This window comes from Clostridium sp. (genome assembly GCF_021372645.1).
Classification (GTDB): domain Bacteria; phylum Bacillota; class Clostridia; order Clostridiales; family Clostridiaceae; genus Clostridium.
Window position 1 is genome coordinate 1 of sequence record NZ_JAJFUC010000029.1, and the last position, 57671, is coordinate 57671.

General features: G+C 28.3%; 50 protein-coding genes and 2 pseudogenes (1 of these 52 running past the window's edge). 47 read left to right on the top strand and 5 right to left on the bottom strand.

Going from position 1 to position 57671, the window contains the following annotated elements; translation table 11 throughout:
• The 11 genes from LLF98_RS04475 to LLF98_RS04525 form a co-directional block, all read left to right on the top strand.
• A partial coding sequence (locus LLF98_RS04475) for an ATP-binding protein (protein ID WP_291701274.1) occupies positions 1 to 366 on the top strand: 366 nt, incomplete at its 5' end.
• A 165-nt stretch (positions 367 to 531) separates the two neighbouring features.
• On the top strand, positions 532 to 2358 hold the full coding sequence (locus LLF98_RS04480) for a sulfite exporter TauE/SafE family protein (protein ID WP_291701276.1): 1827 nt from the start codon (positions 532 to 534) through the stop codon (positions 2356 to 2358).
• 194 nt (positions 2359 to 2552) lie between these two features.
• Positions 2553 to 2696: a hypothetical protein gene (locus LLF98_RS04485; protein WP_291701278.1), complete on the top strand. Its 144-nt coding sequence runs from the start codon at positions 2553 to 2555 to the stop codon at positions 2694 to 2696.
• Positions 2697 to 2818: 122 nt separating this feature from the next.
• Positions 2819 to 3103, top strand: a complete 285-nt coding sequence (locus tag LLF98_RS04490) for a hypothetical protein (protein ID WP_291701280.1) — start codon at positions 2819 to 2821, stop codon at positions 3101 to 3103.
• Positions 3104 to 3259: 156 nt separating this feature from the next.
• Complete coding sequence (locus LLF98_RS04495; RefSeq protein WP_291701282.1) at positions 3260 to 3601, top strand: four-helix bundle copper-binding protein; 342 nt, start codon at positions 3260 to 3262, stop codon at positions 3599 to 3601.
• Between the two features lie 236 nt (positions 3602 to 3837).
• Positions 3838 to 6282 carry a heavy metal translocating P-type ATPase gene (locus LLF98_RS04500; RefSeq protein ID WP_291701284.1) on the top strand — a complete coding sequence of 815 codons (2445 nt, stop codon included), beginning with the start codon at positions 3838 to 3840 and terminating at the stop codon, positions 6280 to 6282.
• A gap of 82 nt (positions 6283 to 6364) precedes the next feature.
• Complete coding sequence (locus LLF98_RS04505; RefSeq protein WP_291701286.1) at positions 6365 to 6574, top strand: cation transporter; 210 nt, start codon at positions 6365 to 6367, stop codon at positions 6572 to 6574.
• 84 nt (positions 6575 to 6658) lie between these two features.
• A complete protein-coding gene (locus LLF98_RS04510) occupies positions 6659 to 7132 on the top strand; it encodes a hypothetical protein (protein WP_291701288.1) in 474 nt (157 codons plus the stop codon).
• 216 nt (positions 7133 to 7348) lie between these two features.
• The gene (locus tag LLF98_RS04515) at positions 7349 to 7558 is read left to right on the top strand and encodes a DUF378 domain-containing protein (RefSeq protein WP_291701290.1); all 210 of its coding nucleotides are present in this window, start codon (positions 7349 to 7351) and stop codon (positions 7556 to 7558) included.
• Between the two features lie 400 nt (positions 7559 to 7958).
• Positions 7959 to 9671 carry a methyl-accepting chemotaxis protein gene (locus LLF98_RS04520; protein WP_291701292.1) on the top strand — a complete coding sequence of 571 codons (1713 nt, stop codon included), beginning with the start codon at positions 7959 to 7961 and terminating at the stop codon, positions 9669 to 9671.
• Positions 9672 to 9875: 204 nt separating this feature from the next.
• Positions 9876 to 10958, top strand: coding sequence for a YncE family protein (locus LLF98_RS04525; RefSeq protein WP_291701294.1), 1083 nt, complete (start codon positions 9876 to 9878; stop codon positions 10956 to 10958).
• A gap of 140 nt (positions 10959 to 11098) precedes the next feature.
• On the opposite strand, the gene ftsX is transcribed toward LLF98_RS04525, so the two are convergent.
• Together ftsX and ftsE are read right to left on the bottom strand one after the other, a co-directional pair.
• Positions 11099 to 11992: a permease-like cell division protein FtsX gene (gene ftsX / locus LLF98_RS04530; RefSeq protein WP_291701296.1), complete on the bottom strand. Its 894-nt coding sequence runs from the start codon at positions 11990 to 11992 to the stop codon at positions 11099 to 11101.
• Complete coding sequence (gene ftsE, locus LLF98_RS04535; RefSeq protein WP_291701299.1) at positions 11982 to 12668, bottom strand: cell division ATP-binding protein FtsE; 687 nt, start codon at positions 12666 to 12668, stop codon at positions 11982 to 11984. Before ftsE ends, ftsX begins: the two co-directional genes overlap by 11 nt.
• 230 nt (positions 12669 to 12898) lie before the next feature.
• On the opposite strand from ftsE, the gene LLF98_RS04540 reads away from it, so the two are divergent.
• From LLF98_RS04540 to lgt, 3 genes are all read left to right on the top strand, one after another.
• On the top strand, positions 12899 to 13999 hold the full coding sequence (locus tag LLF98_RS04540) for a C40 family peptidase (RefSeq protein WP_291701301.1): 1101 nt from the start codon (positions 12899 to 12901) through the stop codon (positions 13997 to 13999).
• 155 nt (positions 14000 to 14154) lie between these two features.
• A complete protein-coding gene (locus tag LLF98_RS04545) occupies positions 14155 to 14292 on the top strand; it encodes a hypothetical protein (protein ID WP_291701303.1) in 138 nt (45 codons plus the stop codon).
• 39 nt (positions 14293 to 14331) lie between these two features.
• The gene (lgt, locus tag LLF98_RS04550; protein WP_291701305.1) at positions 14332 to 15162 is read left to right on the top strand and encodes a prolipoprotein diacylglyceryl transferase; all 831 of its coding nucleotides are present in this window, start codon (positions 14332 to 14334) and stop codon (positions 15160 to 15162) included.
• A 397-nt stretch (positions 15163 to 15559) separates the two neighbouring features.
• On the opposite strand, the gene LLF98_RS04555 is transcribed toward lgt, so the two are convergent.
• Positions 15560 to 17110: a nitrite/sulfite reductase gene (locus tag LLF98_RS04555; protein WP_291701308.1), complete on the bottom strand. Its 1551-nt coding sequence runs from the start codon at positions 17108 to 17110 to the stop codon at positions 15560 to 15562.
• A 583-nt stretch (positions 17111 to 17693) separates the two neighbouring features.
• Between LLF98_RS04555 and LLF98_RS04560 the strand changes: the two genes are divergently transcribed.
• The 23 genes and pseudogenes from LLF98_RS04560 (at position 17694) to LLF98_RS04670 (ending at position 40594) form a co-directional block, all read left to right on the top strand.
• Entirely contained in the window at positions 17694 to 18740 is a 1047-nt protein-coding gene (locus LLF98_RS04560) for a sulfate ABC transporter substrate-binding protein (RefSeq protein WP_291701310.1), read from the top strand.
• Between the two features lie 96 nt (positions 18741 to 18836).
• Positions 18837 to 19661, top strand: coding sequence for a sulfate ABC transporter permease subunit CysT (gene cysT, locus LLF98_RS04565; RefSeq protein WP_291701312.1), 825 nt, complete (start codon positions 18837 to 18839; stop codon positions 19659 to 19661).
• A 13-nt stretch (positions 19662 to 19674) separates the two neighbouring features.
• Entirely contained in the window at positions 19675 to 20505 is an 831-nt protein-coding gene (gene cysW / locus LLF98_RS04570; RefSeq protein ID WP_291701313.1) for a sulfate ABC transporter permease subunit CysW, read from the top strand.
• A gap of 3 nt (positions 20506 to 20508) precedes the next feature.
• On the top strand, positions 20509 to 21570 hold the full coding sequence (cysA, locus tag LLF98_RS04575; protein WP_291701315.1) for a sulfate ABC transporter ATP-binding protein: 1062 nt from the start codon (positions 20509 to 20511) through the stop codon (positions 21568 to 21570).
• A 202-nt stretch (positions 21571 to 21772) separates the two neighbouring features.
• On the top strand, positions 21773 to 23479 hold the full coding sequence (locus LLF98_RS04580) for an adenylyl-sulfate reductase subunit alpha (protein WP_291701317.1): 1707 nt from the start codon (positions 21773 to 21775) through the stop codon (positions 23477 to 23479).
• Positions 23463 to 23777 carry a ferredoxin family protein gene (locus tag LLF98_RS04585; protein ID WP_291701320.1) on the top strand — a complete coding sequence of 105 codons (315 nt, stop codon included), beginning with the start codon at positions 23463 to 23465 and terminating at the stop codon, positions 23775 to 23777. Before LLF98_RS04580 ends, LLF98_RS04585 begins: the two co-directional genes overlap by 17 nt.
• 80 nt (positions 23778 to 23857) lie before the next feature.
• On the top strand, positions 23858 to 24757 hold the full coding sequence (cysD, locus tag LLF98_RS04590; RefSeq protein ID WP_291701322.1) for a sulfate adenylyltransferase subunit CysD: 900 nt from the start codon (positions 23858 to 23860) through the stop codon (positions 24755 to 24757).
• Position 24758: 1 nt separating this feature from the next.
• Positions 24759 to 26447, top strand: coding sequence for a GTP-binding protein (locus LLF98_RS04595; RefSeq protein WP_291701324.1), 1689 nt, complete (start codon positions 24759 to 24761; stop codon positions 26445 to 26447).
• 210 nt (positions 26448 to 26657) lie between these two features.
• Positions 26658 to 27191 (top strand): annotated as a pseudogene (locus tag LLF98_RS04600) (prolipoprotein diacylglyceryl transferase family protein); the annotation flags it as partial.
• A gap of 146 nt (positions 27192 to 27337) precedes the next feature.
• Complete coding sequence (locus LLF98_RS04605; protein WP_291701326.1) at positions 27338 to 28165, top strand: polyprenyl synthetase family protein; 828 nt, start codon at positions 27338 to 27340, stop codon at positions 28163 to 28165.
• 35 nt (positions 28166 to 28200) lie between these two features.
• Positions 28201 to 28329: pseudogene (locus LLF98_RS04610) on the top strand (Crp/Fnr family transcriptional regulator); the annotation flags it as partial.
• A gap of 78 nt (positions 28330 to 28407) precedes the next feature.
• Complete coding sequence (locus tag LLF98_RS04615; protein WP_291701328.1) at positions 28408 to 28950, top strand: FixH family protein; 543 nt, start codon at positions 28408 to 28410, stop codon at positions 28948 to 28950.
• Positions 28951 to 28976: 26 nt separating this feature from the next.
• Positions 28977 to 30368, top strand: a complete 1392-nt coding sequence (locus tag LLF98_RS04620) for a 4Fe-4S binding protein (RefSeq protein WP_291701330.1) — start codon at positions 28977 to 28979, stop codon at positions 30366 to 30368.
• 117 nt (positions 30369 to 30485) lie between these two features.
• A complete protein-coding gene (gene menA, locus LLF98_RS04625; protein ID WP_291701331.1) occupies positions 30486 to 31385 on the top strand; it encodes a 1,4-dihydroxy-2-naphthoate octaprenyltransferase in 900 nt (299 codons plus the stop codon).
• A gap of 15 nt (positions 31386 to 31400) precedes the next feature.
• Entirely contained in the window at positions 31401 to 32027 is a 627-nt protein-coding gene (locus LLF98_RS04630; RefSeq protein ID WP_291701333.1) for a type II CAAX endopeptidase family protein, read from the top strand.
• A 114-nt stretch (positions 32028 to 32141) separates the two neighbouring features.
• Positions 32142 to 32846 (top strand): bifunctional demethylmenaquinone methyltransferase/2-methoxy-6-polyprenyl-1,4-benzoquinol methylase UbiE, encoded by a 705-nt coding sequence (ubiE, locus tag LLF98_RS04635; RefSeq protein WP_291701335.1) that lies wholly within the window; start codon positions 32142 to 32144, stop codon positions 32844 to 32846.
• Positions 32847 to 33030: 184 nt separating this feature from the next.
• Complete coding sequence (locus LLF98_RS04640; protein WP_291701337.1) at positions 33031 to 33579, top strand: cell wall-binding repeat-containing protein; 549 nt, start codon at positions 33031 to 33033, stop codon at positions 33577 to 33579.
• Positions 33507 to 34457 carry a hypothetical protein gene (locus LLF98_RS04645; protein WP_291701339.1) on the top strand — a complete coding sequence of 317 codons (951 nt, stop codon included), beginning with the start codon at positions 33507 to 33509 and terminating at the stop codon, positions 34455 to 34457. The genes LLF98_RS04640 and LLF98_RS04645 overlap by 73 nt, the downstream gene beginning before the upstream one ends.
• Before the next feature lie 709 nt (positions 34458 to 35166).
• The gene (locus LLF98_RS04650; protein WP_291701341.1) at positions 35167 to 36642 is read left to right on the top strand and encodes a cell wall-binding protein; all 1476 of its coding nucleotides are present in this window, start codon (positions 35167 to 35169) and stop codon (positions 36640 to 36642) included.
• 195 nt (positions 36643 to 36837) lie between these two features.
• Positions 36838 to 37779 (top strand): GTP-binding protein, encoded by a 942-nt coding sequence (locus tag LLF98_RS04655; RefSeq protein ID WP_291701343.1) that lies wholly within the window; start codon positions 36838 to 36840, stop codon positions 37777 to 37779.
• A gap of 345 nt (positions 37780 to 38124) precedes the next feature.
• A complete protein-coding gene (locus tag LLF98_RS04660; RefSeq protein ID WP_291701345.1) occupies positions 38125 to 38754 on the top strand; it encodes a GTP-binding protein in 630 nt (209 codons plus the stop codon).
• Positions 38755 to 38793: 39 nt separating this feature from the next.
• Positions 38794 to 39792: a permease gene (locus tag LLF98_RS04665; protein ID WP_291701347.1), complete on the top strand. Its 999-nt coding sequence runs from the start codon at positions 38794 to 38796 to the stop codon at positions 39790 to 39792.
• A gap of 64 nt (positions 39793 to 39856) precedes the next feature.
• Entirely contained in the window at positions 39857 to 40594 is a 738-nt protein-coding gene (locus LLF98_RS04670) for a TIGR03943 family protein (protein WP_291701349.1), read from the top strand.
• Positions 40595 to 40763: 169 nt separating this feature from the next.
• Here LLF98_RS04670 and LLF98_RS04675 read toward each other — a convergent pair whose 3' ends face one another.
• Positions 40764 to 41690 carry a DMT family transporter gene (locus LLF98_RS04675; protein WP_291701351.1) on the bottom strand — a complete coding sequence of 309 codons (927 nt, stop codon included), beginning with the start codon at positions 41688 to 41690 and terminating at the stop codon, positions 40764 to 40766.
• Between the two features lie 297 nt (positions 41691 to 41987).
• Complete coding sequence (locus LLF98_RS04680; protein WP_291701353.1) at positions 41988 to 43196, bottom strand: DEAD/DEAH box helicase; 1209 nt, start codon at positions 43194 to 43196, stop codon at positions 41988 to 41990.
• Between the two features lie 412 nt (positions 43197 to 43608).
• Here LLF98_RS04680 and LLF98_RS04685 point away from each other — a divergent pair, with 412 nt between their 5' ends.
• The 10 genes from LLF98_RS04685 to LLF98_RS04730 all read left to right on the top strand — a co-directional run.
• Complete coding sequence (locus LLF98_RS04685) at positions 43609 to 45051, top strand: DEAD/DEAH box helicase (RefSeq protein WP_291701355.1); 1443 nt, start codon at positions 43609 to 43611, stop codon at positions 45049 to 45051.
• Between the two features lie 216 nt (positions 45052 to 45267).
• Entirely contained in the window at positions 45268 to 46137 is an 870-nt protein-coding gene (map, locus tag LLF98_RS04690) for a type I methionyl aminopeptidase (protein WP_291701356.1), read from the top strand.
• A gap of 90 nt (positions 46138 to 46227) precedes the next feature.
• Positions 46228 to 46455: a hypothetical protein gene (locus LLF98_RS04695; protein ID WP_291701358.1), complete on the top strand. Its 228-nt coding sequence runs from the start codon at positions 46228 to 46230 to the stop codon at positions 46453 to 46455.
• A gap of 295 nt (positions 46456 to 46750) precedes the next feature.
• The gene (gene recQ, locus LLF98_RS04700; protein WP_291701359.1) at positions 46751 to 49201 is read left to right on the top strand and encodes a DNA helicase RecQ; all 2451 of its coding nucleotides are present in this window, start codon (positions 46751 to 46753) and stop codon (positions 49199 to 49201) included.
• A 162-nt stretch (positions 49202 to 49363) separates the two neighbouring features.
• Positions 49364 to 49867: a J domain-containing protein gene (locus LLF98_RS04705; RefSeq protein WP_291701361.1), complete on the top strand. Its 504-nt coding sequence runs from the start codon at positions 49364 to 49366 to the stop codon at positions 49865 to 49867.
• A 223-nt stretch (positions 49868 to 50090) separates the two neighbouring features.
• The gene (locus tag LLF98_RS04710; RefSeq protein WP_291701363.1) at positions 50091 to 53300 is read left to right on the top strand and encodes a DEAD/DEAH box helicase; all 3210 of its coding nucleotides are present in this window, start codon (positions 50091 to 50093) and stop codon (positions 53298 to 53300) included.
• A 232-nt stretch (positions 53301 to 53532) separates the two neighbouring features.
• The gene (gene sigI / locus LLF98_RS04715; RefSeq protein ID WP_291701365.1) at positions 53533 to 54198 is read left to right on the top strand and encodes an RNA polymerase sigma factor SigI; all 666 of its coding nucleotides are present in this window, start codon (positions 53533 to 53535) and stop codon (positions 54196 to 54198) included.
• Between the two features lie 9 nt (positions 54199 to 54207).
• Positions 54208 to 55359, top strand: a complete 1152-nt coding sequence (locus LLF98_RS04720) for an anti-sigma factor (RefSeq protein WP_291701367.1) — start codon at positions 54208 to 54210, stop codon at positions 55357 to 55359.
• A 272-nt stretch (positions 55360 to 55631) separates the two neighbouring features.
• Positions 55632 to 57413: a bifunctional homocysteine S-methyltransferase/methylenetetrahydrofolate reductase gene (locus tag LLF98_RS04725; RefSeq protein ID WP_291701369.1), complete on the top strand. Its 1782-nt coding sequence runs from the start codon at positions 55632 to 55634 to the stop codon at positions 57411 to 57413.
• 53 nt (positions 57414 to 57466) lie between these two features.
• Positions 57467 to 57671: the start of a histidine phosphatase family protein gene (locus tag LLF98_RS04730; protein ID WP_291701371.1), read on the top strand. 347 nt of this gene lie beyond the right edge of the window; only the first 205 of its 552 coding nucleotides appear in the window; the start codon lies at positions 57467 to 57469; its stop codon lies off the right edge, out of view.

Genomic DNA, 57671 nt, shown 5'->3' on the forward strand with positions numbered 1-57671 from the left:
GAAAAAGATAAAAATTTTATTGTATTAGGCGATTATGATAAATTGAAACAAGTATTTATAAATCTTATTTCAAATGGAATTAAGTTTGGCAAGATACATGGAACTGTATTGGTGAATTTAAGTAGCAATGCAGATTCTGTGGTTGTTGAAATTAAGGATAATGGTGTTGGAATAAAAAAAGAGGATTTGCCTTATGTTTTTGAAAGAATGTATCGTGGAGATAAAAGCCGGCATAAAATTGAGGGTAACGGAATAGGGCTTACTCTCGTAAAGAAAATATTGTCGTTGCATTCTGCAACAATAGATGTAGAGAGCAGGGAAAATAAAGGAACTACATTTACTGCATATTTAAGTAAAAATAATTAATATATTTTTATAACTATGTGCTATGTAATTACAAATTTAGCAAAAAAATTATATGCAATCCTCATAAAATCTTCATAACTTTTTATTATAATTAATATATGTATAGATTGATTATAATTAAAGTTTGTTACTGGAATAAAGTAAAATAATTCGGTGGAGGGCAATATGAGCATTAAGAGAGAGATTATTAAAGTATATGACATGACATGTACTTCTTGTGAAAACAGAGTGGAAAAAGCATTAAAGAAAGTTGACGGAGTTGTAAATGCAATGGCAAGCTATAGTGCACAGCAAGTTACTGTTGAATATGACAGTAAATTATGCGCTAGGGAACAATTAAAGGAAGCTATTAATAAAACTGGTTATAGTACAAAAAGTTCAAATAACATTAAATTTGCAGGCTTTTTTGTTGTAGTTGCAGCTATTTTATTACTAGGTAATTCTACATCAGGTTTTGATATGAGTGCTAAGTTAAATAATGCATCTTACGTGGTGTTATTTGTTGTTGGTATGCTTACATCTATCCATTGTGTTGGTATGTGTGGTGGAATAATGCTTACACAAAGTTTATCTAAAAACAGCATTGTAAATGAAAAGCAGAATAGATTAAAGACTCTAATGCCTTCAATTTTATATAATGCTGGAAGAGTAACTTCATATACTATCATAGGTGGTATTGTAGGGGCTCTAGGTTCTGTATTATCATTATCACTTAATGTAAAAGCTGGACTTCAAATATTTGCTGGAGTATTTATGGTGATAATGGGATTAAATATGGCTGGTTTCTCTTTATTTAGAAAGTTCAATATTAAATTACCATGGTCATCATGTAAAATAAAAAATAAACCTAAAGCTTCTTTCTTGGTTGGAATGCTAAATGGATTGATGCCTTGTGGACCATTACAAACAATGCAGCTATACGCGTTAGGCACAGGTAGTGCAGCAGCTGGAGCTATATCAATGTTATTGTTTTCATTAGGAACAGTTCCTTTAATGTTAGTATTTGGAGCAATATCAGGTTTTTTAAGTAAAGGTTATACGAAACAACTTCTAAAGTTTAGTGGGATTTTAGTAATAATACTTGGAATAATAATGGGGAATAGAGGTCTTGCCCTAGCAGGTGTTGGAGTTCCAGGTGTTGATACATTAACACAAAGCATTTCAGGAAATGGAGCTCAGGCATCTCAAACCAATATAGCTAAGGCAACTATTGAAAATGGAGTTCAAGTAATTAAGATGACTGCAGATAATAATGGCTATACTCCTAATGCTTTTTATGTGCAAAAAGGTATACCTGTTAAGTGGATTATCACAGGAAGTCAAATTAATTCTTGTAATAATGAAGTAGTAGTACCATCACTTAACATACAAAAAACTTTAAAGTCTGGTGAAAATATAATAGAATTTACACCAAAAGATGAAGATATAAATTTTAGTTGTTGGATGGGAATGATAAGAGGAGTAATTAAAGTTACAGATAATCTTGATTCTGTAGATACATCAAAGGCAGATTCATCAATTCCAGCTCCAAGCAGTGGAATGAGCTGCTGTACAGGTGGTGGTGGAGCAGCAAATACTGCACCACAAACGCCAAGCATATATGGTAATGATTTAAGTAAAGTTTCTACTGATAGATTAGTTAAAAAGGCTAATATTTCAGGAAGCACTCAAAGATTAAATATAAAAGGAACTGGCTATGAGTTTGAGCCACTTGTAGTAGTGCTGGAAAAAGGAATAAAAACTAACCTATCTATTGATCTTAATGATTTTGATAATTCGAATGGTGAATTTACTTTAGTAAATTCGGATAGTGGCGAGAAGGTAAGTTCATTTACAGGGAAAAAAGGTATAGTTAATGTTGAATTTAAGATAGATAAAGCTGGAACTTATGTTATTATTAAAGATAATGTAGCAGCAGTTGGTCTTGAAGTTACTGATTCATTAAAAACAGTGAACTTAGAGGATATTCGTAAAAAATTAATAAATGGATAAAGTTCGTTATGAAAAAGTTGGTGTCTACTATATAAATAGATATCAACTTTTTATTGTGAAAGTTATGTATATAATTTATGTAGTCAGTTTTAATTATCTGGATAATTAAAATTTTAAATAATAATTAAAATTGATTCCTATCTTCATATTATCTTCATAACATTTATTTATAATGTATTTACAAGGAGGCGATAATGATGAAAAGCTATAGTTTAAGTTTTAAACAAGAAAGTATGCTTTGTCATGGATGTCTAATGAATGTTGTAAAAACGTTAAGCTCCCTTCAGGAGTTAGTAGGAGTTGATGTTAATCTAGAATCTAAAAAAAAATTAAAGTAATCTATAAGGGTAAAGAGATATCAAGAGAAGATATTAAAGACATTGTAAATAGATCAATTTTAAGTGGGAAAGTCGTTAAGTTGGAACATTCGCTATAATAAAAATATGAGGAGGAAATTATTATGAATTGTCATGGAAATAATAAAAATGGAGAAAATAAAAAACACAATCCAATTAAGCATATGTTAATGATGGTACTTTGCTGCGGATTACCTTTTATAATTGTTGGAGCTCTTTCTTTTGTAAATATTGGAACAGGATTTAAAGCAGCAATAGGGGGAATAGCACCTTTCATATGTCCTATAATGATGGTACTTATGATGGGGATGATGTTTAAGGATAGTAAGCATGAAAATTGCTGTAGTGGAAAGAAAGAAGTGAATGAAAGCCAAAACAAAATAGAATAACAGTTTATGTAAGTGTTTTTTTATAAAAATAAAAGAAATGGAAAATTAACGAATTACTGTTATATTTGCTACTAGTATAATAATTGTCTACTTACAAATAATAATCAAGGATATTAAAAATATCTAGATTATTTTTAGGAGGACAATATAACGAGTATGGCTATGATGACCCAAAATAAACATCAAACATGTATCGATGAATGTAATAAATGTGCACAAGCATGTTATGAATGCTTTAAAGCATGCTTAAATGAACCAGATGTTAATGCAAGAAAGAACTGTATAAGTTTGATTATTGAATGTGCACAAATGTGCCAGATGTCAGCTTCACTTATGTCAATGGAAGGTAAATTTATGAAAGAACATTGTAAATTGTGCGCTGATATATGTAATAAATGTGCTGCAGAATGTGATATGTTTAAGGATGATCATTGTAGAAATTGCGCTACAGAATGTTATGCATGTGCAGATGAATGTAGGAAAATGACTAATATGTAGTAGGATTAAAGAAATTTAGTAAAGAGTACTGCTTAATTTAAAGTAGTACTTTTTACTATTTAATAAATTATTAAGTTTCTAAATGAAAGTAAGCATAAAAGCAATTAGTTAGATTTTATAAATTCATCTTCATATTTTCTTCATAAAAAAGAGTTAATATATAGTCATAAAATAAATAACACATTAGGAATTTGCCTAATTAATAAATAATATTTTTTAGAAAGGGGTTTTGTATAGTGGCTAATAAAATACTTAAAATAGAAGGAATGACTTGTGCAGCATGTGCTAAAGCTGTTGAAAGGGCAGCTAAAAAATTAGATGGTGTTACTGATGCAAATGTAAATATAGCTACGGAAAAATTAAGTATAACTTTTGATGAAGGAAAGTCTGATTTAGAAAAAATAAAAGCTGCAATAGAAAAAGCAGGATATAAAGCGATAAATGAAGCTACAAATGCTACTTTAAGGATAGAGGGAATGACTTGTGCTGCATGCTCAAAGGCAGTTGAAAGAGCTGTGAAAAAATTAAATGGAATAGTTGAAGCTAATGTTAATCTAGCAACAGAAAAGCTTTCTGTTTCTTTTGAACCTTCTATAGTAACAATATCAGAAATAAAAAAGGCAGTGGATAAAGCTGGATACAATGCTACTAGTGAAGTTGAAGCAACAGTTGATAAGGATAAAGAAAGAAAAGAAAAAGAAATCAAGAATCTATGGAGAAGATTTCTAGTTTCAGTTATATTTACAGTACCATTATTAGTTATTACAATGGGGCATATGTTAGGTTATATGTTACCAGAGTTTATAGATCCAATGATAAATCCAATTAATTATGGAATAATTCAAGTTATTTTAGTTGTTCCAGTAATGCTGGCAGGAAAGAGATTTTTCCAAGTGGGATTTAAATCCTTAATTATGAGAAGTCCCAATATGGATTCATTGATTTCAATCGGATCATCAGCAGCATTTTTATATGGGATTTTTGCAATATATCAGATTCTTATTGGAAATTTAAATTATGTATATGATTTGTATTTTGAATCAGCAGCTACAATTTTAACATTAATAACATTAGGTAAGTATTTAGAATCAGTAACTAAAGGTAAAACATCAGAAGCTATCAAAAAGCTAATGGGGCTTGTTCCAAAAACAGCTACTGTTATTAAAGATGGCAAGGAAATGATAATTCCAATAGATGATGTTGAGGTAGGAGATATAATTTTTGTTAAACCAGGTGAAAAACTTCCTGTTGATGGTGAAGTTATAGAAGGGATGACTTCTATAGATGAATCAATGCTTACTGGTGAAAGTATACCAGTTGAAAAGGCTATAGGTTCAAAAGTTATTGGTGCAAGCATAAATAAAAATGGATCTATAAAATATGTTGCTAAAAAAGTTGGAAAAGATACTGCATTAGCTCAAATTATTAAGTTAGTTGAGGAAGCTCAAGGATCAAAAGCACCTATAGCTAAGATGGCTGACATAATTTCTGGTTATTTTGTTCCTGTGGTTATGAGTTTAGCATTAATAGCTTCAATTACTTGGTATGTTCTTGGTCAATCACCTACATTTTCGTTAACTATCTTCATTGCTGTTTTAGTTATTGCATGTCCTTGTGCTTTAGGTTTAGCTACGCCAACAGCAATTATGGTTGGAACAGGTAAAGGTGCAGAAAATGGTGTACTTATCAAAAGTGGTGAAGCTCTAGAAACTGCTCACAAGGTTAAAACAATTGTATTTGATAAAACAGGAACTATTACTGAAGGGAAACCTAAGGTAACAGATATAATATCAATAAATTTATCAAAAAATGAATTACTTCAAATTGCTGCCAGCGGAGAAAAAGGATCAGAGCATCCATTAGGAGAGGCGATTGTAAAATCTGCTGAAGAAAGAAAAATTGAATTTAAACCAACAAAGAATTTTAAAGCTATTTTAGGAAAAGGTATAGAAGTTAATATTGATGATAAGAATATTTTATTAGGTAATAGAAGATTATTGATTGATAAAGAAATAAGTCTCGAATTTCTAGAAGATGAATCAAATAGATTAGCATCTGAAGGAAAGACACCAATGTATATTGTTATTAATAACAAGTTGGAATGCATAATTGCGGTAGCTGATACTGTTAAGGAAAGCAGCAAAAAAGCAATTGAAAAATTGCATTCAATGGGTATAGAAGTTGCAATGTTAACTGGCGATAATAAAAGAACTGCGGATGCCATTGCTAAGGAAGTAGGAATAGATGTAGTTATTTCTGAAGTTCTACCAAATGATAAAGCGAAGGAAGTAAAAAGTCTTCAAGATAAAGGCAAAGTTGTTGCAATGGTTGGAGATGGAATAAATGATGCTCCAGCATTGGCTCAGGCAGATATGGGAATTGCAATTGGTTCAGGTACAGATGTAGCCATTGAATCTGCTGATATAGTTTTAATGAGAAGTGACTTAATGGATGTTCCTACAGCAATTCAATTAAGTAAGAAAACTATAGGAAATATAAAACAAAATTTATTTTGGGCTTTTGGATATAATACTCTAGGAATACCAGTAGCTATGGGAATATTATATGCTTTTGGTGGTCCATTATTAAACCCAATGATTGCAGCACTTGCTATGAGTTTAAGTTCTGTGTCTGTATTATTAAATGCTCTTAGGCTAAAGACTTTTAAACCTTTAGTTTAAAGGATTTATTATAATAAAAAATGCTTAAAAGGATTAAATAAAGCCTTAAAGCTAATAATGTAATTTGAGAGGAGAAATGAAAATGAAAAAGAAAATAGTAATTGAAGGTATGAGTTGTGGGCATTGTGTAAGCCATGTTGCTGAAGCTCTTGAGGAGGTTGGAGCAGGTGATATAAAAGTAAATCTAGAAGAAGGAAATGCCATTGCTGAAGTTGGAGATGTTTCTGATGAAGCAATTAAAGCAGCTATTGAAGATGCAGGATATGATGTTTTAGAAATTGAAGAAGCTTAAGGAACAAAAAATATTATAATTCTAATACATTAGAAGGAAAGAGTGTAAAATAAAAATAGTCTGTGTAAACTTCATGAAGATGATATGATAAATAATCAAGTGATGTTTACACAGACTATATCTTTATTTAGAGATAAATTAGATAAATTTATTAATAGAGTTTATGTTATATATTCTAAATCATATTACCATATATATTCTTCAGAATGTGCGCAAAAATATAGTATTAGAAGATATTATATTATCATGCTCAAAGAGTTTAAAGTAGAAGAATTACCAATGGGAGTAGTTAAAACTGGTAAATATGAAATAGATCCTCATTCACATGACTTTAATTTCTTTACAATGAATGGAAGAGCTTTTCCTTTTACCACTCCTTTAGTAGTGAAACATGGTGAAAATATAAAGATAAGACTAGCAAATGCTATGGAAAAGGCTCATCATATTCATAAACATCAGTTCATAATATCGGCTGCTGATGGAAATATAATAGATCCACGAAATAGAATGAAAAAAGAGCAATATACATGTAGCATCAGGGGAAACATGGGATGCTGAATTTTTTACTGAATTAAAAGTATTAAGGAGTCTAATATGAATTAACTTCAGATTAAGGATCTTTAATACTATAATTTTAGTATTTTGTATTAATTTAATTTGTATAATATTTATCTATTTACAAATAATAGATGAAGTATTTAAAATATTTAAATTATTATATTTTATTAAATTTAAACATAATAAAATATATTTAGTAAAAGGAAGTGAATAAAAATGAGAACAATAACATGGGTATTAGTTATTGCAGCTGCTATAAGATTAGGAATAATAGGTTTTTTGGGAGCTGATTTCATAGGGCTTGCCTTTGGTTCTGCACCTGTAACAATGTCTTGGTTCGATCGAGTAGTTTGTGGCATAGTTGGTATAGCGGGAATATATGCAATTTATCTATTATTCAAAGGAACGAATAATGAAGTAGCCTAGTAGAATAGGAAAAGTAATTTAATCATTTTAATCATTAAAGCAAAGGAAAGAGTCAGAAATTAATTTCTACAGAAAAATAGAATTAAATTGGATAATTGCAATCTCACAAAAAGGAAGCTATTAAATTTTTAGCTTTCTTTTTTGTTGATTAATAAAATCTATTATTCAATTAAAAAAGATAAATTTACATAGTGTAAAATTTATTATATTACAACATCGTAAAATTAAGTTATAAGGAATTTAATATAGTGTTACAAATTGGAATAATCTTCATAAAATCTTCATAAAAAAATGTTATTATTTGAATTGTTAAAAGTTAGTATTTTAAGAATAGTTTTCGAAAACAAAATGATATGCTTATTCTATTAGGAGATAACTATAAATTGGGGAGGGACATATTATGAAAATATTTAATAATTTAAAACTTGCACAAAAGCTTATATTTTGCTTCTTATTAATTTCATTTCTTATGGGGATCATTGGATTTAGAGGGATATCAGAAATAAAAAAAATAAATGCAAATTCAACTTCTATGTATGAGGATAATTTAATACATTTAAAAACAGTTGAAGAGTTAAAAGCAAACTTTTTACAGATACATTCAGATTTACTAGCGCTTTTAACATCAAAAGATGAGGCAAAAAAGCAGGAAATTGAAAATGAAATAGAAAAGTTAACCAATGAAGATATGATGATTTCTGAAGAATTTAAAAATGCAGGTGAAACTGGCGAAGAAGAGGAATTATTAACAAATTTTATGAAGCTTCACGAAAAATATATGATGGCACGTAAAGATTTTATGGATTTGATAAATGCAAATAAATACGATGAAGCACAAGTGGCTTTTCAAATGGTAACTGAGACTAGAGATAAAACTTTTGATAGTATTAATAAAATAATTGAGTCAAATGTAAAAGAAGCTGAAAATGCAAATAATGCTAATAATTTAATATTTAAGAATTCATTTAATTTAATGCTTGGTATAGTTATATTTGGTTTCGTATTTGCAATATTACTTGGAGTTTTAATTTCAACATTAATATCAAAACAAATAAATAAGGTTTTAATATTTGCGAATGCTCTAGGTAGTGGTGATTTAACTCAGAGAATAGATTTTTATTCAAAAGATGAAATAGGAAAAATATCAAATGCGTTAAATAAAGCAACTGAAAATACTAGAAATCTTATATCAGCAATAATTTCGAATTCTAGCAGTATAAAAGAATCAAGTGAAGAAATTTATAGCACTATAGAAGATATATCTACAAAAATGAATAATATTAATAAAGCTACAAAGGAAATATCAGCTGGTACAGAAGAATTAAGTGCAAAATCACAAGAAGTAAATGCATCAATTGAAGAAATAACTTCAAATTCTATTGAATTATCAAATAAGGCAAAGGATTGTGATAAAGCTTCTAATGAGATTCAGGTACGTGCCACAGAAATAAAAGATAAAGGGTTAAAATCAATAGATATTTCTAAGAAAATGTATAAAGAGAAGCAAGAAAATATATTGAGAGCAATAGAAGAAGGAAAAGTTGTTGAAAAAATTAAAGTTATGGCTGATTCTATAGCCAATATAGCATCTCAAACAAACCTTTTAGCATTAAATGCAGCTATTGAATCAGCAAGAGCTGGTGAAATGGGGAAAGGTTTTTCGGTAGTAGCAGATGAGATACGCAAGCTTGCAGAACAGTCAGCAGAGAATGTTTCAAGTATACAAGAAGTTATCACTCAGGTGAATAATGCTTTCAAAAATCTTTCGAATAACACTCAAGAGATATTGGCCCATATTGATAATAATGTAAATCCAGATTATGAGCTATTTTTAGAAACTGCTTTTAAATATGAAGAAGATGCAGTATTTATAAAAACTATGTCAAAAGAAATTGCAAATGGTACAACCCAAATACTTCATTCTATAGAACAAACTAGTGTTGCTATAGAAACAGTATCTACTACTGCTCAGCAATCAGCAGAAAGCTCAGAAGGAATACTAAATAGTGTAGATGAGACAACTATTGCAACTCAAGAGGTTGCGAGTTCAGCACAAAGACAAACTCAATTATCTGAGGAACTTAATTCTTTAGTACAAAAATTTAAAATATAAATAATTGGATTTATAAAAAATATAAAGGGTATGCAGTTTAATAATTGTATACCCTTTATATTTTTATTTAGCTAATTTATAATGCAAAGTATATTTTTATTGTATTAGAAAAAAATATATATTGTATTTATATAAAAGAATGATTTTATAAATTGTTAAATATAATAATTGTTATTTTATAACATAGGAGAAAGGATAAAAATAATGAGAAGTAAATATATAAAGGCTATAACAGCTTTTGCAATACTAATAATATTGCTAACTAGTTGTGGTAATACTATAAAAGTCAATAAATCTGCAGATCAAGCCCACAGCCAAAATCAGGCTCAAAGTAATACAGGGGAAAAAACACATTTCTATTATACTGCTAATGAAAGTGGCAGTGTTTCTAAAGTAGATGCTACGACTAATGAAGTTATGGATACAATTAAGGAAGCTGATGGTTCACCACATAATGTTCAGATTTCACCTGATGGAAAAGTGGTTGCCTATACATTAGCAGCAAAAATGACTGAAAATCAATCTAAAGATAAAAATCTGAATATGAACATGAATGGTTTTGCAGTGTTTTATGATACAGATACAGGAAAACTTATTAAAAAAGTTGAAGTAGGTAAACATCCAGCTCATATAGTATTTACAGAGGATGGAAAATATGTACTTGTGACTAATAATGAAGATAATAATGTATCAGTAATTGATGCGAAAACTTATAATGTAAATGGTACTATCGCAGTAGGCAAAGGTCCTCATGGGTTTCGTATTTCAAAAGACAGTAAATTTGCTTATGTAGCAAATATGGGTGAAGATACTATAAGCGTTGTTGATATAAACAAAAATAAAGAAGTTAGAAAAATTAAAGTAGGTAAAACACCTGTTACAACAGGAATAACAAGTGATGGGAAAACTTTGGTTGCTACTGTAAATGGTGAAAATGCCCTTGCCATAATTGATTTATCTACAGATAAAGTTGAGAAGGTAGCTGTGGGAAAAGGGCCTGCTCAAGTTTACATTGAACCTGATGATAAATATGCATTTGTAGCAAATCAAGGAACAGAGGATGCACCATCAAATACTGTTTCAAAGATAGATATGTCAACTAAGAAAGTGGTTGCAACAATAGAAACTGGAAAAGGAGCTCACGGAGTAGTAGTCAGCCCTGATAATAAATATGTTTATGTTACTAATATGTATGATGGAACTGTAAGTGTTATTGACAATAGTACAGATAAGGTTATCAAAACTACAAAAGTAGAAGGAGAGCCAAATGGAATAAGCTACAGGTAATTAATATTGTGGTGGAAATAAATATAATTTAAATAAATTGAGCAAGTGATTTATATAAATCATAGTTCTCAATATATAGAAAAGTGTATTGAATTCTAAAATAATTAGCTTTCAATACACTTTTTAATACCTTTTGTGATTTATACTTTTAAAAATTTAATTAAAGACCATGAGCTTCCCACACTTCCAATTAAAATACCGATTAATATAAACTGCCATTGAAGGGTTTGGGTAATATAAGATGGTGATAATAAGTTTATTAAAAGTAAATTTTCGTTTATCTTTATAAAAATTAATTTATAAAAATAGTATACTAAAATATTGGAACACACAGCCCCAAACAAACCAATAATTGCACCTTCAATAATAAGTGGCCATCTTATAAACCAATCAGTTGCTCCAACGAACTTCATTATTCCAATTTCTCTACGCCTTGAGTAAATCGTTAATTTTATAGTATTGCTAATAAGAAATATAGAAACTGACACCATTAATATGAATAAAGAAATTCCAATCCATTTCACGTTTTTAGATATTGAAATTATTTTATTAGCAAATTCTTGATCATTGCCAATGGATTCTATACCAGGCATATTTTCCATTGAACTTATGACTTGTTGATAAATATCAGGACTTTCTAGCTCTATTATGTATGAATTAGGTAATGGATTGTTGGAAGAATCATAATTATTTAATAGAGAACTATTATTTTCAGAAACCTGTTTATTAAACTTTTCTAAAGCTTCCGATTTATTTTCAAATTTAACACTTTTGATACCAGATATATTACTTAACTTTTGATCTATGTTTTCCTGATCTTTATTAGTAATGTTATCATTTAAAAATACTTGTATTTGAACCTGCGATTCAACATTACTCATTCCTATATTTATATTTTGCATTAATAGTATGAAAACTCCCATTATAAATAAAGTAGCAGTTACTGTAATAACCGATGCTAGACTAATGGTTCTATTTCTTTTTAAACTCTTTAATGCATCAATAATATAAAATTTGAAAGTATTAACATTCATAATCGTAAGTCCCCCTAATTTCATCTCGTATTATAGTTCCATTATCAATAGCAATGACTCTCTTTCTCATTGAATCAACGATATCTTTTGCATGAGTAGCCATAAGTATAGTTGTACCGTTTTTATTAACATTATCGAGCGTGTCCATAATTCCCATTGCAGTTTCAGGATCGAGATTTCCTGTTGGTTCATCGGCAATTAAAATATTAGGACCATTGATTATAGCTCTAGCAATTGAAACTCTCTGCTGTTCACCACCAGATAATTGGCTTGGAAATGACTTGAATTTATCAGATAATCCAACTAGTGATAAAGCCATAGGTACTTTCTTTTTTATATCTTTAGTACTGGCACCGATAACCCTTAATGCAAAAGCTACATTTTCATATACATTAAGTGTTGGAATTAGTTTAAAATCTTGAAATATTACGCCTATCTTTCTTCTGTAAAAAGGTATTTGATTTTTATTTAGGTTGGTTACATCAGTATCATTTAAAATTAACTTGCCATGTGTCGGATCAATTTCTTTGAAAAGCATTTTTATTATTGTTGATTTACCGGCACCGCTTGAGCCTACTAAAAAAGCAAAATCACCTTTTTTTATAGTTAAATTCACATTTTTAAGAGCCAATGTGTTATTGTCATATGCTTTAGTCACGTCTACAAATTTAATCATTAGTAATCCTCCAATTAAATGATATTTTATATCCTTGTGTATTTTTGTGATATTATAACTTATTTTTATGAAGAAATTATGTGTTTTTATTTGGTAATATATACCTATATATGAATCTACATAATTTCTACACAATTTTAGTGTATTATTGGAGTAACTTTACAAAAGAGGGATAAGTATTACTCTATAAATAAAAGAGAATATACTCTATAAATAAGGGAGCGATATAAGTGAAAAAAACAATTAAAACGGTTATGTTTGCAACAGCATTAGTGATAGTTACTCAAGTCTCAGCATTTGCTGTACCAACATCTCAATCACAAACTCAATTGGAGCAAAATAAAAATTCATTAAAGGAAGCGCAAGACAAAAGGCATGAACTTGAAGCAAGTATTGAAGAGCTAGATAATCAAATTGAAGATTATATGATGAAAATTGAGGAAAATAAAAAGAGTATAACAGGAACAGAAAACGATATCCAAACAACAAAGAAACAAATTACTCAAGTTGAAGAAGAAGTGAAAAGTAAGCAAGATGCTTTGGATCAAAGAGTAAGGGCAATGTATATAAATGGCCAATCTAGTTATCTAAATATATTATTAGAATCAGAAAGTTTTAGTGATTTAATAACAAGAGCTGAAGCAATTAGAAAAATAATAGGTATGGATAAAAAAGTAATAGGCGATTTAAATGATATGAAAGCCGAAGTGGAAAGCAAAAAAGCATCCCTTGATGTAAAGTATAATGATTTAATTGCACTGAAGAGTGAAAATGAAAATAAATTAACAAACTTAAACAGTAGCGTAGCAGATCAGAAGAAACTTATTGAAGATGCTAAAACTCAAGAAAAACTATACGCATCAAAGGTAGATGAATCTGAAGCTTTAGTAAATGCATCTATGAAGGCAGTAACTAAAATAAGAAATGAAGCACCTAGTGTTAAGGCTTCAAGAGGAGCAACTTCTGCAGCGCCAGTTTCTAACAATAACATAATAGCATATGCATCAAATTTCTTGGGAACTCCGTATCTTTGGGGAGGGACAAGTCCATCAACAGGGTTTGATTGCTCAGGATTTACTCAATATGTATATGCGCATTTTGGGATAAGCCTAGGAAGAACAACTTATGACCAAATAAATGATGGATACGGTATATCAAGAGATGAGCTACAGCCAGGAGATCTTGTATTCTTTGGTAAGAATGGTGATCCTACTCACATGGGTATGTACGTTGGCAATAATATATATATTCATTCGCCAAGAACAGGTGATGTGATAAAAATATCATCAATGGATAGACCAGATTACATTACAGCTAGAAGAGTTAAATAAATTTAAGCATACAAAAGCCATATTTTAAAATACCGCATTAATTGCGGTATTTTGATTTTATCGTTATTGAATTGTCTATATTAATTAATCTTCATATGTTCTACATATTTTATTACTATAATATTTAAATAAATATTAAATTGGAGGCAAGTATAATGAGTATTGAAGTTATAATAACAGTTGCATTAATTCTAGTCGTTGCACATATTCTTTATCACAAAGTTATAAAAAATATGTTAGGAGGATGTTGTTGTAGTAAAGATGATAAGTCTAAGAAAAAGTGCAATAAATAATTTGATAGTAATTTTATATTTAAGAAAGGACGTTAACATATGAAGGAACTTTTTAGCTTTGGACCAATACATATATATTTTTTTGGTTTAATGATAGCAATAGCTGCAATTACAGGTGGAGCATTTGCAATTAAGCAAGGAGAAAAAAGAGGAATAAACGAAGATATAATGTTTAATTTAATTAATATAGTAGTTATATCAGGAGTACTGGGAGCTAGGTTATTTTATATTCTTTTTTATAATCCATCATTTTATTTTAGCAACCCAGGGGAAATATTTAAGATAAATGAAGGTGGACTTTCAATTCACGGCGGAATTTTCTCAGCTGTAGCTGCAGGATATTTGTATTCAATTAAAAGCAAAATATCATTTCTTAAGCTTGCAGATATTGCAGTTGTTGGAATAGCATTAGCTCAAGGTATTGGAAGAGTAGGGTGTGATGTATTTGGTAAGCCTATGAATAGTATTATGATATGGGGGATTAACTATAATGGGCAAATACTACATCCGGCACAAGTATATGAGTTTATTTTAGACTACGTATTATTTATAGTTCTATGGAGAAGAAGTTATAAGAAAAAGTTTGAAGGTGAACTGTTTGCAATTTACTTAATTGCTTTTGCAATAATAAGAGGTATTGTGGAATTCTTTAGAATAAATCCTGTGGTATGGGGACCATTCTCAATTTCACATTTATTGAGTCTTGGTTTAATTATAATTGGGTTAGTGATTTATATATCATTATCAAAGAGAAAGATAGAAGATGTTAATATTTCTACAGAGAATGAAATAAAACTGATAACTATGATGCTTTATTTAATTATTTTAATAATAATATCTATTTTTACATTTTATTTTGTACAAGGGTAGCATTTTTTATTTGAAAAATACTTTCATTTAATACAACCTCAAAATATGAATAAAAAGATATTATAACGGCTGAGATTGATAGTAGCACAGATTAGATTTTTTTGACTTATATAAAGTATATAAGGTTAGTATATAAGTTTGGAATCTATACTAAAGGAGGTATTCTAGAGGCTTAAAGTATAGAATTTTTAGTTACAAGCTATCTTTAATACAGAACGATACTTATAGCTTGGCTGGTAATAAGTAATTACAAGGACTTAAGAAATAAAATATATGTATTTTTTCTTAAGTCCTTGATTTTTGTATAAAGAATATATGATAGAATACTTATAGCTTAATTATTCATCTTTTTTATAATATACATAAATAATAGGTATGAGTGTATTAATTAATATTATTATTTAATATATTTAGCTATTAATTCTGCAAATTCAGTTTCATTAGCATCAACATACTCATAAAAATCAATATTTTTAGTTTCTAAAAGTAACGCTAGCTCATATAGAAAATGAGGAATTTCACGTGCAAGTATATCGCCATAAACTTTTCCAAGTTTTGCATTATTATCTTCAAATGAACCATTAATGTGAAGTGCAAAGACATCTTCAACAGTATCATTTACTTTTTTACGTTTTCCTGTAAAGCCAATACCAGCTACTTGATGGACTCCACAAGAATTTGAGCAGCCTGATATATGAACTCTCGGCAACACATCTTTTGAATATTCCTTCTCTTTAAAATAATTGATTATTTCATTTAAGGTTTTTTGACTTTCCAAAATTCCTACTTGGCATATTGGAACCCCAATACAAGATACACTTTGTTCAAGAGCAGTTTCTCCTCCAAGATTTTGTGTCGCTTTTAATAGACTTTCAGCTTCTTCACCATTTAAATTTCTAAAATAAATTCCTTCTGTCATTGTTAATCTTATTTCTAGGTCTTCAACAGATTTTAAGCCATCTAAAATTGCTCTTAATTCTTTAATATATATTTGCCCACCAATTGGATGGAAATATACGCTATATAAACCATCTTGCTTTTGTTCATATAATCTTAAATGTTTAAGGTCTATTTTTTTACCTTCTTTTGTGTATTCAACTGAATCAATTATTAAATCTAAATTTTCTTTGTTAATAACTTCTTCTAAATGTTCTTTATATGCTTGGATGAATGCATCCTTACCCATTCTTTCTACTATGTATCTTATACGTGCCTTATTTTTATTTTCATAATCTCCTTCAGCTATAAATAAATTAGTTATAGCTTCTACATGATATAAAACTTTACTTGGCTCAATAAGTTCATCATATTCAACACCAATTTTAGGATTTAGTCCAAGACCACCACCTAAATAAACTTTAAAATATTCTTTATTATCTTTAATGGTAGCTAAGAATCCTAAGTCAGCAATATTGCAATGCCCAAGGTCTGAACTGCTACTTGAAAAAGATACTTTTAGTTTTCTAGGTAATTTATATGATGTTATTTTGCTTAAGAAGTGATTATTTACAGCTAAAGCATATTGAGTAACATCAAAAGCTTCTAGCTTATCAACTCCAGAAAGTGATGATAAAGCAACATTTCTTGGGTAGTTTCCGCCACCACCCCTAGAATATACATCATTTTCTATTCCATCTTTCATTATGCTACAAATGTTATCTATTGATAAATTATGATATTGAACAGCTTCCCTTGTAGTTAAGTGTATTTTATCTAACTCATATTTTTCTGCTATGTCACATAACCAATTCATTTGAGACATATTTGTTATACCTGAAGGTATTCTAAGTCTTATCATAAAATCTTTTTTATTACGTTCAGCATATACGCCCATGCCACCAGAAGCTTTTTTAAATTCTGCAACGGAAACTTCTTCTTGTAAAAATTTATGTCCAATTTTTCTGAATTCTCCTATTTCAATTAATAATTTTTGTTTTAGATTACTCAAAATAATTCCTCCTAGTGTTTGATATTTTTATTTGTAACATATTATATCATAATTTTATGGGAAAAGTATGATATTAAAAAATTAATTTAAAAAATTAGTATTATTAATGCTAAAAGTGGAAAGCATGGCTAGACTGCAATTGCTCTGGATGTTCTTCTGCAAGGGTATGTAATGGAATCAAAGTACATAAAGAAATAAACTTAGTTTTATAAATGATAAATCGGAAATTATATATGTTTGTTATTTAGAATTATGAATATTTTACAGTAAGATTCTAAATGGTAGAGTGTACTCAAATTGTAAAATCTGGGAAGATGGAGATTGAAATATCTATCTTTTAGAATTTTTTTTACAAATGTTTTAACAATTTTATTGACAATTGCATAGATATACTTTATAGTTATTTTCATATAAAGTCTATAAAAATAGTAGGGATTAGCTTATTACGTAAAATTTAAATGTTAATATCATATTTATAATTAGAAATTAAAAGTATTTCTAATTAAAGATAGTGTACGATTAAAACCTACTAAACATATAAGAAAAATTAAAATATTTAATAAAAGAAAAGGGGCGATATATTATGAAAAAGACTAGAATTTTAAGCTTAGTGCTTTCAGCTGCAGTAATTATAGGGGTTTTTGCAGGCTGTGGAAAGCAAAGCGATAGTGGCGAAGATGCAACAAGCAATAAACCTGTAGAACTTTTAAATGTATCCTATGATCCTACGAGAGAATTATATACAAAGTTTAATGAAAGTTTTGCAAAGTATTGGAAAGAAAAAACTGGACAAGATGTAACGATAAATCAATCTCACGGAGGATCAGGTGCGCAATCACAAGCAATTATAGGAGGATTAGAGGCTGATGTTGCAACTCTTGCTTTAGGTTATGATATTGATGCATTAAGTAAGGAAGGTCTTCTTAATAGTGATTGGCAAAGTAAATTTAAAGATAATAGTTCACCTTATACCTCAACTATTGTTTTCCTTGTCAGAAAAGGAAATCCTAAGAATATAAAAGATTGGGATGACTTAATAAAGAAAGATGTTTCTATTATAACGCCAAATCCTAAAACCTCTGGGGGAGCGAGATGGAATTACTTAGCAGCATGGGCTTATGCATCACAAAAAAACAATGGAAATGAAGCAGCAATAAAGGATTATATGTCTAAATTATTTTCAAATGTTGCTGTACTAGATTCAGGTGCTAGAGGAGCTACAACTAGTTTTGTTGAAAGAGGACTTGGTGATGTATTAATAGCTTGGGAAAATGAAGCAATATTATCACTTAATGAACTTGGAAAAGATAAATATGAAATTGTTGTACCTTCAATAAGTATTTTAGCAGAACCACCAGTTGCTGTAGTAGACAAAGTTGTTGATAAAAAGGGTACTAGGGAAGTTGCACAAGCTTACTTAGATTATTTATATACTAAAGAAGGTCAAGAAATAGCAGCACAAAACTACTATAGACCTAGAGATAAAGAAGTGGCTGAAAAATATAAAGCTACTTTCCCAGAAGTTAAATTAGTTACAGTAGATAGTGAATTTGGAGGATGGGCAAAAGCTCAAGCAACTCATTTTGCAGATGGTGGAACTTTTGATCAAATTTATACACCAAAGAAGTAATGTCAGTTAAGTATGAATGATGAATGATGAAGGAAGAAATTCCTTTAGGAATTTCAATCTTAATCATTCACTATTCATTAATTAAGGAGGATATATATGAGCAAACCGAAAAGAGTTATTCCGGGATTTAGGCTAACAATGGGAGTTTCTCTTGTTTATTTAAGTCTTATCGTTTTAATTCCTTTATCTGCTTTAGTCATAAAGTCGACAGGAATGGGGATTGATAAATTTTTAAGTACCATATTAGACCCTAGAGTATTGCATGGTTATTTGGTTAGTTTTGGATCAGCATTTATAGCTGCAATAATAAATAGTATATTTGGTGTGATATTAGCTTGGGTTTTAGTAAGATATAATTTTCCTTTTAAAAGATTTATAGATGGAATAATTGATTTACCCTTTGCATTGCCAACAGCAGTTGCAGGTATATCTTTGACCACATTATATTCAGAAAACGGATGGATAGGAAAAATACTTTATTCTTTTGGAATTCAATCATCTTTTTCAATTTTTGGAATTGTTGTGGCATTAACCTTTATAGGGATACCTTTTGTTGTGAGAACAATTCAACCTGTATTAGAAGATTTGGATAGTCAATATGAAGAGGCAGCAATAATGCTTGGAGCTAGTAGAATAAGAACATTTTTCAAAGTAATCTTTCCAGAAATATCAGCACCTTTATTAACAGGTTTTGGACTTGCCTTTGCTAGAGGAGTAGGGGAATACGGAAGTGTTGTTTTTATAGCAGGGAATAAACCTATGAAAACGGAAATAGCACCACTTTTAATTATGTCAAAACTTGAACAATTTAATTATGCTGGTGCAACAGCAATAGCAGTAGTGATGTTATTAGCATCATTTTTAATACTTTTCGTAATAAATGGAATTCAATTACGAAACAGTAGATTGAAAAAGATATGAGGTGAGGAATAAGTTGAGTAAGGCAGTTACATACAGGAAAGAAAATAAGTTGTTAAAATATGCATTGGTAACTATAAGCGTATTATTTTTAATATTAATGTTAATAATTCCGCTTGTATCCATAATCTCAGAGGCTTTATCAAAAGGATTTAATGCATATATTAAGGCTGTTTCAGATGGATATACTCTAAAGGCTATTAATCTTACAATTACAGCTACAATAGTCGCAACAATTCTGAATACTTTGTTTGGTTTATGTGTGGCTTGGACAATTACAAAGTTTAAGTTTAAAGGTAAAAATTTATTAGGTGCTCTAATCGACTTACCTTTTGCAATTTCACCTGTTATTGCTGGATTAATATTTGTATTAACCTTTGGACGTGGGGGTGTACTTGAAGGACTTGCCAATCAAGCTAATATAAAAATTGTTTTTGCTATACCAGGAATTATACTTGCTACTATATTTGTAACTTTTCCTTTTGTAGCTAGAGAAATAATTCCATTAATGAGTGCTCAAGGTACTGATGAAGAAGAGGCGGCAGCTATGATGGGGGCTAGTGGGTTTCAAATTTTCAGGAAGATAACACTTCCTAATATTAAATGGGGCCTTATATATGGAATAATACTTTGTGCTGCACGTGCTATGGGTGAATTTGGAGCAGTATCTGTAGTATCTGGACATATAAGAGGAAAGACAAATACCCTTCCATTACATGTTGAAATTTTGTATAACGAATATCAATTTGCAGCGGCCTCAGCAGTTGCTTCAATATTAGTTATTATTGCAATAATTGTTTTGATTCTTAGAAATATTGTGGAATGGAAGAGCAAGAAGGAGAGCTAGAATATGTACGTGGAATTAAAAAATATAAGTAAAAAATTTGAAGATTTTAAAGCATCGGATAATGTTAATTTTGGAATAGAGCAAGGAAAATTAATTGGATTACTTGGACCTAGTGGAAGTGGTAAAACTACAATACTTAGAATGATAGCTGGTCTTGAAACTCCAGATGAAGGTGACATTGTTATTAATGGAATAAAAGTTAATGATATAGAACCAGGAAAAAGAGGAATTGGATTTGTTTTTCAAAACTATGCATTATTCCGTCATATGACAGTTTACGATAATATTGCTTTTGGACTTGTGGTACAAAAAGCTAAAAAAGAAGATATAAACAAAAAAGTTACTGAATTAATAGAACTTATTGGTCTTAAAGGTCTTGAAAAAAGATATCCAGGTCAACTATCTGGAGGACAAAGGCAGAGAGTAGCCTTTGCTAGAGCACTTGCTCCAAATCCTAAGCTATTACTACTAGATGAACCATTTGCAGCTATAGATGCAAAGGTAAGAAAGGAACTTAGAAGCTGGCTTAGAGAAACTATATCGAAGCTTGGTATTACAAGTATATTTGTAACTCATGACCAAGAGGAAGCAGTAGAAGTAGCTGATGAAATAATAATAACAAATAAAGGACAAATTGAGCAAAAGGGAAGTCCAGTTGAAATTTACAAAAATCCTAAGACACCGTTTGTAGCCCAATTTATTGGAGAATCTAATCTTATAGATGATTATACAAAACTTAAAGGTTTTGAAGAAAATTCTAAAGAATCAAAAGCTATAGTTCGCCCAGAGTTTATAGATATTGCAAAAAATGATAAGGAAATATTAACTCCTCTTGCAGCCGAAAAAGGAATTGTAAAAGCTATTGCCTTTAGAGGAAGTAATATCGAAGTAGATGTCCAAATTGGAGAGCAGTTACTAACAGGATATAGAAATTTAGAGCAAGAATCATTAACTATAGGCGAGGAAGTTTTAGTTTTAATTCATAGAGTTTATACATTTAATGATAAAAATGCAAAAGTGGTTGAGAATAAAATTAAATCACAGGAAGCATCAGTGTTTATTTAGAAGTTTTAGGCACAATCAAAAAATAAGGACCAGTATGCTTGTCTATTATTTTCTTTCATGTGCCTTATTAAAAATTATATTACAAAAATATCTATATATAATGCATTGTATATATTTCATGAAAATAGAAATTGCATGATTAAAAATGCGGGAATTCTGCATTTGTTTAGTAAATATTGACCTTAAAAAAAGGAGATATGCTATGAGTAAGAACATTCAAGTAAAACAATTAGAGACAGATATATTAATTATTGGAGGAGGTACTGCTGGGTGCTATGCAGCTATGACAATAAGAGAAAATTCTAATGCATCAGTACTTATCCTTGAAAAAGCTAATATTAAAAGAAGCGGCTGTCTAGCAGCTGGGGTAAATGCAATTAATGCATATATAGTAAAAGGAAGAACTCCAGAAGACTATGTAGATTACGCTAAAAAGGATGCAGATAATATTGTAAGAGAAGATTTACTACTTACAATGTCACAAGGTTTAAATAAAGTAACAAAAAAGCTAGAGGATTTAGGGCTTGTTATTTTAAAAGATGAAAATGGTGAATATGTAGCTAGAGGAAATAGAAATATAAAAATCAATGGAGAAAATATTAAACCGATTCTAGCAGATGCAGTGAAGAATCTTTCAGACGTTACAGTTATGAATCAAGTTAATGTTATTGATTATATTGTAAAAGATAATCATATACTTGGAGCTTTTGCAGTTAATGTTGGGGAAGAAATCCTATATGAAATTAAAGCAAAGAAGGTAATATGTGCGACAGGCGGAGCAGCTGGCCTTTATAAATCTAATAATCCAGGTTTTTCAAGACATAAAATGTGGTATCCTCCTTTTAATACAGGAGCAGGATATGCTATGGGAATAAAAGCTGGAGCTGAAATGACTACTTTTGAAATGAGATTTATTGCCCTAAGATGTAAAGATACTATAGCACCTACAGGTACAATTGCACAAGGTGTAGGGGCAAAGCAAGTAAATTCAAAAGGTGAAATATATGAAACAAAATATGGATTAACTACCTCTGAAAGAGTTTATGGTACTGTAAAGGAAAATCAAGAGGGTAGAGGTCCTTGTTATTTAAGGACAGAAGGTATTAGTTCTGCTCAAGATGAGGAGCTTAAAAAAGCATACTTAAATATGGCACCTAGTCAGACTTTAAAATGGATGGAATCAGGCAAAAATCCAAGTGAGCAAAATGTAGAAATTGAAGGAACAGAACCTTACATAGTAGGTGGACATACTGCTAGTGGATATTGGGTTGATACTAAACGAGAAACAACAATAAAAGGTCTTTTCGCAGCTGGAGATGTAGGTGGTGGATGCCCACAAAAATATGTTACAGGCGCATTAGTAGAAGGTGAAATTGCAGCAAAGGCAGCAGTAGAAGCAATAAATAATGATGAAAAGAATAACGTTAATTTATTAAAAGGTGAAGAATATGTACTCATAAAGAAAAAGAAAGAAGAAATTGAAAAAATATTGAACTTCGAAAAGCAGATATTCAATGTAGAACAGCTTGAAGAGGCAATGCAAAAAGTAATGGATACCTATGCAGGTGGAATTGGAAGCAGTTATCAGTTTAATGAAAAGCAACTGGAACTGGCAACTGAGAAAATTGAACAAATTGAGAAATTAAGCGATAGTCTTCATGCAGAGGATATGCATGAGTTGATGTTTATATATGAGTTAAAAGAGAGACTTACTATTTGTAAATCTGTAATTGCTCACTTAAAAGCGAGAAAAGAAACTAGATGGCATAGTTTTGCTGAAAACTTAGATTATCCAGAGAAAAGCGATGAATGGCTTAAATATGTTAATTCAAAGTTTGTAGATGGAAAACTTACAATTTTATATAGAGATTTAGTGGGAAGAGGTGAAACATATGAGCATAGCAATTAACAAAGATAAATGTATTGGATGCAAAAAATGTTTATCTGTATGTCCAGGAAGTCTTATGAAAGCAAGTGACGATGGAAAAGTTCATATAAAATATCCTAAAGATTGTTGGGGATGCTCTTCTTGTATAAAAGAATGTCCTACAAGTGCAATTTCATTGTATTTAGGAGCTGATATTGGTGGAAGAGGAAGTCGTCTGACAGTTAAATTAAAAAATGATATTGCAGATTGGAAAATTGAAGAAAGCAATGGAACAGAGCATTCAATTAAGATAAATCGTAAAGATTCAAATCAATACTAGAATCAATTGATGATTAATCATTAATTAAACGTGGCATAGCCACTTTGTTTAAGTAATTTTAATTAATAGGAGGACTAATTATGAGTGAATTATCACATCTTGATAAATTAGAAGCAGAAGCAATGTATATTATTAGAGAAGTAGCCGCAGAATGTGAAAAACCAGTAATGTTATATTCTATTGGTAAAGACAGTTCAGTTATGCTGCATCTTGCAATGAAAGCATTTTATCCTGAAAAGCCGCCATTCCCTTTCATGCATATTGATACAACATGGAAATTTAAGGAGATGGTAGAATTTCGTGATAGAAAAGCAAAAGAATTAGGTATAGAAATGATTGTCCATTCAAATGAGGAGGGTATAAGGCAAGGAATTAATCCTCTTGAGCATGGTTCAGCTTATACTGATATTATGAAGACACAAGCCTTAAAGCAAGGGTTAAGCAAATATGGTTTTACAGCAGCTTTTGGTGGGGGACGTCGTGATGAAGAAAAATCTCGTGCAAAGGAAAGAATTTTCTCCTTCAGAAATGAAGCACAAGCATGGGATCCTAAAAATCAAAGACCAGAAATGTGGAAGCTTTATAATACTAAAATAAATAAAGGTGAAAGCATGAGAGTTTTCCCAATTTCAAACTGGACTGAAAATGATATCTGGCAATATATAAAACGTGAAAATATTGATATTGTTCCTTTATATTTTGCTAAAGAAAGACCATGCATTGAGCGTGATGGCAATATTATCATGGTAGACGATGATAGATTAAAGCTATTACCAGGTGAAAAAGTTGAGCATAAAAAAATAAGATTTAGAACACTTGGATGTTATCCATTAACAGGTGGTTTTGAATCAGATGCAGTTACTTTAGATGCAATTATTGATGAAACCCTTAGTGCTGTATCATCTGAGAGAACAACTAGAGTTATAGATAGTGAAGCAGCAGGTAGTATGGAAAGAAGAAAGAGAGAGGGGTATTTCTAAAATGAAGAGTTTATTAAAGTTCATAACATGTGGTAGCGTAGATGACGGAAAATCTACTCTTATTGGGCATATTTTGTATGATTCAAAGCTTTTATATGCAGATCAGGAAAAAGCTTTAGAACTAGATAGTAAGGTTGGTAGTAGAGGTGGAGCAATAGACTATTCTCTATTATTAGATGGTTTAATGGCGGAGCGTGAACAAGGGATTACAATAGACGTTGCATATCGTTATTTTACAACTGATAATAGAAGTTTTATTGTAGCAGATACTCCAGGGCATGAAGAGTATACTAGAAACATGGCAGTAGGTGCATCTTTTGCAGAACTTGCTATTATATTATTAGATGCAAAGCAAGGGGTACTTGTTCAAACAAGAAGACATGCAAGAATTTGTTCTTTAATGGGTGTAAAACATTTTGTGTTTGCAGTTAATAAAATAGATTTAGTAGAATACAATCATAAAAGATTCCTAGAAATTGAAGAGCAAATCAAAGAATTAGTAAAAGAACTTTCATTAGAAAATGTTCATATAATTCCAGTATCAGCTACAGAAGGGGATAATGTTACAAAGAAATCAGAAAATACTCCATGGTATCAAGGCGAAGCACTTTTAACACATCTGGAAAATGTAGAGATTGATAATAAATCAGAAGAAGGTTTCTATATGCCAGTTCAAAGGGTATGTAGACCAAATCATACTTTTAGAGGATTCCAAGGGGAAATTGAAGCAGGAAGTATTGCTGTAGGAGACGAAATCACAACACTTCCTAGCAATGAAAAAGCTCTAGTAAAAAGCATTCATGTTACAGATAAGGAATCACAAAGTGCAGGGCAAGGACAGGCGGTCACAATACAGCTTAATAAAGAAGTTGATGTATCAAGAGGCTGTGTACTTACAAAAGGAACTAACATTGCTCCAAGCAAGCTGCTTAGTGCAAAGATTCTTTGGATGGATGATTCGGAATTAACAGCAGGTAAAGAGTACTTTGTAAAAGTTGGTACTAAGATGTTAACTGGTGTTGTAACAGATGTAAAATATAAAATTGATGTAAACACTGGAGAGCATTTACCAACTGGATATTTAACAAAAAATGAAATAGCAGCATGTGATATTTTACTTTCTGAAAAAATAGTTGTTGATAAGTTCGATGCACATAAAACTTTAGGAGAACTTATTTTAATAGATCGTATTACTAATATGACATCAGCTTGTGGTGTTATAGAAGATGTTCATAATAATGATATTAAAAGTGGAAAATTTTCTTTTGAATATAACGAATTAAAAGCAAGAGGAGATATTTTTGAGGAATTTTATTATGATACAGAAACTTTGTCTATATTTAAATATAAACCAGAAGAACAAACTTATACTGTAGGCGATAAACTTCCAATAAAAGGTGATAGTTACGAATATCCAAAGAATTTTGATTTATTAGTTCTTCGTGATGGAGTAGCAATTGAGGTTCGTAATGAGGAAATTATCAGTATAAAACCAATTGGTAATTATAAGTATCAAGGAGTTCCGGTTATTAATGGCAGAGGGTTTGAAGTAAAGGTAAATTCTAATGAGGAAGTTACAACATTCTTGAGTGAATATAAAGGAACTAATGAAAAAACTCTAGGGGATTTCTTGAATAAGTGGGTTAAGTTTGAAACTTATAGAAAAGTAGTTTTTCATAGCACTAACTAGAAGGAATAAATAGATTAGTATTTGGTTTTTGTAGAATTATGGTAAATAAGAAAGCACTAATAAATTCATGTTTGTTAAATGTGTTTTTTGCAAATTAACTATAACAAATTAGAGTCTCATTTTCTATATTTTTCTATCACTCTTTAGGTGAAAGTTCAATATTTATAGAGTTTAGTATTTTAGCCATGCAAAGCATGGCTTTTTAGCTTTGGTCCAATACATATATACTTTTTTTGTTTAATGATAGCAATAGCCTCAATTATAGGTGGTGCATTTGCAATTAAGCAAGGAGAAAAGAGAGAAATTAATGAAGATATAATCTTTAATTTAATTGTTATTGTTGTTATAGCAGGTGTATTAGGAGCTAGACTATTTTATATTATTTTTTATAATCCATCATTTTATTTTAATAATCCAGGAGAAGTATTTAAAATAAATGAAGGTGGGTTATCTATACATGGAGGAATTGTTTCAGCTGTGGCTGCAGGATACATATACTCTATTAAGAGTAAGATATAATTTTTAAAACTTGCAGATATTGCAGTAGTTGGTATAGCGTTAGCTCAAGGAATAGGTAGAGTAGGCTGCGATGTATTTGGCAAACCAATGGCAAACATAATGCTATGGGGAATTAACTATAATGGACAAATACTTCATCCTGCACAAGTATACGAGTTTATTTTAGACTATATATTATTTATAGTCTTATGGAGAAGAAATTACAAGAAAAAATTTGAAGTGTAATTATGATTTTAAATATTTTTAAATTATCTTCATAATATCTACACATGTTCTTTGTATACTTTATCAGGAAAGGTAATTCAATTATAAAAAATATTAAAATAAATAATTTTACTCAAAAATTAATTATTTAGAGAGGTGGTGGAGTCATGTCAAGTTTTATAGAAGCTAAAAATGCAGTGAGTAAAGAGCTTTATGAAGTTGAGATGATTTTAAAAAATATAGGGAAAGATTTTAGTTCGGATTTAACACAAGAGATATTTGATTATTTTTTTAAATCTCATGGAAAATACCTTCGTCCAAGTTTAATAATACTTTCAGCTAAAGCTATAAATCCTAATATGACAATAGATGAAAGAGAACAATTAATTAATTTATGCGTAGCTATTGAACTTATACATAGCGCCAGTTTAGTACATGACGATATAATTGACAATGATTTGTTTCGCCGTGGCCAAAAGACGCTAAATAATATATATGGTAGGAAGGTTGCCGTTCTGGCAGGGGATGCTTTTTATGCTAAAGCATTTTCAATATTATTAAAACTGCCAACGAATGATGCAGAAGAAATAATTACACAAGTTATTGAAAAAATGTGCATTGCAGAAATTGAGCAAGCTCAAAATAAAGAAATTTCAAAGCAGGATTATCTAAATATAATAGAAGGAAAAACCGCGACCTTTATGGGTGCTTGCTGTAAACTTGGAGCAATAACAGTTGAAGCAAAAGAGAAAGAAATAAAGGATTTAGAAAGCTTTGGATTAAATTTTGGAATGGTATATCAAATTATAGATGATTGTACAGATGGTGATCTTAATGCTCTTAAAAATAATATTACTGTTGAAAATGCCGAAGAATTCGCTCTAAAAGCTGAAGAAGTAATTAAGAATTTAGATTCTTCGGTTTATAAAGATGCCTTAATCAGTCTCCTAAATTATGTATTTGAATCTTCAAATAAAAAAACAAAAAAAGCTTAATATTGAAATTATAAAAATTATTATAGGGGAGATGACATTAAAATTATTTATTAGCAGGGACTACTAGTACTAATCCAATTTTATATACTGCAGCTATAATTTTAATGGAGGCTGGAGCAAACGCTTATAAAATAGGGATTGATCAGTTAATTGTATTATATTAGGAAAAGAAACGTGATAGATAATAAATTACGTAAAAAATCAAGTTTTTAGACGTAATAATGAAGGGAGTTTAATTAACAATGAAAAAGAAAACAATTAGAGGTGCAATATTAAGTTTAGTTCTTACTTTAGGTCTGTCTACAGCTGCTTTTGCTGCTGGCATGGGAGACATGGATATGGGGCAAGGAACAGAAAAAAGTTCAAATGGTATTAATGCAGAATTAACTTTCAATAAAGATAATAAAGTTAAAACTGGTAAGAATGATGTGATGGTTACATTACATGATAATAATGATAAAGAAATTCAAAATGCTGATGTTAAAATTAGTGCAGAAATGGACAAGAGTTCAGACATGGGTGGCATGAATATGGATAAGTTAAAGCCAATTGAAGCAGCATTGGAAAGTAGTGGAAATGGTCAATATATGGGTAATATAGATTTTACTGATAAAGGTAAATGGACTGTTACAGCTAATGTTTTGGTAAATGGCGAGAAGAAGGATATAAAATTTGATGTTGATGTAGCAAGTGCAGGTCCAAACTGGATTGTTATAGGTGGATTTGTAGGAATAGTAGCAGTAATAATCGTAGTAGCTGCTGTAAAGAAAAAAAGTAGTAAATAAAGAAAAAGAATAGAGGTGACAGTTTAATGCCAAAATTGGACAAGAAAATTAGTGATGAAACAAAGTCATCACAAGGGCAAACAGAAAATAATTTATTAGACAATAAAATACTTAAGAGCTTTATGAAAAGTAAGTGGTATCCAGGAATATTTCAATTACTTGTAGGAATAGTATTTGCATTTATCGTATTTGAATTATTAACAGGTCCTAGTGAGGCTCATGATAATTTTGGGACAGCAGGAACTTGGGTATTATGGTGGCCTATCCTTCCTATATTATTATTTTTGACAGGCAGATTTTGGTGTACTATATGTCCATTTGGTGCGTTAAGTGATGTAGTTCAAAAATTTGTAGGAAGCAAAAAACCAGTACCTAAATTTTTAAGAAAATACGGTGTATGGCTTATAGATGCAATGTTTTTAGCTATTACTTGGAGTGACCATGTTTTTGGTGTTGTTGAATCACCTAGAGGTTCTGGAACATTGCTTTTACTTATTACAATTGGAGTAATATTTTCAGGTGCATTTTGGGAGCGTAGAACATGGTGTAGATATCTATGTTTCCTAGGAGGGTTATCAGGAAACTATTCTAGAGCAGGTATGCTACAATTACGTGGAACAAAAGAAGTATGTGCTAAATGTACAGCAGCACATTGCTATAAAGGAACTGAAAGAGCAGAAGGATGTCCGATGTTTGAATTTCCAAAAACAATGGAAGATAATGCTGAATGTAATTTCTGTGGTAACTGTGTAAAGAATTGTCCTAACAATTCAATTCAAATATCATTGCGCGTACCAACTAAAGAGTTATGGTTTATAAGAAAGCCAAGGTTAGATGCATCATTTTTAGCAGTTGTAATTATGGGAATTGTATTTGTACAAAATATTACAATGTTAAAAATATGGGATGGAATGTTAGCATGGCTTGAAAATGTAACTGGAACACAAAATTATGCTATTACTTTTACTATTACATTTATTATAGCTATGGCAATACCAGTAGCACTATTATCTATAACAGGAGTAGTTGCAAAAATATTTAATAAAGCTTCATTAAAAGAAAATTTCACTAAGTATGGATATGCTCTCATACCATTAGATATGGCTGCGCATATAGCTCATAATCTATTCCATTTACTAGCAGAAGGAAAATCGGTTTTTTATACATTTGTAGGATTATTTGGAGTTGAAATTCATAATGCGTCTACAGCTATTCTTGATGATCCAACAATACAAGCACTTCAATTTATATTAATAGGAATAGGAACTCTTGGTTCAATATATACTGTATATAAAATTTCTAAGAACAATTATGAATCAAAGACAGTTAGCACAACAATAGTATATACTGTTCTTTTAGTATTGCTTGCAGTAGTTAATATAATGTTATTCTCATTGCCTATGGCAATGCGTATGTAAGTTGTTATAGATTATCTAAAGTTAATTTTAGATAATCTATAATTTTCTAATTATACTTTGAATAAATAATAAATTAATCTAAATAATACAAGATTAGTTAGTAGAGGTGATAAGAAAATGACAATTGAAAAATTTAAGTTATTTATCAGGGCTTCGAGGCCTTTTTCTTTAACAGCATCAGTAATTCCAGTTGTACTTGGAGGAATATTAGCACTAAAAGAGTCTAATTTTAATTTTGGATATTTTATACTTTCGATTATCGCAATTGTTTTTATGCAATCTTCAGTGAATTTATTAAACGATCATGATGATTTTATAAATAAGGTTGATACAAATGAGTCTCATGGTTCTAGTGGAGTAGTTGTAGAAGGTTTGCTGACTTTAAAAGAAGTATATAGAAGCAGTATCACATTGCTGGTTTTAGGATGTTTAATTGGTTTATTTTTATCCTATAAAAGAGGAGAAGTAATTTTAATACTTGGGGTTATAGGTGCTTTATGTGGATATTTTTACACAGGAAAACCATTAATGCTTAAATATAGAGGTTTAGGTGCACCTTTGGTGTTTATAATTTTTGGGCCATTGATGACACTTGGAGGGTATTATTTGCAGATGCAGATGTTTAAGATGCAGTCATTTGTAATATCAATCCCAACAGCACTTCTTACTACTGCAATATTGCATGCCAATGACATCAGGGATATAAAACATGATGAGAAAGCTGGTATTAAAACACTGTCAATAAGTATAGGTTATAAGAAGGCACAAAAAGTATATTCAAGCTTGATTGTACTTTCATATATTTCTCTTATATTAATGATTATTTTTAAATATATTCCTTATCTAAGCTTAATTTGTTTATTAACAATACCAGCTGCTATTAAAAACATTAACAAATTAAGAATTGCTAAAGATTTAAGTAATCATATTACAGAGCTTGATAAAGAAAGTGGTAAGCTTCAAGGTCAATTTGGAATTCTTTTAATTTTATCTATACTTTTATCTTATATTTTATAGAAAGGCGGCAAAGTTTTGGAGAAACAGAAAAGTAAGAATAAGATCATTATTTCTTCATTAATCATAGCTACAATATTGTGGTTTGTAATATTTGTATTAAAACCATTTAATTTTTGGATTGAAATGGGAGTATCCATATTAGTTTTAGTGATGGTAGCTTTGTTTTCTGAAAAGAACTTAATTTCATTTAGAAACATAAAGTTAAGACACATATTAATAGGAATTATTTCAGCAATAATATTGTACTTTGTTTTTTATGCTGGAAATATAATTTCGGGATATTTATTTCCATTTAAAGATGCTCAAATATCATCAGTTTATAGCAATAGAGCACAAGGAAATTCATTACTTATTGGAGCTCTATTATTATTTATAATAGGGCCGGGAGAAGAAATATATTGGCGTGGATTTATACAAAACAATCTTGCAAAAAAATTTGGAGAAGATAAAGGATATATATTTGCAACTCTATTGTACGCCGGTGTTCATATAATTACATTTAACTTTATGCTTGTGGTGGCTGCTTTAGTATGTGGAATATATTGGGGATGGATTTATAAGAAAGAAAAAAGCCTTGTTCCAATAATAATATCTCATGCAATTTGGGATTTCACTGTATTTGTTTTATTTCCACTAATGTAATAAGCCGTGGCGAATTATAAAATAATATTAAAAAATTTATATATGAGAAATAAAATTATTAATATACTAATTACATTTTTTAAGTGCAAAATAAAAGAATGTGGGGTGATTATAATGGCAGAAACTAATGTAACAGATGTCGAAAGAATTTTTTCTGTAATTGCAAAAAGATATGATATGTTAAATTCAATTTTAACTTTAAATATTGACAGATTATGGAGAAGGAAGGCAATAAAAATATGCAATATTAAAGAAGGACAAAAAGTGTTAGATTTATGCTGTGGTACAGGACAAATGATCAATTATGAATGCAAGGCTGTTGGGAAAAATACTACAATTATAGGAATAGATTTTAGTCAAGAAATGCTTAACGTTGGAGCTAAAAGACTAAATCAATCATTAAAGGATTATAAGTATAAATTAATTAAAGGCAGTATTTTAGAATTACCATTTGAAGAAAACACCTTTGATTGTATTACAATAGCCTTTGGGTTAAGAAATATTCCTGATAAGAATAAAGCATTATCAGAAATGTATAGAGTTTTAAAACCAGGAGGGAAAGTGATGTGTTTAGAACTTTCTAAACCTAATATGCCTATTTTAAAAAATATATATGATTTATACTTTAACCATGTGTTACCAACAGTAGGTTCAATAGGCACAGGAGATAAAAAAGCATATTATTATCTTAGAGATTCTGTAAATAAATTTATGAACAAAAAGCAGCTTAAGGAAGAATTTGAGAAGATAGGTTTTAGAAATTCAGAATATGAATCTTTAACTTTTGGAATTGCATCTATACATTATGGCACTAAGTAAAATATATATCTAATATATAAATTACAGGGTAAACTACTTTAAGGCAGAGAAAGTTAAAGTGAATAAATAGTAAATATTAAATAAGAGGAATACTATAAAATGATTGGTATTTCTCTTTTGTCTTATAACAAAATATATTGTTTAATCATATGTTATTTATTAATAAAGTCCCAGGAGGAAAATAATGAATAACACTTTAGAAAATTGTCCACTTACACTTAATACTACAAGGATTTGTAGTAATGATCCTATAGATACAGCTATAGAAGTATCTAAAATTGGCTTTAGTAATATGAAACCTAATGCCGTCATTTTAGTTAATAAAAAGGATGTTTTTGATGCAATAGCAGCCACTTCATTAATTCATTTTCCAATCAATGCATCTCTTTTGCTTATTGATGGTAACAGTTTAAATAAAGAAACGTTAAAAGAAATTCAAAGATTGTCCCCTAACGGATATAAAGGAATTCATGTAATTTTAGTTGGTAATATTTCGAAAAATGTATCTTCAGAATTAAATCATTATGGATTTAGAACACACCATATTGCTGGTCGAAATCATTATGAAACTGCATGCATGATATCTAAAATAAGAAAAGAATTTAAAAATATTCTTATAATGTCTGGTGAAGAGTACTCTGAAGGAATTGTTTCTGGATATTGGTCAGCACATCATGGAGACCCTATTTTGTTTGTACAAAAAATAGAATTCCAGAATGTATACTCGAAGTAATCAAAAAGATAAATGATGTTAATATTTATATTATCGGATCTACTAAAACCGTATCAAACAATTTTGAAAAATATTTTTCACAACTTGATAATGTTAAGAATGTAGATAGAATAGACGGTGATAATCCTTATGAAATATCAGTAAATTTCGCTAAGTACAAAGATCCTGAAACTGAATTTGGATGGGGAAGAAATTATAAAGAAGGTCATGCTTTTACATTTGGAGTGCTTAAAGAGCCAATGGATATTATAGCTGGTGTATTATTTGCTCATATGGGTAAGCATACTCCACCTCTTTTTGTAGAAAAAGATAGAACACCTGAAGTAGTAGAAAGATATGTTAAATCAGTTAAACCTATGTCACCAAAAGATATGCCTAAACCTCCATTTATGCACGGTTTCATTTTAGGATCTACTCAAAATATTAGTTATAAAGAACAAGTAATGATTGAGGAAATGCTTTCTATTGATCATGAAATGATGGATATGAATCAGCACATGATGGAGATGCACCATGAGATGATGAACATGAAGCATGAAATGACTGATATGCATGATAAAAAGATGGGTATGGATTGTGACATGAATAAGATGATGAGCATGCATAATCAAATGATGGACATGGATGACGATGATGCTATGAAGCATGAACATTGTATGCATTACATGAAGAAAGATAATGATGAAGAACATGAAATGAGTAAAATGGAAGAGGAAAAGAACATGGAATATACAAATGAAATGTATATGCATGAAGAAGATGACGAAAATTATGGCAAAAAGCCTTGTAATTGTAAAAACAAAATGAGCATGGAGCATAGGTTTGCAATTAATAATATTAATTATAAGGTAGTTTGTATAGATGATATATTAGAATAACATATATCATTATATATAATATATGTTTATTTTAATAACTACTTATATAATTTAGAGAAAAATTTTAAAGTGGAGAAATGAGTCAAGAAAAATATTTGAAGAGAAAAGCCATTCTTTCACAAAAAAATTAAAGGATTTTTGAATATTTATTAAGATTAGAATAATAGAGTAAGATATATTATTAGAGGTTAGAGAAGAGAAAAAGATTAGATATGAGGTTGTTGAAAAATAGGTAGTTGAATTTGATGTATATATAATATAATAAATAAGGCTAGGAACAAGTAAAATCATTCCTAACCTACCTTATTTGACGTCAAAAAATCGTCAAAAATCAATCTGAAATTATTGATATTAATTAATAGTGCACTATGCTTAAATGACTATTTTACTGGAAACATTTAAATCCAAATTCGTCAAAACAATTCAAATATAAATTTAGAAAACACAAAATGAAGGTAGGCTAAGTAGAAATACTTAATCTACCTTAATTTTTTGTAATAATACTAAACACAATTCACAAATAGTTGACAAAAACTAATAATAGTATATTTATTAGAAAGGGCGTTTGCTAACATGATAGAAAATGGAGAATTAGAAATTAGAAAAATAGCATAAATGTGCAGCAAAATTTAGATTATTTTAAAATTATTTGAGATTTTAAATCTAAAATGGTATAATTTATATGTTAAAAATAAAAGGAGACGATTAGATGCGACATAATAAGTTAAAAAAATTAGCATTGCTTGCTGTGGTTTTATGTATTACTAGTATTCCAGTAGTAACTTATGCAAATGATAGTAAAACAAACGGAGGAATTATTGAGCAAAGTAATATTGAAATAAATGACAATTGGTTAACAAGAGAAGTTGCTAGCCAACTGAATAAGAAAGTTAGAAATCTTACAGAACAAGATTTTTTAAATATTAAAAAAATTGACTTAAGATATGAAAAAATTGATAATAATATACCTGAAGAAATAAAATTATTAAAAAACTTAGAATATTTAAATGTGAATACTGCTAAAATAGATGGACAAGTTCCGGAATCTTTAGGTGAATTACCTAAGTTAACTTATTTAGATTTAGGCGATAATCAAATTAGAGAATTACCCGATAGTGTTAAACAAAAAATTATTAATGGAAACTATAGTTATTGTGATGTAGAAGGAAATAAATTTAGACTTGATGAAGGATGGTATTTTCTAAAGGGTAAATGGTGTTATTTAGATAGAAATGGATATAGAATTGAAGGTAGCAAGACCATAAATGGTAAAGAATACGAATTTAACGAAGATGGAAATGTAAGAGAAGGCTGGGAAAGCGATAAAGACAAGAATTGGTATTATTATGATAGAGCAAATGGTCTGGTGAAAAATGACTGGAAACAAGTTTCTGGAAAGTGGTATTATTTTAATGGAGAAGGAGTTATGCAAAAAGGATTACAAACCATTAAAAATATTAAATTTTATTTAAATGAAAGTGGGGCAATGGTTACTGGATGGCAAAAAATAGATAACAATTATTATTATTTTTCAATCACCGGTGGAATGCAATATGGTTGGTTAAATTTAGATGATAAGATATATTATTTTGAGCAAAGTACCGGTGTGATGGTTTCAGGAGAAAAGACTATAGATGGTGAAAAATATAAATTTTCTAGTGATGGTTCATTAATTAAAAATGCATGGATTGATAACTATACATATGTCCAAGCTAATGGCAAAACTGTAAATACGTATTATAATTATTCACATTCAAATACTAATTATCAGTTATTTAAATACATGACTAATATAAATAATCAAATGAGTGTTGATAGTACTGCTATTTGGTTACATGGAGGAAACACTAGTAATAATTGTGTATATTTTGCATCAGAAGCTTTAAGAAGAGTTGGGGTTAATATTCCAAATGTAGTAGCTAATACTTATCAATTTGAAAATGAATTAAAGAGTTGGGGATTTGTATCTAGTTATGATTTTTCACAATTAAAGCCAGGAGATATCATATTTACCAATAATTATTCGCATGTATATATTTTCATGTGCTGGGATAGAGATGGATATGCATATATTGTAGATAATCAAGGGACAAGCTATGGAAATTTAGTTCTTCATAGAAGACAAGTATTGCAAGATACTAGTATTTCAGATAGAGCAACCCATTTTTTCTATTATCCTAAGTAATATAATTTAGTAAAATGGCATCTGAAATTTAATTGAATGGTATTAATTTTTAAAACGACTATTATAAAAAAGCATTTATGATTAATAAAAAACTATTAATCATAAATGCTTTTTTTTATACATAAAATTTATTCATATATATAGAAGAGATATAGTATAAATAAAATATGAGTATATAAGAAAGGAAGAACTTAAATGAAAACTCAGGTTGATATATTCTCAGGCTTTTTAGGAGCAGGCAAAACAATGCTTATTAAAAAGTTATTAAATGAAAAAGCTTATGGAAAAAATACACTTATTATAGAAAACGAATTTGGTGAAGTAGGGATAGATGGAGATATATTAAAAGAGAGCAATATTGAAATTAAGGAAATTAATTCGGGCTGTATATGTTGTCAAGTATCAGGAGATTTTGGAGAAGCAGTATTTGAAGTTTTAAATAATTACAAACCTGATAACATAATAATTGAACCTTCAGGAGTGGCAAAATTAAGTGAAATATTAAATATATTGCAAGGAAAGAAGTTCCAGAATGAGATTGAAGTTAGAAATGTTTTTACTTTGATTGATATTAAAAATTATGATATGTATTTAAAGAATTTTAAAGAATTTTATGAAAATCAAATAAGAAAAGCAAATAAAATTGTTTTAAGCAGAAGCCAATTAGTAGATGATAAGAAAATTAAAATTACCATAGATTCTCTTAAAAAGTTTAATTCTAAGGCTGAAATAATATATAAACCTTGGGAAAGCATTAATGGAAGTGATTTTTTAAAAGTAAATAATATAGAAGAAAAAAAAGAAATATCTATGGCAAAAGCTAACATGAGTAAAACCTTTAGAAAAGAAGTAAATCATAGTGCTAAAGAGGTTTTTGAAAGCTATCCTATAGACCTTATTGAAAACATAAGTACACAAGAAATTCAAAGAAAATTTGAGTTTATAGAGAATAGTGAAAAGTTCGGTAAAATAATAAGAGCAAAGGGAGTTATAAAAGGAACTGATGGAGGATATTATCAATTTGATTATGTCCCAAATGAATTTAAGAGTAGAAAGATTAAATGGTCTAATAAAAGGGTTGTTTCAATAATTGGAAGTGAATTAAATAAAAGGGAATTAAAACAATTATTTAATTAACTATATGTAGCTACTTGTTTTAGTTGATATAGTTAAATTAAATTTATATCTTATTTAAGAAAATACTTTGGAAAATTAATATAGTATCGAAAAACTGCGTAGTAAATTATAAAATATCATTCGAGCCAAGGTGAATCAATAGTTTGAAACATTTTATTAAATTCACCAAAAAAGTGCCCTTTTATATTATGATTAATCGTCAAAACAAAACATAATAAAAGGAGCACTAATTAAATATGATAAATAAAATTGAGTTTTCAGCAAATATAGCTATTGGTGCTGATAAGTTAAGTAGGATAGATTTGTTTAATTTGTATTTAGAATTTATAGAAAAGTGGTGAGAAAATGAAAATACATATTGAGATTGTGACTGGTTTTTTAGGGGCTGGAAAAACTTCTTTTATAAACTCTTTATTAAGTGAAACCCAAGTTGAAGGGGAAAAAATTTTAATTTTTCAATTGGAACATGGAGAAAAGAAAGTGTTACAATCGACTAATATAAATTATTTTGTTAAAGTTAAAAAATTAAATGAAGTTAAGGATCTTAAAGAAGAAATGATTTATTCAATAAAGAAATACAGTCCCAATAGGATAATCATTGAATATAATGGAACTTCTAATTTAAAGGAATTAATTGATATATTAAATGAAAAAATTTATAGGGAATATAGCAAAATTACGACAATATTTTTTGTGGCAGATGGAAAGAACTTAAAACAATATATTGATAATGTTGGAAATTTTATAATTCCATTTATACAATATTCCAATATGATCGTTGTGAATAACATGGATTTTTGTAATAAGGAAGTTTTAGATGAAGATTTTAAGAAAGTAAGGGATATTAATCCTAAAGCTTATATTTTAAAAGTAAATAATAAGTATATTTTAAAGTCAGCTCTTAGAGAATCTAAGGTTCTAGATAACGGATATATTAAGAAATTAAAAATAAAATTTACAAATAAGCATTATTAAAGAAGAATACAGAATATAAGAGGGAAATGAGGAATGTTTATGAATCATAGGAATAGTAGAATTATAACTTTTTTTACTCTGAGTGTAATACTATTACTACTGTATATTTATAAAAAATATGAAATAAATTTAAATATAGAAAAAATAGGGGATTTCGCAAGTATATTTACAAGTATAGTTCTTGAGGCAGTCCCTTTTATTATTTTAGGTTCTTTTATATCTGCAATAATTCAAACTTGCATATCAGAAGAAATTATAACTAAGTTAATACCTAATGTAAGTATATTAGGTTACATTGGAGCAGCTTTAGTAGGGCTTATTTTTCCGGTTTGTGAATGCGCCATTGTTCCTATAACAAGAAGACTAATGAAAAAGGGGTTGCCAGTTGGGGTTGGGGTAACTTTTATGCTTGCAGTACCAATAATTAATCCAGTGGTAATAATGTCTACCTATTATGCATTTTATGATAAGCAAGCCATGGTAATTCTTAGGACGACTGGTGGATTTGTAGCAGCAATTTTAATAGGAATGATAGTAAATGCTCTACAAGAAAACAAACAGTGCATAATTTCAGATTCTATAGAAAATGATAATTATTGCAATTGTGGTTGTAATGCTTCTTTTGAAAATCAAAGCAAATTTAAAGCAATATTTGATCATACTAACAGAGAATTTTTAGATATTATGGGTTATTTAATATTTGGAGCGTTTATCTCTAGTGTATTTCAAGTTGTAGCATCTCATGGAGGTTTCAACTTTATTTCTGATAATAAGATATTAGTTATAATTTTTATGATGTTTCTTGGATTTGTTTTATCCCTTTGCTCAGAGGCAGATGCCTTTGTTGGTAGGAGTTTCTTAGCTAATTATTCATTTAGCGGAGTAACAGCTTTCTTAATTTTAGGTCCTATGCTTGACTTAAAGAACTTAATGATACTATCTGGGACTTTCAAAAAGAATTTTGTATTTAAATTAGTTATAACTACAATAAGTGTTGTATTTATAATTTCTTGTTTATTTATGATATGTGGAATATAAGGTATATTTGATTTATTGTTTTATTTCATATGTCTTATTGGAATACAATAAGGGGGCTCGGTAAGTGAAAAGATTTAATTTTGATGAATTTTTATGGCTTGTAGTTCTTATTTTATTAGATTTATCAATAATTTATTTGATCTTTACAGGTAAAATGGAATTTTATATAGGCAAGAAAATGATTAAATATAGTTACATTACTATAGTAATGATAAGTATATTTATAATTTTTCAATTTGAAAATGTATTTACAATAAAAGGGAATAATAATATTAAAATGAAATTAATTCCAATTGTACTAACTATAATATTGGGGTTTATTTCAATTAATAAGCAAGAAGCATTTAAACATACTGAATTGAATAAAGAACTGAAAGAAAGCAACCAGAGTAGTATAGATATGAAATCCTTATATGAACATGAATTAGATTATAGCTCAATTAAAGGCGAAAATGAAAAAAAAGAAATTCTAATAGTTAATGAAGATAATCCTATGGTATTAGAAGATATAAGATTAAATCCTGAAAAATACATAGGAAGGAACTTAGAAATTCATGGATTTGTATGCAAAGAAAGCTATTTAAATAAAGAGCAATTTATTATAGGAAGAATTATAATAACTTGTTGTGCTGCTGATTCAAAAATAGTTGGAATAATAGGAGAATATGATAAAGCGTACGGTTTAAATGAAAATGAGAAGATTAATGTAAAAGGAATCATTGAAAGTTCTACTATAAAAGATGATAATAATGCAAGTCATAGAATACCAATAATAAAAATAGAAAAATTAGAAATTGAATAAAGAAAATAAAAGATGTGATATAACAAAGCAAAAGTTAAATTTGTTTATTATATCACATTCTTTTTATTTCATATGCCTATGTATCTTGTTTAAGGGAGCTATATTGAGCGGATTCGAATCCTTAACTATAACTATATAGGTCTAGGCACATTCATAAAAAAGTATATATCTATAAAACCTCTTCTTGAATAGAATTTCTATTGCTTGAAAAGAAATTAGATTTAAGTCCATTTTCTGAAGCATACACTCCAAGAAATATTAATAATGCTCCGAAACTTGAACATAATGTAATTTTTTCATGAAGTATTACTACAGAGAGTATTAGAGTAATTGCTGGAATAAGATAGATATAGTTATTAGTTTTTACTACTCCTAATTTATCAACTGTATAATTCCATATAACATAACAAAGGCTAGAAGCCACAACTCCTAAAAATAAAAGATTAGATATTACTTTAAAGTTTAATAATTTAGGAATATCAAAATTAAATTCTGATGTAAATAAAAATGGAATCATAGTAAGCAAAGCATAGAAGAATATCTTTCTTGTTAAGTATAGAGAACTGTACTTACTCCCAAATTTCTTTGTTATTATTGAATAAACAGACCAAGATAAAGCAGAACATAAAGCAAGAATATCACCTGCTGGATTTAACTTTAACATAAAGTTACCATTAAACATAACTAAAAAAACTCCGGAAATTGCAATAAAAAATCCCCAAATTAGATTTTTATTAAGTTTTTCGCCTTTAGTAAAAAAGTGAGCAAGAAGTGCTGTAATAATTGGTGCTGTTGCAACTATTAATCCTACATTTGAAGCTTGTGAAATTTTAACTGCAGTATTTTCAGTTAAAAAGTAAAGTGAACCACCAGTTATACCGGATAGTAAAAACATAGCCTCTTCTTTTAATGAATCTATATTATGAAATTTTGGATGTATTATAAGTAATAGAAAATATGCTATTACAAATCGATAAAACATTACTTCAAGTGGAGTAAATGTGTTTAATAGTATTTTACTAGAAATAAATGTGATGGCCCAAATAACTACAGTTATTAAAGCTAATATATTTAATAAGATTTTTTTGTTATTCATTAACTTAGTCTCCTTTTGCGATTTGATTACATTAACATAGTATACAATAACTTATAGTTTTAATAAATACCATATCCATGAAATTTAAGAAAATAATATTGAACTATGTCTAATATTACTGAATAGTATTAGAATTAATTATGACAATTAAAAAAATATGTTGATTATATAGCTCCGGGTAATGAAGAACATGTGATAAAACATATAGTTAAATGGCTTGAAGATAAATTAAGTTAAAAGTGTATATGAAAAGAAGTTTACTATAGAAATAAATAGCAAACTTCTTTTTTCTTAATTTTACTTATGGAATTTTGAAGTATTTATTTTGTTCTTAGGTTTATCTTGTCTTGATTCAGAAGCATAATGAGTATCTTCTAAAGCTCCACCAAAAACTTTCTTTTCTTGGAATTTAATTTTAAACTCTTTTTCATATTTCTTTATGATATTAAGCTGCTTAACAGTTGCTAAACATATAGAAGCACCATGGGCATCTCCTCTAGCAGTTCTACCAGATCTATGTAAATATTCATTTAATTTTAGTGGTAAATCTAAGTGAATTACATGAGTTATACCTTCAACATCAAGGCCTCTAGCTGTAACGTCTGATGAAACTAATATTTTTATTTTCCCACTTCTAAAGCTTTCAATTGCAAGCTTTCTATCTTCTTTAGAAATTTTTCCATTCATAGCAAAACAATCTTTACTATGATAATTAAGCTTTACAGTAGTTAACTCAATATCTTCATTATCATTAACAAAAATAATTGCTTTTTCAGGCTTAACAGCTACAAGCACTTTTCTTAGAGTTTCAAATTTATCACGTCTATCACATACAACAAACATATGCTCAATGTTAGGATTCATAGCTGGTTTATCTTCAGATTTTATAATTACAGGATCTTTCATTAAGCTCGTAGCAGTTTCAAGTGTTTCAGGTTTTATAGAAGCTGAAAATACCATAAGCTGTCTATCTTTCATAGTTGTTTTTATTATTTCTTTAGATATATCTGCTCTCTTAGGATCTAATAAATTATCACCTTCATCTATAACAATTGTTTTTATTGTATGAGGGGTAATCTTTTTCTTCCTAATAAGATCAAGAATTCTACCTGTTGATCCAACAATTATATGTGGCTTATTATCCTTAAGCTTTTTAATTTGATTATTTATATTTACATCTCCAATAATTGACATAGAGGTTACAGGAACTTTAGAATTTTCAGCAAGAAGCTTAATTTGTTCTTCTATTTGTATAGCAAGCTCATGAGTTGGTGCTAAAATTATTCCTTGCATTTCTCTTTTTGAAGTATCTATTTTATGAAATAAAGGTATAAGATAAGCTAAGGTTTTACCACTTCCAGTAAAGGCTTCTCCAATTATATCTTTGTTATCAAGAGCTGGTAAAATAGATAAAGCTTGAATTAGAGTTGGAACAGTTATACCTTGCTTTTGAAGCCCATCTATTATATTTGAATTTACGTTTAAATCAGTAAAAGAATTATTCATTAATTTCTCCTTTATAGTTTAATTTTTTGAATACAATATAACTCACATATGTTATAAACCTATGTCATATCATAAGGATTAAGTATATAACAACTGTTTAAAGATGATTTTCTTATATATTGTCAATTAATTATATCCTTATTATGTTCATTTTTCTAGTTAAAGTTACAGCATTTTATACATTTACAAATTAAGTGTAATTATATGGGAAAGTATTAGCTAAAAGTTTAATTTAAAATAAGCTAGCATATTGACCTGTTATTTTTTTGATTATGCCTTATGTTTTACAAATTATTATTAATCATATAAAATGATTATGTTTTAAAAGTAGAGAAGAATGGTATAATAAGAAAGATTTATATAATTACTAATGAATAGATTAGTAATTTGGAGTGAGGAGATAATTTAACATATGAATAGTGAATTTAATAAATTTAAAATAGGTGATGAACTTTTGAAATCCATAGAAGGTCTTGGATATAATACGCCGTCAGAAGTTCAAGAAAAAGTAATACCAGAGATTCTTAAGAATAATGATGTTATAGTTAAGTCACAAACAGGAAGTGGAAAGACAGCAGCATTTGGCATACCTTTATGTGAAAAAATAGATTGGGAAGAAAATAGCCCACAAGTATTAGTTTTAACTCCAACAAGAGAGCTAGCAGTTCAAGTAAGTGAAGATATATCTAATATAGGAAGATTTAAACGAATAAAAGCGGTTGCAGTTTTTGGCAAAGAGCCAATATCAGATCAAATAAGAAAATTGAAGCAAAAGACTCATATAGTAGTTGGAACTCCAGGAAGAGTTTTTGATCATATTGATAAAGGAAGCCTTAACTTATCAAAAATAAAATATTTTGTTATAGATGAAGCTGATGAAATGCTTAATATGGGATTTATAGACCAAGTTGAAGATATAATTAAGAGGCTTCCAAAGAAAAAGGTTACTATGTTATTTTCAGCAACAATGCCAGATGAAATAAAAGAATTAAGTAAAAAGTATATGAATAAACCCGTAGATATTACCATTGAAAATCAAAAACTCATTACAGATAACATAGAACACAGTTTATATTATGTGAATTACGAAAAAAAATTAGAAAACTTAAATAGTATATTAATACATGAAAAACCTGAAACTGCTATTATATTTGCTAGAACTCAGGAAAATGTAGATAAAGTTTTCGAATTTTTAAAATCAAAAAAATATTCAATCAATAAAATTCATGGCGGAATGCTCCAAAAAGAAAGACTAAATACTATGGAAAGCTATAGACGAGGAGATTTTAGATTGCTTGTAGCAACAGATGTAGCATCAAGAGGAATTGATATTGATGGAATTACTCATGTAATAAATTATGAGCTTCCAGTAGAGAAAGAAGCTTATGTACATAGAATTGGAAGAACAGGGAGAGCAGGAGCAAAAGGTAAAGCTATAAGCTTTTGTGTTAAAGAAAAAGATAATCTTTTAAGCCAAATTGAAGAGCTTATTGGTTTTAAAATTCAAGTTTGTTATATTCCAGGAAAAGAGCAAATAGAAAAAGAAAGCGTAGAAAGCTTAGAATTACTTAAAAGTAAGCCTAAGAGAAAAAAAGAAAAAGCTAAAATAATAAATACTGACATAACTAAAATTTATTTAAATGGTGGAAAGAAAAAGAAGCTTCGTGCAGGGGATATAGTTGGGGCTATATGCAGGATAGATGGAGTTAGTGCAGATGATATTGGAATAATTGATGTACAAGATTCAGTATCTTATGTAGATATATTAAATGGAAAAGGGAAAAAAGTTATAGAAGAATTAAAAAATATGACTATAAAAGGTAAGAAAATCAATGTAGAAAAAGCACATAAATAAAATATTTAAGAAAAAACATATTTAGATGATATATTTTCATATAAAATGAATTGGTAAGTTGTACATTTTATAAGAAATTAAATTTAGAATATTAAATTTCTGATGAAGAAAAAACCATAGGGAGAGCATTTAAATTAATTTAGGTGTATAATAGTTAGCGGGAGTAGAATAATGTGATATTCTAAAATATAATTTTAAAGAGGTGTTATTATAAAAATGTTTTTAGATAGAAATGCAAAATGTTGGTGTGGCAGTGGATTAAAGTATAAAAGATGTCACTTAGAATTTGATGAAAAAATAGAAAGTTACAAACGTAAGGGTCATATTGTTCCATCAAGAGATCTTATCAAAAGTCCAAAGGATATTGAAGGAATCAAAAAAAGTGGAATAATTAATAACGGAGTATTAGATTTAGTTGCAAGTAAAATTAAAGCTGGTATGAGTACAGCAGAAATAGATAAATTGGTATATGATTATACTACAGAACATGGGGCTGTTCCTGCTCCATTAAATTATGATGGATTTCCAAAGAGTGTATGCACATCAATTAATAATCAAGTTTGTCATGGGATACCTGATGAAAGTGCCATTTTAGAAGATGGAGACATTGTAAATATAGATGTTTCTACAATTTTAGATGGATATTATTCAGATGCATCTAGAATGTTTATGATAGGACAGGTTAGTGAAGAAGCAGAGAAATTGGTGAAAGTAGCTAGAGAATGTATGATAAAAGGAATTGAAGCTATAAAGCCATGGGGGTTCTTAGGCGATATAGGAGCAGCTTGTCAAGAACATGCTCATAAAAATGGATATACAATAGTTAGAGCATTAGGAGGACATGGAGTTGGAAATGAATTTCATGAGGATCCATTTGTGCCACATATAGGTGAAAAGGGAACAGGAATGTTACTCGTTCCGGGAATGGTACTTACTGTAGAACCAATGGTAAATGAAGGAGTTTATGATGTGTTTGTTGATGAAGAAAATGAATGGACAATTTACACAGAAGATAATAAATTATCAGCTCAATGGGAACATACAGTATTAATAACTGAAACTGGAGTTGAAATTTTAGCTAAATAACAAGGCATCCCTTGAGGGCAATGTCATTAACTTGAGAAAATATAAATAATTATTTAACTCTAAACTTATACTCTAATATTCAATTAAAATATGTATTATTATAATTATAAGACTAATGATAAGAGAGGAATACTAATTATAGCTTATGATAGAATATTAGAGACATTTGAAAATATAGTTAGCAAACAAGCTTTTTCAAAGCAACATCGGAACTTAAATCCTGAGATTTTTGTTGAATTAAATAAGGACTATGTTAGACGTATTTATGAACAGGCTGAAATAAAAAAATATAAAGGGTATCTAGTAACAGCAATATAGGAAAGGTGTAATTAAAAGTATGCAAATACATTTTAGTTATACCATTTTTATGCTTAAAAATATATTTATAGTGTGCTAAAAACTGTAATCATTTTAATATACGATACATTGAATAAGATAGGAACATAGGTACGTATATTATTTACAATATTGGAAATGATTATAATGTAGACATATGAGAAATTAAATATAAATTTATGCTATAATGGGTCATAGTATATAAAAAATTGAATTAAAATATGAATAAGTAAGTTAAATATTTATATTAAATCAATCGATTTAAGGAGCAAGATTAATGGAGAACACAGCATTAAATGTTTTAAAAAAATATTATGGATATAAGACCTTTAGAAGAGGCCAAGAAGATATAATTAATGAAATAATAAATGGAGAAGATGTCCTTGCTATAATGCCAACTGGAGGAGGTAAATCCATTTGTTATCAGATCCCAGCACTTATACTTGAAGGAATCACAATAGTAATTTCCCCACTTATATCCCTTATGAAAGATCAAGTAGATACTTTGAAGGAGATGGGGATTAATGGTGCATTAATTAATAGTACATTAAGCGCTATAGAAGAAAATGAAGTAATAAATAATCTTGAAAATGACGAAATTAAAATTCTTTACATAGCGCCTGAAAGACTGGAATCCTTTGAATTTTTAAATATGATTTCAAGATGCAATATTTCTCAAATAGCAGTAGATGAAGCACATTGTATTTCTCAATGGGGGCATGATTTTAGAGTAAGTTATAGAAAAATATCAGATTTTATTAATTTACTTCAAAAGAAACCTATAATAACAGCATTTACAGCAACCGCATCAGAAGAAGTAAGAGAAGATATAATAAAACTTCTTAAATTAAATAATCCCAAAGTTTTTGTAACAGGCTTTGATAGAGAAAATTTACTTATAAATGTAGTTAAAGGTGGAAGCAAGAAAGAATATTTAAATAGTTACATTGAAAATAATAAAGAAGTTTCTGGAATTATATATGCTGCAACTAGAAAGGAAGTTAATAATTTATATGAGAACTTAGAAGCTAAAGGTTGTAATGTAACACGTTATCATGCAGGATTACCGGAAAAGATAAGAAAAGAAAATCAAGAGAATTTTATATATGATAGAGCAAGTATTATGGTTGCAACTAATGCTTTTGGTATGGGAATAGATAAATCTAATATAAGATATATAGTTCATTATAATATGCCAAGGAATATAGAAAGCTATTATCAAGAGATTGGTAGAGCGGGAAGAGATGGTGAGAAAAGTGAATGTATATTGCTTTTTGCACCTCAAGATGTTCAAATTCAGAAATATTTAATAGAAAATTCAATAGAAGATAGTGAAAGGAAAAATAATCAATATAGAAAACTTCAACAGATGATTGATTTTGTCCATAGTAATGATTGTTATAGAAAATATATTTTGGAGTATTTCGGAGAAGAATATGATAAACAATGTGATAATTGCAGTAATTGTTTAAGCGAAGGTGAATTTGTAGATAAAACTATAGAAGCACAAAAAGTACTTTCATGCATATATAGAATGAAACAAAAATTTGGAAGTGGAATGCTTGTGGATGTACTTAGAGGCTCTAAAAATAAAAAAGTTATTCAATTTCATTTTGATGAACTTTCCACATATGGATTAATGAAAGAATATTCAGCAGAAGACCTTAAAAATTTTATTAATACATTAATTTCTCATGGATATATAAAGGTGATTGAAGGTACCTATCCAGTTTTAAGTTTAAATGATAGATCTAGAAGCGTATTAACATCACAGGAAAAAGTGCAATTAAAAGAATTTAAGGTAGAAAAGAAAGCACACGAAGATAATGAATTATTTGAAATACTTAGAGCTATAAGACAAGAATTGGCGAGAGAAAATAATGTTCCTCCATATGTTATATTTGGTGATGTTACATTAAAAGAAATGGCTACAAAATATCCAATATATAAAGAAGCAATGCTTAAGATTTCTGGAGTGGGAGAAGTTAAATATAGCAAATATGGTAAAGCATTTGAAGATGCAATAAAAAACTTTACAGAAGAACATAATATTGAAGTACCTAATTGTGAAGAAACGGTGCAAGAGTTTAAAAATCAGGAGGGTAAAGATAATGATTTAAAGTTAGAAGTAACTACAGATTTAGAATTATACAATAGATTGCAAGAGGTAAGAGATGAATTCGCTAAAAAAGAAAGGGTACTGCCGCAATCAATTATAACTATGAATAGTTTAAAGGAGATAAGTGGAAGATATCCAAATACTTTAGAGAAATTAAAAGATGTAAGTGGTATGGGACCTAAAAAAATTAGTTCATATGGAGAAATAATAGTAAAAATAGTACATGAATATTTATCAGAAAATAACAAAGAGATAAGCTGGACTAATAGGAAAAGAAAAAAAGTTGTAATTGATGGAGAAATACGAGAAAATAATCAAATTGCAATAGATATGCTTAAAGAAAATATTAATATTCATGAAATATCAGAGAAGATAGAATTATCAATTTCAACTATTTTAGGTTATGTAACAGATTATATTAAAGAATTTGGCGAGAATATATTTGATATAAATTTAGAAGAATTTTATAATGAAGAGGATGAAGAATTAATTGTAAATGCTTGCGAAAAAAATGGTTATAATCAAATAAATGTTCTAAAAAAAGAGCTTCCATCTCATATAAAATATGAAAGCATAAGATCAGTAATTTTAAAAAAGTATTTTTTGTAGATTATTAAGGCGCACTAACTAACTATGCTAAGAATATTGACAACTTTTATAAATATATTTAATAGTAGAAGGCACATTCAAAAAATAACAGACAGGTATGCTTGTTTATTATTTTCTTTCATGTGTCTAACTTAAAATATATAGTAGAGGGGTGTTGGTAAAGTGGATCCATATGAAGTTTTATGTATTGAGAAAACTGCATCTGAAGAAGAAATAAAAAATAAATTTAAAGATATGATTGAAGAGTATACGAAAACTCAAGATAAAATGGCAAAACAAAAAATTCAAACTCTTAAGGTAGCGTATGATTTGCTTATTAATGGAAATTCATATAAAGAAATTAGAGAATTGATTGAAAAGAACAATTTTATAGATGCTGAAGTGAGGTTGAATGTTATTGATAATGCAAACTCAGCAGAATGGAATTATCTTCAAGGCTTTTTAGCAGTTCAAAAGGAATGGTACGATAGTGGTCTTAATTATTTAAAAAAATCCGTAGAATTAGATCCTAATAATGTGGAATATTTAAATAGTTTAAATAAATTGCAAACAAGAGTTATTGATTATGTTACAAAATATGCAAAACAAAACGTAAAACCTAATTCGAATAATATTAATGCTTGTGGTGGAGGCAATAATAGTAGTGGAAATGGCGGAATGTGTTAGTAGTTAAATCCAATGTATTAATTTAACATATATAACTTTTTTATTTTAGTTGATATAAAATAAAAATTGTGTTATTATAAATGAGCAGTTGGTACGTAAAGTGCTAGCATGGAGCTTAGAGTGTCCTTCGCCGGTCTCTAAGCTCCTTTTTGTTCGTGTAAAAAGTAATTACTTATTTTGGAAGATAACTTAGAAACCATATAATTAGGTAGGTGAAAGATAATTGAAGGTATCTGAATTAGAAAAAATAATATTAGATAAAACATTTAAACTTAATTTAAATAGAGGAAAAGAAATATTAAAAAGTGGAGATCTATCTAAAATTAACATAAACAAGATAGAAGATAATTATAATATATATGGTAACTTTAAATGTAAAAACAAAATACAAAGTTGTAATTCACATTTAAGAATAGATATTAAAAATAAAAGAATCACCTTTGCTAAATGTGAGTGTAGTATCTTTTTAGAGTTTGATTCTAAAAATAATATATACTTATGTGAGCATTTAGTTGCAATAGGATTAGGATTTGCTAATCAAATAAAAAAGAAACTTAATCAAACAAGTGAAAACAAAGAAGTTTTAAGAAAAGACAAAAACTTGTTATTTAATTTATCTAATATTAGTAACTTTAGGTCAAGTGAAAAAATAAATTCAGATAAATTTAATTTAAGCAATACAAAAGAAAAATTAGAGCTAAATATTTCTTTAAAAGAAACATTTGAGGATAAAGGTAATTATTTTGATGTTAGTATATCTATTGGAATTAATATCATGTATCCAATTAGTAATATTCAGGAATTCATAATAAGTTTTAATAAATCAAAACAATATTATATTAGAAAAGGTTTAATATATAATACAAATAAATATTATTTTTCAAAAGAGGATGAAGAGATTTTAGAATATTTATATGAATATATATTAATTTCTAAAGAAAATAAAGGTAATAGTATAAGAATTCATAAAGAAATTTTAAGAAGATTTCTTAAAATACTTTCAGTTAAGAAAATAAAATTCATTTATAATTATCAAACTTATCTGTGTGAAATAAAAAATGAAGATTTACCTCTTTCTTTTACGTTAAAAGCAGTAAAAGAAGACTATGTTTTAACGACCAAAAAAGTTTTTCCAATACCATTAAATCATAAAATGGATGTTTTCTTTTTTGATAGAAAAATATATATTCCATCTTTTGCTCAGATTAAAGTGTATAAGCTATTTTATAATATGCTAAAAGATGATAATAAAATTACATTTTATAGTGACATAAGTGTCCATGAACTTAGTAGTTTAATTTCACATATAAATGTTATGTCTAGAAATGTATCACTAGATGAGGTAATTATTGAAAAATTAGCAGATAATATAAAAATTGATTTTCAGTTTGAAAAAAAAGAAGAAAAATTTTATTGTAATGTTACCTTAAGCAATAATGGAAAAAAACTTTCTTATAATGAAGTCTTAAATTCCAGCAATTCAATTATAAAAAATTCTAAAAAGATAAGACTTATAGAAAGTGAATTAAACAAGAATAGATTTTTTTATAAAAATGGAAATTTTATATTTTATGGAAATGATGATGATTACTATATTTTCTTAAAAGAAAAATTTAAATATCTTAAGAAACTTGGAGAAATACGAATTTCAAAAGATAGTAATAAATCTTTTAAATTTTACAAAGGAACTATATCGGAAGTAAAGTTAAATGAAGATGAAGATAATAATTTTAATTTTTCATTTAAATTAGATGAAATTGATAATAAAGATTTAAGTAATGTTATAAAGGCTTATAAAAATAAAAAGAGATATATTAAGCTTAAGGATGATGTTTTTGTTGATTTAGAAGATGAAGAATTAAAAGAGTTTATAAGAATTATAGATTCTTTAAATATAGATGTTACAGAAGGTAAAGATGAATATAAACTTGAATCAAATAAACTTTATTACTTAAATAATAAATTAGATAATAAACAAATAAATTTAATTGATGGAAAAGAAAAATTACAGGAAGCATTAAAAAAACTAAATAAGAATGATTTTGAAATTCCAAAAGACCTTAAAGGGTCTCTTAGAGAATATCAAATAAAAGGATATAATTGGTTTAAAAGCTTAAGTTATTTAGGGCTTGGTGGAATTTTATCAGATGAAATGGGACTTGGAAAAACGATTCAAACAATAACTTTTTTATTATCTGAAAAAAATAGACATTCTTTAATAGTTACACCAACATCACTTATATACAATTGGAAGCAAGAATTTGATAAATTTGCTCCAAGCTTAAGGATTGGAATTGTTCATGGCAGTAAAAATGAGAGAATGAAAGTCTTAAATAATATTTATGATTATGATATTATTTTAACAACATATGGAACGTTGAAAAATGATATTTTAGAATATAAAAGTATTAAATTTGATTATTTAATAATAGATGAAGGACAAAACATAAATAATCCAGAATCGCAAAATGCAAAGCTAATAAAAAAAATTGAGTCAAGGAGTAGATTTGTTCTAACAGGTACACCAATCGAAAATAATTTGATAGAACTTTGGTCTTTATTTGATTTTATTATGCCAGGATATCTTTATACTAAGCAAGAGTTCTCGTCTAAATTTGTTAAACAACAAAAAAAGTCTATAGAAGATCTTAAAATACTTATTAGTCCTTATATTTTAAGAAGAATTAAAAAAGATGTAATTAACGAAATACCAGAAAAAATAGAAACTAAATTCTTAGTTGAAATGACAGAATCTCAAAAGAAAATATATAAAGCATTTATTAAAGATATTCAGAATAATATTAAAAATCCAAAGATTAATAAAAATAATATAACTATATTTTCTTATTTAACAAAGCTCAGGCAAATTTGTTTAGATCCATCTATTATAATTGATCAATACTCTGGAGGTAGCAGTAAAATTAATATTGCAAAAGAGTTGATACTAGAAAATATAAAAGAACATAAAATTTTATTATTTTCTCAATTTACATCTGTTTTATCTAGAATTTCACATGAACTGAAATTGCATAATGTAAAGTATAGTTATCTGGATGGAAGCGTTTCTTCAAAAAATAGAGTTAAACTTGTAGATGAATTCAATGAGAATAAAGAGATAAGAGTATTTTTAATATCCTTAAAAGCAGGGGGAACAGGATTAAATTTAAGCAGTGCAGATATTGTTATTCATTTTGATCCTTGGTGGAATTTATCAGTAGAAGATCAAGCGACAGATAGAGCTCATAGAATAGGTCAAAAACATGCTGTTGAAGTGATTAAATTAATAGCAAAAGATACAATTGAAGAAAAGATACTACTACTTCAAGAAGACAAGAAAGAACTTATAAATGATGTTATAACTGGTGAATTAAAAGATGAAAATATTGTAAATAAACTTAAAAGTAATGAAATATTAAACTTATTTTTAGATTAAGTAGTTTAAGGATAAGTTTAATATATGGTATAAGAAAGATGATACATGTCGATTTTTTGTATAAATAATTGTTATTTTATGATTGGAGATATGATAAAATGGGTATATACAAGTATATTTGGAATTGTTAAATTAAAACTTTAAATAGAATTTTTTGATTTATTTAATAAAAAGTACCAAAACTTATAATTTATTTTGTATATAATAATGACCGAAGAAGGGAGCGCACAATATGCTCGAATGTGTTTTAATAGATTTGAATGTTAATAAGAACACAAGTGTAAATGAACTTATAGAAAAGCATATGCCTTTTATAATAAAAAGTATTTCAGATGTTACAGGAAGGTATGTATCATGTGAAAATGATGAAGAGCTAAGTGTTGGTTTACTTGGATTTAATGAGGCTATTGACAGATATGATAATGAGAAAGGCCACTTTTTATCTTTTGCAAAGCTTGTAATAGGAAGCAGAATAAAGAATTATTTAAAAGGTGAAAATAAACATCAACATTCATCACTTGAAGAATTATTGGACAAGGGCTTAGAAATTAAAGATGAATATTTAGAGCAAAAAGAAGATAATAGCATATTGGTAGAAGAAATAAATAGGCTAAAAACTGAAATAAGTTCATTTGGGTTTACTTTAGAAGATTTAGTAGATGAAGCTCCTAAACAGCAAGCAACGAGAAAAAATGCAATTAGTTTATCAGAAGAAATAAGTAAAGATGAAGAATGTACTTCTTTTATGTATGTCAAAAAAAGATTACCTATTAAAAGAATTGTTTTAAAATTCTCTATTACAGAAAAGGTAATTAAAAGAAGCAAGAAATTTATAATTTCTGTGGTAATAATAATTGATAAAAATCTCAGTGCTTTAAAGAATTGGATAAGAAAGTAGGTGATAATAATGAATAAAGGTATGATAATGGAAGTAAAGAAGAATTATGCTATAGCTTTAAACGATGAAGGATTAATGGATAAAATAATATCTAAGCAAAATATGGAAGTTGGTCAAAAGATTTTCTATTTCGAAGATGATATTGTAAAGACAACTACGAATAAGGTTCATAGATATAATAATTTTATAAAATCATTTGGATCAATTGCTGCATTATTTTTGCTAGTATTCACCTTCTTTAATACTATGAAATATGAACAAGCTTATGCCATTGTTAGTTTGGATATTAATCCTAGTATACAAATAGAGGCAGATAGTAATCAAAAGATCATAAAAGTTGAAGGTGTTAATATAGATGGTAAGAATATAGATTTTAGTGATATTAAAGATATTTCTCTTGATGATGGAATAGAGAAAATAAAAGAAAAGTTGATAGAGAAAAATTATTTAGATACTAATAAGGAAGTACTAGTTGGTTTTGCATTTATAAAAAATGGAGATAATAGTACTTATGAAGAAAATCTAAAAGTTGCTATTCAATCAACTTTTAAAACAGAAAAAGTAACTTATGTTAAAGGGGATAAAGAAGCCGTTGATGAAGCAAAGACAAAAGGCATAAGTTTAGGAAGATATGAAGCATCGCTTGTAGTAGATGAAGAAACAAAAAATAAAATAGATAAAGCACCAGTTAAGGATATTACTTCAAGTATAATAGACAAAAAAAATGTTGTTGAATGGCAAGCAGAGGTTGAAAAAGTCGCAGATGAAAAAGCAAAAACTAACGATGTGCCAGAAACAAATATAAATTCTGAAGTGAAAACCGAAATTCCCGCAACAGAGAAGCCAAAAGTTAATGTTACAACTGAAAAGGCTGAATCTAATGTTAATAATACTGACACAAAAAAAGAGGAAGATAAAAATATTAAGCCAGAAAGTAATGGAATACTCGAAGTTGAACCAGATGTTCCACCAACACAAAGTGGAACAAATGAAGCTTCAACATCAAATCCATCAAAGGAAAATAGTATTAATATAGCACCTGATAATGGAATTATTCAGAATAATACAACTTCAGGAAAGATTCAAGAAGATTCTAATAAAACATTAAAAGAACCAGTAAAAACTGAAGAAGCTTTAGTGAATAAAGATACCAAACAGTAAAATGTTTTTTTAAAATTATAAAAAATAGGTTTATCTATAAAAAAAGGATAAGCCTATTTTTAATTTATAAATATATTATCTAAGATATATTTATAAAATGAAAATCTTAGTCGTGAAAATATAAAGTTTCAAAATAAAAAATAAGGACTATAATAATAATTTATAGTATACTTACTAATAAGACATATTCAAAAAATAGCATGCCGGTAGGCTAGTCTATTTTATGTCATATGCTTAAGTATTATTAATAAAAATTTGGGGAGAATTAAAAAATGATAAAAGAATATTTAAAAAATAATGTGATAATAAGTGATGGGGCAATGGGGACATATTATTCAGAATTAACAGGAAATGATGTATCTTATTGTGAATTTGGTAATTTAAATGATAAAGAAACTATAAAGAAAATACATACTGAGTACATTAATGCAGGGGCTAAGTTAATTAGAACGAACACTTTTTCAGCTAATATATATGATCTTGGAGTGTCTAAAGAAAGATTAAGTGATATAATTAAATCAGGAATAAATATAGCAAAAGAAGCTACAAAAAACACATCTGTTTTTATAGGAGCGAGTATTGGTCCTATAAAAGAACTTAATTTAGAAGAAGCACATAAGGATATTTTAGATCAATATAAATTTATAGTAGATTGTTTTTTGGAACATAAAATTGATATTTTTGTATTCGAGACGTTCAGTAATTACAATTATTTAAAAGAAATATCTGAATACATAAAAAGTAAAGATTCAGATAGTTTTATATTGACTCAGTTTGCAGTTAAACCAGATGGATTTACAAGAGATGGATTAAGTGTATCTAAATTAGTTGAAGTAGTTAAAAATGTGAAAGAAATAGATGCATATGGATTTAATTGTGGTTCAGGACCCAATTATATATCTGAAATAATAAAAAAGATTAATATAGGGAATGATATTGTTTCAGCACTTCCAAATGCAGGATATCCAGAAATAATTCACGAAAGAACAATTTATCCTAATAATCCAATATATTTTGCAAAAAAAGTTAATGAAATTAAATGTCTTGGAGCTTCAATAGTTGGTGGATGTTGTGGAACAAATCCTAATTATATTAAACAATTAGCTTCTTTGATTGATGAAAACTCTAAAATAGTTAATACTATTATTAAACAAGAAAAAAAAGCTAAGTATTATGATAAAAAGATAGAAAATACTTTTAAAGATAAATTAGATAATAATGAATTTGTAGTTGCAATAGAATTATCTGCGCCTATAGATACAGACATATCAAAGCTTATTACTGGAGCTAAAATATGCAAAGAAAATAATATTGATTTGGTTACAGTACCTGATTCACCAATGTCTAAAGTAAGAGCTGATTCAACTATTATAGCGTCTAAAATAAAAAGGGAAATAGGTATTGAAGTTATGCCTCATATTTGTTGTAGAGATAAAAATACAAATGCTATAAGATCAAGTTTGATAGGTTCGCATATTGAGGGTATACGAAATATACTTGCAATCACTGGAGATCCTATATCGGATGCTAGTAAGGTTGAAACAAAGAGTGTATTTAACTTAAATTCATTTAGATTGATGGAACTAATAGAAGATATGAATGCAGAATTTTTTAAAGAAGATAATATTTTTATAGGTGGTGCCTTAAATTTAAATGTTTTAAACAAGGAAGTAGAATTTAATCGTATGCTAAAAAAAATAGACAAAGGTGCAAAATTCTTTTTAACACAACCTGTATATGATGACGAAGCTATAGAATTTTTAAAGAGGATTAAGGAAAGAACAAATATAAAAATTTTAGCTGGATTACTACCAGTTGTCAGTTATAGAAATGCATTATTTTTAAATAATGAGCTTCCAGGAGTTACAATACCGGAGAAATACGTAAAAATGTTTTCAGAGAATATGAGCAAAGAAGAATCACAGGAAATTGGTGTGAAAATCACTGTAGAAATTGGGAAAAAATTAAAAGGTATTTGTGATGGATTATATTTCATAACTCCATTTAATAGAGTTAATATGTTAATTGAAATAATAAAACAAATTAAGGCTTAATATTATTTTATATAATAATTAATTACTAATAATTTAAAGACCGGAGGGGTTTTATGAGAATAGGTCTTATAAGGCATTTTAAAGTTAATTGTCATAAAAATTTATTTATGACATCAAAGCAATTTAAAGAATGGGAAGAAGATTATAATAAAAGTGATGTTCTTATAAAAAATGTAGAGCTTTTGGGCATAAAATGGGATAAATGTTATTCTAGCACGCTCATAAGAGCAATAATAACAGCACAGCATGTATATAAAG

What these genes read in the sequence shown, in the direction of transcription:
- LLF98_RS04480 (WP_291701276.1), top strand. Translation starts at nt 532, where the DNA reads ATGAGCATTAAGAGAGAGATTATTAAAGTATATGACATGACATGTACT.
- LLF98_RS04485 (WP_291701278.1), top strand. Translation starts at nt 2,553, where the DNA reads ATGATGAAAAGCTATAGTTTAAGTTTTAAACAAGAAAGTATGCTTTGT.
- LLF98_RS04490 (WP_291701280.1), top strand. Translation starts at nt 2,819, where the DNA reads ATGAATTGTCATGGAAATAATAAAAATGGAGAAAATAAAAAACACAAT.
- LLF98_RS04495 (WP_291701282.1), top strand. Translation starts at nt 3,260, where the DNA reads ATGGCTATGATGACCCAAAATAAACATCAAACATGTATCGATGAATGT.
- LLF98_RS04505 (WP_291701286.1), top strand. Translation starts at nt 6,365, where the DNA reads ATGAAAAAGAAAATAGTAATTGAAGGTATGAGTTGTGGGCATTGTGTA.
- LLF98_RS04510 (WP_291701288.1), top strand. Translation starts at nt 6,659, where the DNA reads ATGATAAATAATCAAGTGATGTTTACACAGACTATATCTTTATTTAGA.
- LLF98_RS04515 (WP_291701290.1), top strand. Translation starts at nt 7,349, where the DNA reads ATGAGAACAATAACATGGGTATTAGTTATTGCAGCTGCTATAAGATTA.
- LLF98_RS04520 (WP_291701292.1), top strand. Translation starts at nt 7,959, where the DNA reads ATGAAAATATTTAATAATTTAAAACTTGCACAAAAGCTTATATTTTGC.
- LLF98_RS04525 (WP_291701294.1), top strand. Translation starts at nt 9,876, where the DNA reads ATGAGAAGTAAATATATAAAGGCTATAACAGCTTTTGCAATACTAATA.
- ftsX (WP_291701296.1), bottom strand. Translation starts at nt 11,992, where the DNA reads ATGAATGTTAATACTTTCAAATTTTATATTATTGATGCATTAAAGAGT.
- ftsE (WP_291701299.1), bottom strand. Translation starts at nt 12,668, where the DNA reads ATGATTAAATTTGTAGACGTGACTAAAGCATATGACAATAACACATTG.
- LLF98_RS04545 (WP_291701303.1), top strand. Translation starts at nt 14,155, where the DNA reads ATGAGTATTGAAGTTATAATAACAGTTGCATTAATTCTAGTCGTTGCA.
- lgt (WP_291701305.1), top strand. Translation starts at nt 14,332, where the DNA reads ATGAAGGAACTTTTTAGCTTTGGACCAATACATATATATTTTTTTGGT.
- LLF98_RS04560 (WP_291701310.1), top strand. Translation starts at nt 17,694, where the DNA reads ATGAAAAAGACTAGAATTTTAAGCTTAGTGCTTTCAGCTGCAGTAATT.
- cysT (WP_291701312.1), top strand. Translation starts at nt 18,837, where the DNA reads ATGAGCAAACCGAAAAGAGTTATTCCGGGATTTAGGCTAACAATGGGA.
- cysA (WP_291701315.1), top strand. Translation starts at nt 20,509, where the DNA reads ATGTACGTGGAATTAAAAAATATAAGTAAAAAATTTGAAGATTTTAAA.
- LLF98_RS04580 (WP_291701317.1), top strand. Translation starts at nt 21,773, where the DNA reads ATGAGTAAGAACATTCAAGTAAAACAATTAGAGACAGATATATTAATT.
- LLF98_RS04585 (WP_291701320.1), top strand. Translation starts at nt 23,463, where the DNA reads ATGAGCATAGCAATTAACAAAGATAAATGTATTGGATGCAAAAAATGT.
- cysD (WP_291701322.1), top strand. Translation starts at nt 23,858, where the DNA reads ATGAGTGAATTATCACATCTTGATAAATTAGAAGCAGAAGCAATGTAT.
- LLF98_RS04595 (WP_291701324.1), top strand. Translation starts at nt 24,759, where the DNA reads ATGAAGAGTTTATTAAAGTTCATAACATGTGGTAGCGTAGATGACGGA.
- LLF98_RS04605 (WP_291701326.1), top strand. Translation starts at nt 27,338, where the DNA reads ATGTCAAGTTTTATAGAAGCTAAAAATGCAGTGAGTAAAGAGCTTTAT.
- LLF98_RS04615 (WP_291701328.1), top strand. Translation starts at nt 28,408, where the DNA reads ATGAAAAAGAAAACAATTAGAGGTGCAATATTAAGTTTAGTTCTTACT.
- LLF98_RS04620 (WP_291701330.1), top strand. Translation starts at nt 28,977, where the DNA reads ATGCCAAAATTGGACAAGAAAATTAGTGATGAAACAAAGTCATCACAA.
- menA (WP_291701331.1), top strand. Translation starts at nt 30,486, where the DNA reads ATGACAATTGAAAAATTTAAGTTATTTATCAGGGCTTCGAGGCCTTTT.
- ubiE (WP_291701335.1), top strand. Translation starts at nt 32,142, where the DNA reads ATGGCAGAAACTAATGTAACAGATGTCGAAAGAATTTTTTCTGTAATT.
- LLF98_RS04640 (WP_291701337.1), top strand. Translation starts at nt 33,031, where the DNA reads ATGAATAACACTTTAGAAAATTGTCCACTTACACTTAATACTACAAGG.
- LLF98_RS04650 (WP_291701341.1), top strand. Translation starts at nt 35,167, where the DNA reads ATGCGACATAATAAGTTAAAAAAATTAGCATTGCTTGCTGTGGTTTTA.
- LLF98_RS04655 (WP_291701343.1), top strand. Translation starts at nt 36,838, where the DNA reads ATGAAAACTCAGGTTGATATATTCTCAGGCTTTTTAGGAGCAGGCAAA.
- LLF98_RS04660 (WP_291701345.1), top strand. Translation starts at nt 38,125, where the DNA reads ATGAAAATACATATTGAGATTGTGACTGGTTTTTTAGGGGCTGGAAAA.
- LLF98_RS04665 (WP_291701347.1), top strand. Translation starts at nt 38,794, where the DNA reads ATGAATCATAGGAATAGTAGAATTATAACTTTTTTTACTCTGAGTGTA.
- LLF98_RS04675 (WP_291701351.1), bottom strand. Translation starts at nt 41,690, where the DNA reads ATGAATAACAAAAAAATCTTATTAAATATATTAGCTTTAATAACTGTA.
- LLF98_RS04680 (WP_291701353.1), bottom strand. Translation starts at nt 43,196, where the DNA reads ATGAATAATTCTTTTACTGATTTAAACGTAAATTCAAATATAATAGAT.
- LLF98_RS04685 (WP_291701355.1), top strand. Translation starts at nt 43,609, where the DNA reads ATGAATAGTGAATTTAATAAATTTAAAATAGGTGATGAACTTTTGAAA.
- map (WP_291701356.1), top strand. Translation starts at nt 45,268, where the DNA reads ATGTTTTTAGATAGAAATGCAAAATGTTGGTGTGGCAGTGGATTAAAG.
- LLF98_RS04695 (WP_291701358.1), top strand. Translation starts at nt 46,228, where the DNA reads ATGTATTATTATAATTATAAGACTAATGATAAGAGAGGAATACTAATT.
- recQ (WP_291701359.1), top strand. Translation starts at nt 46,751, where the DNA reads ATGGAGAACACAGCATTAAATGTTTTAAAAAAATATTATGGATATAAG.
- sigI (WP_291701365.1), top strand. Translation starts at nt 53,533, where the DNA reads ATGCTCGAATGTGTTTTAATAGATTTGAATGTTAATAAGAACACAAGT.
- LLF98_RS04720 (WP_291701367.1), top strand. Translation starts at nt 54,208, where the DNA reads ATGAATAAAGGTATGATAATGGAAGTAAAGAAGAATTATGCTATAGCT.
- LLF98_RS04725 (WP_291701369.1), top strand. Translation starts at nt 55,632, where the DNA reads ATGATAAAAGAATATTTAAAAAATAATGTGATAATAAGTGATGGGGCA.